Source organism: Halomonas sp. Mc5H-6, assembly GCF_024124705.1.
Classification (GTDB): domain Bacteria; phylum Pseudomonadota; class Gammaproteobacteria; order Pseudomonadales; family Halomonadaceae; genus Vreelandella; species Vreelandella subterranea.
In genome coordinates, this window is sequence record NZ_JAMXSI010000010.1 from 1 (window position 1) to 54,165 (window position 54,165).

General features: G+C 57.3%; 65 protein-coding genes, 4 tRNA genes and 1 riboswitch (1 of these 70 only partly in view). Of the genes, 58 read left to right on the forward strand and 11 right to left on the reverse strand.

All coding sequences use genetic code 11. The features are described 5' to 3' along the window. The first annotated feature begins 198 nt into the window (after positions 1-198). From NH395_RS13595 to NH395_RS13830, 48 genes are all read left to right on the forward strand, one after another. On the forward strand, positions 199-1,185 hold the full coding sequence (locus NH395_RS13595; RefSeq protein WP_253025616.1) for a biotin--[acetyl-CoA-carboxylase] ligase: 987 nt from the start codon (positions 199-201) through the stop codon (positions 1,183-1,185). Further along, a complete protein-coding gene (locus tag NH395_RS13600; protein WP_066318619.1) occupies positions 1,182-2,021 on the forward strand; it encodes a type III pantothenate kinase in 840 nt (279 codons plus the stop codon). Before NH395_RS13595 ends, NH395_RS13600 begins: the two co-directional genes overlap by 4 nt. Before the next feature lie 147 nt (positions 2,022-2,168). Beyond that, positions 2,169-2,252: transfer RNA gene (locus tag NH395_RS13605), tRNA-Tyr, on the forward strand. Positions 2,253-2,355: 103 nt separating this feature from the next. Next, positions 2,356-2,429, forward strand: a tRNA-Gly gene (locus NH395_RS13610). A gap of 53 nt (positions 2,430-2,482) precedes the next feature. Next, positions 2,483-2,557, forward strand: a tRNA-Thr gene (locus NH395_RS13615). Positions 2,558-2,717: 160 nt separating this feature from the next. Then, positions 2,718-2,793 (forward strand) — tRNA-Trp (locus tag NH395_RS13620). A 72-nt stretch (positions 2,794-2,865) separates the two neighbouring features. Then, positions 2,866-3,249, forward strand: a complete 384-nt coding sequence (secE, locus tag NH395_RS13625; protein WP_085917608.1) for a preprotein translocase subunit SecE — start codon at positions 2,866-2,868, stop codon at positions 3,247-3,249. Between the two features lie 8 nt (positions 3,250-3,257). After that, the gene (gene nusG, locus NH395_RS13630) at positions 3,258-3,791 is read left to right on the forward strand and encodes a transcription termination/antitermination protein NusG (protein ID WP_066318615.1); all 534 of its coding nucleotides are present in this window, start codon (positions 3,258-3,260) and stop codon (positions 3,789-3,791) included. 139 nt (positions 3,792-3,930) lie between these two features. Continuing rightward, a complete protein-coding gene (rplK, locus tag NH395_RS13635) occupies positions 3,931-4,362 on the forward strand; it encodes a 50S ribosomal protein L11 (protein WP_066318614.1) in 432 nt (143 codons plus the stop codon). A gap of 2 nt (positions 4,363-4,364) precedes the next feature. Continuing rightward, complete coding sequence (gene rplA / locus NH395_RS13640; protein WP_066318611.1) at positions 4,365-5,057, forward strand: 50S ribosomal protein L1; 693 nt, start codon at positions 4,365-4,367, stop codon at positions 5,055-5,057. A gap of 303 nt (positions 5,058-5,360) precedes the next feature. Next, entirely contained in the window at positions 5,361-5,861 is a 501-nt protein-coding gene (rplJ, locus tag NH395_RS13645) for a 50S ribosomal protein L10 (protein ID WP_066318608.1), read from the forward strand. 94 nt (positions 5,862-5,955) lie between these two features. Next, on the forward strand, positions 5,956-6,327 hold the full coding sequence (rplL, locus tag NH395_RS13650; protein WP_253025618.1) for a 50S ribosomal protein L7/L12: 372 nt from the start codon (positions 5,956-5,958) through the stop codon (positions 6,325-6,327). Positions 6,328-6,579: 252 nt separating this feature from the next. Continuing rightward, positions 6,580-10,656 (forward strand): DNA-directed RNA polymerase subunit beta, encoded by a 4,077-nt coding sequence (gene rpoB / locus NH395_RS13655; RefSeq protein ID WP_253025620.1) that lies wholly within the window; start codon positions 6,580-6,582, stop codon positions 10,654-10,656. A 10-nt stretch (positions 10,657-10,666) separates the two neighbouring features. After that, positions 10,667-14,881: a DNA-directed RNA polymerase subunit beta' gene (gene rpoC, locus NH395_RS13660; RefSeq protein WP_066318587.1), complete on the forward strand. Its 4,215-nt coding sequence runs from the start codon at positions 10,667-10,669 to the stop codon at positions 14,879-14,881. Between the two features lie 163 nt (positions 14,882-15,044). Continuing rightward, a complete protein-coding gene (gene rpsL / locus NH395_RS13665; RefSeq protein ID WP_066318585.1) occupies positions 15,045-15,419 on the forward strand; it encodes a 30S ribosomal protein S12 in 375 nt (124 codons plus the stop codon). Positions 15,420-15,566: 147 nt separating this feature from the next. Continuing rightward, positions 15,567-16,037, forward strand: coding sequence for a 30S ribosomal protein S7 (gene rpsG / locus NH395_RS13670; RefSeq protein WP_027337504.1), 471 nt, complete (start codon positions 15,567-15,569; stop codon positions 16,035-16,037). Between the two features lie 210 nt (positions 16,038-16,247). Next, a complete protein-coding gene (fusA, locus tag NH395_RS13675; RefSeq protein WP_066318583.1) occupies positions 16,248-18,371 on the forward strand; it encodes an elongation factor G in 2,124 nt (707 codons plus the stop codon). Positions 18,372-18,400: 29 nt separating this feature from the next. Beyond that, positions 18,401-19,594, forward strand: coding sequence for an elongation factor Tu (gene tuf, locus NH395_RS13680; RefSeq protein ID WP_066318581.1), 1,194 nt, complete (start codon positions 18,401-18,403; stop codon positions 19,592-19,594). A 159-nt stretch (positions 19,595-19,753) separates the two neighbouring features. After that, complete coding sequence (gene rpsJ, locus NH395_RS13685; RefSeq protein WP_009098983.1) at positions 19,754-20,065, forward strand: 30S ribosomal protein S10; 312 nt, start codon at positions 19,754-19,756, stop codon at positions 20,063-20,065. 152 nt (positions 20,066-20,217) lie between these two features. Next, the gene (rplC, locus tag NH395_RS13690; protein WP_066318578.1) at positions 20,218-20,856 is read left to right on the forward strand and encodes a 50S ribosomal protein L3; all 639 of its coding nucleotides are present in this window, start codon (positions 20,218-20,220) and stop codon (positions 20,854-20,856) included. Positions 20,857-20,871: 15 nt separating this feature from the next. Then, entirely contained in the window at positions 20,872-21,477 is a 606-nt protein-coding gene (gene rplD, locus NH395_RS13695; RefSeq protein WP_066318576.1) for a 50S ribosomal protein L4, read from the forward strand. Beyond that, positions 21,474-21,770, forward strand: coding sequence for a 50S ribosomal protein L23 (gene rplW, locus NH395_RS13700; RefSeq protein ID WP_066318574.1), 297 nt, complete (start codon positions 21,474-21,476; stop codon positions 21,768-21,770). Before rplD ends, rplW begins: the two co-directional genes overlap by 4 nt. A gap of 17 nt (positions 21,771-21,787) precedes the next feature. Next, positions 21,788-22,618: a 50S ribosomal protein L2 gene (gene rplB, locus NH395_RS13705; protein WP_066318572.1), complete on the forward strand. Its 831-nt coding sequence runs from the start codon at positions 21,788-21,790 to the stop codon at positions 22,616-22,618. Between the two features lie 33 nt (positions 22,619-22,651). After that, the gene (gene rpsS / locus NH395_RS13710; RefSeq protein WP_027337511.1) at positions 22,652-22,927 is read left to right on the forward strand and encodes a 30S ribosomal protein S19; all 276 of its coding nucleotides are present in this window, start codon (positions 22,652-22,654) and stop codon (positions 22,925-22,927) included. 18 nt (positions 22,928-22,945) lie between these two features. After that, positions 22,946-23,278: a 50S ribosomal protein L22 gene (rplV, locus tag NH395_RS13715; protein WP_027337512.1), complete on the forward strand. Its 333-nt coding sequence runs from the start codon at positions 22,946-22,948 to the stop codon at positions 23,276-23,278. 10 nt (positions 23,279-23,288) lie between these two features. After that, positions 23,289-23,993, forward strand: a complete 705-nt coding sequence (gene rpsC / locus NH395_RS13720) for a 30S ribosomal protein S3 (RefSeq protein WP_066318566.1) — start codon at positions 23,289-23,291, stop codon at positions 23,991-23,993. A 15-nt stretch (positions 23,994-24,008) separates the two neighbouring features. Next, positions 24,009-24,422: a 50S ribosomal protein L16 gene (gene rplP, locus NH395_RS13725; RefSeq protein ID WP_066318565.1), complete on the forward strand. Its 414-nt coding sequence runs from the start codon at positions 24,009-24,011 to the stop codon at positions 24,420-24,422. Then, entirely contained in the window at positions 24,422-24,613 is a 192-nt protein-coding gene (rpmC, locus tag NH395_RS13730) for a 50S ribosomal protein L29 (protein WP_066318563.1), read from the forward strand. The genes rplP and rpmC overlap by 1 nt, the downstream gene beginning before the upstream one ends. Position 24,614: 1 nt before the next feature. Then, a complete protein-coding gene (gene rpsQ, locus NH395_RS13735) occupies positions 24,615-24,875 on the forward strand; it encodes a 30S ribosomal protein S17 (RefSeq protein ID WP_066318561.1) in 261 nt (86 codons plus the stop codon). Positions 24,876-24,925: 50 nt separating this feature from the next. Next, positions 24,926-25,297 (forward strand): 50S ribosomal protein L14, encoded by a 372-nt coding sequence (gene rplN, locus NH395_RS13740; protein WP_066318559.1) that lies wholly within the window; start codon positions 24,926-24,928, stop codon positions 25,295-25,297. A gap of 14 nt (positions 25,298-25,311) precedes the next feature. Next, on the forward strand, positions 25,312-25,626 hold the full coding sequence (gene rplX / locus NH395_RS13745) for a 50S ribosomal protein L24 (RefSeq protein ID WP_007111996.1): 315 nt from the start codon (positions 25,312-25,314) through the stop codon (positions 25,624-25,626). An 18-nt stretch (positions 25,627-25,644) separates the two neighbouring features. Further along, positions 25,645-26,184: a 50S ribosomal protein L5 gene (gene rplE / locus NH395_RS13750; protein ID WP_066318557.1), complete on the forward strand. Its 540-nt coding sequence runs from the start codon at positions 25,645-25,647 to the stop codon at positions 26,182-26,184. Between the two features lie 10 nt (positions 26,185-26,194). Next, positions 26,195-26,500, forward strand: a complete 306-nt coding sequence (gene rpsN, locus NH395_RS13755) for a 30S ribosomal protein S14 (protein WP_066318556.1) — start codon at positions 26,195-26,197, stop codon at positions 26,498-26,500. 32 nt (positions 26,501-26,532) lie between these two features. After that, the gene (gene rpsH, locus NH395_RS13760; RefSeq protein WP_066318553.1) at positions 26,533-26,925 is read left to right on the forward strand and encodes a 30S ribosomal protein S8; all 393 of its coding nucleotides are present in this window, start codon (positions 26,533-26,535) and stop codon (positions 26,923-26,925) included. Positions 26,926-26,934: 9 nt separating this feature from the next. Further along, entirely contained in the window at positions 26,935-27,465 is a 531-nt protein-coding gene (gene rplF / locus NH395_RS13765) for a 50S ribosomal protein L6 (RefSeq protein ID WP_066318551.1), read from the forward strand. A 9-nt stretch (positions 27,466-27,474) separates the two neighbouring features. After that, positions 27,475-27,825, forward strand: a complete 351-nt coding sequence (rplR, locus tag NH395_RS13770; RefSeq protein WP_066318549.1) for a 50S ribosomal protein L18 — start codon at positions 27,475-27,477, stop codon at positions 27,823-27,825. A 12-nt stretch (positions 27,826-27,837) separates the two neighbouring features. After that, positions 27,838-28,338, forward strand: coding sequence for a 30S ribosomal protein S5 (gene rpsE / locus NH395_RS13775; protein WP_066318541.1), 501 nt, complete (start codon positions 27,838-27,840; stop codon positions 28,336-28,338). A 6-nt stretch (positions 28,339-28,344) separates the two neighbouring features. Further along, positions 28,345-28,527, forward strand: a complete 183-nt coding sequence (rpmD, locus tag NH395_RS13780; protein ID WP_066318538.1) for a 50S ribosomal protein L30 — start codon at positions 28,345-28,347, stop codon at positions 28,525-28,527. Between the two features lie 3 nt (positions 28,528-28,530). Further along, on the forward strand, positions 28,531-28,965 hold the full coding sequence (rplO, locus tag NH395_RS13785) for a 50S ribosomal protein L15 (protein WP_066318535.1): 435 nt from the start codon (positions 28,531-28,533) through the stop codon (positions 28,963-28,965). Further along, positions 28,966-30,297, forward strand: coding sequence for a preprotein translocase subunit SecY (secY, locus tag NH395_RS13790; RefSeq protein WP_066318532.1), 1,332 nt, complete (start codon positions 28,966-28,968; stop codon positions 30,295-30,297). A gap of 29 nt (positions 30,298-30,326) precedes the next feature. After that, positions 30,327-30,440: a 50S ribosomal protein L36 gene (gene rpmJ / locus NH395_RS13795; protein ID WP_009099023.1), complete on the forward strand. Its 114-nt coding sequence runs from the start codon at positions 30,327-30,329 to the stop codon at positions 30,438-30,440. Positions 30,441-30,564: 124 nt separating this feature from the next. Further along, on the forward strand, positions 30,565-30,921 hold the full coding sequence (gene rpsM / locus NH395_RS13800; RefSeq protein WP_066318529.1) for a 30S ribosomal protein S13: 357 nt from the start codon (positions 30,565-30,567) through the stop codon (positions 30,919-30,921). A 39-nt stretch (positions 30,922-30,960) separates the two neighbouring features. After that, positions 30,961-31,347 carry a 30S ribosomal protein S11 gene (rpsK, locus tag NH395_RS13805; protein ID WP_027337525.1) on the forward strand — a complete coding sequence of 129 codons (387 nt, stop codon included), beginning with the start codon at positions 30,961-30,963 and terminating at the stop codon, positions 31,345-31,347. A gap of 12 nt (positions 31,348-31,359) precedes the next feature. Continuing rightward, positions 31,360-31,980, forward strand: a complete 621-nt coding sequence (rpsD, locus tag NH395_RS13810; protein ID WP_253025627.1) for a 30S ribosomal protein S4 — start codon at positions 31,360-31,362, stop codon at positions 31,978-31,980. Between the two features lie 98 nt (positions 31,981-32,078). Continuing rightward, positions 32,079-33,074: a DNA-directed RNA polymerase subunit alpha gene (rpoA, locus tag NH395_RS13815; RefSeq protein ID WP_066318524.1), complete on the forward strand. Its 996-nt coding sequence runs from the start codon at positions 32,079-32,081 to the stop codon at positions 33,072-33,074. A gap of 39 nt (positions 33,075-33,113) precedes the next feature. Continuing rightward, complete coding sequence (rplQ, locus tag NH395_RS13820; RefSeq protein ID WP_066318522.1) at positions 33,114-33,500, forward strand: 50S ribosomal protein L17; 387 nt, start codon at positions 33,114-33,116, stop codon at positions 33,498-33,500. Between the two features lie 234 nt (positions 33,501-33,734). After that, a complete protein-coding gene (locus tag NH395_RS13825; protein ID WP_253025629.1) occupies positions 33,735-34,994 on the forward strand; it encodes a D-alanyl-D-alanine carboxypeptidase in 1,260 nt (419 codons plus the stop codon). A 94-nt stretch (positions 34,995-35,088) separates the two neighbouring features. Then, positions 35,089-35,964, forward strand: a complete 876-nt coding sequence (locus NH395_RS13830) for a DMT family transporter (protein ID WP_253025631.1) — start codon at positions 35,089-35,091, stop codon at positions 35,962-35,964. A 4-nt stretch (positions 35,965-35,968) separates the two neighbouring features. Here the strand turns inward: NH395_RS13830 and thiE are convergent, their stop codons facing one another. The 4 genes from thiE to NH395_RS13850 form a co-directional block, all read right to left on the reverse strand. Then, on the reverse strand, positions 35,969-36,580 hold the full coding sequence (gene thiE, locus NH395_RS13835) for a thiamine phosphate synthase (RefSeq protein ID WP_253025633.1): 612 nt from the start codon (positions 36,578-36,580) through the stop codon (positions 35,969-35,971). Beyond that, positions 36,570-37,379: a hydroxyethylthiazole kinase gene (thiM, locus tag NH395_RS13840; protein ID WP_253025635.1), complete on the reverse strand. Its 810-nt coding sequence runs from the start codon at positions 37,377-37,379 to the stop codon at positions 36,570-36,572. The genes thiE and thiM overlap by 11 nt, the downstream gene beginning before the upstream one ends. A gap of 24 nt (positions 37,380-37,403) precedes the next feature. Next, positions 37,404-37,500, reverse strand: a riboswitch (TPP riboswitch). Positions 37,501-37,547: 47 nt separating this feature from the next. Then, positions 37,548-37,892: a hypothetical protein gene (locus NH395_RS13845; protein ID WP_092827257.1), complete on the reverse strand. Its 345-nt coding sequence runs from the start codon at positions 37,890-37,892 to the stop codon at positions 37,548-37,550. Positions 37,893-37,999: 107 nt separating this feature from the next. After that, positions 38,000-38,374 (reverse strand): DUF2237 domain-containing protein, encoded by a 375-nt coding sequence (locus tag NH395_RS13850; RefSeq protein WP_066318507.1) that lies wholly within the window; start codon positions 38,372-38,374, stop codon positions 38,000-38,002. Between the two features lie 224 nt (positions 38,375-38,598). Between NH395_RS13850 and gloA the strand changes: the two genes are divergently transcribed. Both gloA and NH395_RS13860 read left to right on the forward strand, forming a co-directional pair. Continuing rightward, positions 38,599-39,132 carry a lactoylglutathione lyase gene (gene gloA / locus NH395_RS13855; protein WP_253025637.1) on the forward strand — a complete coding sequence of 178 codons (534 nt, stop codon included), beginning with the start codon at positions 38,599-38,601 and terminating at the stop codon, positions 39,130-39,132. Between the two features lies 1 nt (position 39,133). Beyond that, positions 39,134-39,496 carry a DUF6164 family protein gene (locus NH395_RS13860; protein ID WP_253025639.1) on the forward strand — a complete coding sequence of 121 codons (363 nt, stop codon included), beginning with the start codon at positions 39,134-39,136 and terminating at the stop codon, positions 39,494-39,496. Here NH395_RS13860 and NH395_RS13865 read toward each other — a convergent pair. Together NH395_RS13865 and ampC are read right to left on the reverse strand one after the other, a co-directional pair. Further along, a complete protein-coding gene (locus tag NH395_RS13865) occupies positions 39,488-40,168 on the reverse strand; it encodes a cupin domain-containing protein (protein WP_253025641.1) in 681 nt (226 codons plus the stop codon). The genes NH395_RS13860 and NH395_RS13865 overlap by 9 nt on opposite strands. 87 nt (positions 40,169-40,255) lie before the next feature. Continuing rightward, positions 40,256-41,428, reverse strand: coding sequence for a class C beta-lactamase (gene ampC / locus NH395_RS13870; protein WP_253025643.1), 1,173 nt, complete (start codon positions 41,426-41,428; stop codon positions 40,256-40,258). Positions 41,429-41,587: 159 nt separating this feature from the next. Here ampC and NH395_RS13875 point away from each other — a divergent pair, with 159 nt between their 5' ends. Continuing rightward, positions 41,588-42,463, forward strand: a complete 876-nt coding sequence (locus NH395_RS13875; RefSeq protein ID WP_253025645.1) for a LysR family transcriptional regulator — start codon at positions 41,588-41,590, stop codon at positions 42,461-42,463. A gap of 24 nt (positions 42,464-42,487) precedes the next feature. On the opposite strand, the gene NH395_RS13880 is transcribed toward NH395_RS13875, so the two are convergent. The 4 genes from NH395_RS13880 to NH395_RS13895 are packed head-to-tail and all read right to left on the reverse strand — an operon-like array spanning position 42,488 to position 45,330. Beyond that, on the reverse strand, positions 42,488-43,534 hold the full coding sequence (locus tag NH395_RS13880; protein WP_253025647.1) for a zinc ABC transporter substrate-binding protein: 1,047 nt from the start codon (positions 43,532-43,534) through the stop codon (positions 42,488-42,490). Positions 43,535-43,575: 41 nt separating this feature from the next. After that, the gene (locus NH395_RS13885; RefSeq protein ID WP_253025649.1) at positions 43,576-44,466 is read right to left on the reverse strand and encodes a metal ABC transporter permease; all 891 of its coding nucleotides are present in this window, start codon (positions 44,464-44,466) and stop codon (positions 43,576-43,578) included. Then, positions 44,450-45,184: an ABC transporter ATP-binding protein gene (locus NH395_RS13890; RefSeq protein WP_253025660.1), complete on the reverse strand. Its 735-nt coding sequence runs from the start codon at positions 45,182-45,184 to the stop codon at positions 44,450-44,452. Before NH395_RS13890 ends, NH395_RS13885 begins: the two co-directional genes overlap by 17 nt. Beyond that, positions 45,181-45,330, reverse strand: a complete 150-nt coding sequence (locus tag NH395_RS13895) for a hypothetical protein (RefSeq protein WP_175474716.1) — start codon at positions 45,328-45,330, stop codon at positions 45,181-45,183. Before NH395_RS13895 ends, NH395_RS13890 begins: the two co-directional genes overlap by 4 nt. 226 nt (positions 45,331-45,556) lie before the next feature. On the opposite strand from NH395_RS13895, the gene cas3 reads away from it, so the two are divergent. Next, positions 45,557-48,235 (forward strand): CRISPR-associated helicase Cas3', encoded by a 2,679-nt coding sequence (gene cas3 / locus NH395_RS13900; protein ID WP_253025663.1) that lies wholly within the window; start codon positions 45,557-45,559, stop codon positions 48,233-48,235. A 47-nt stretch (positions 48,236-48,282) separates the two neighbouring features. Here cas3 and NH395_RS13905 read toward each other — a convergent pair whose 3' ends face one another. Beyond that, on the reverse strand, positions 48,283-48,672 hold the full coding sequence (locus NH395_RS13905) for a DUF29 domain-containing protein (RefSeq protein WP_253025665.1): 390 nt from the start codon (positions 48,670-48,672) through the stop codon (positions 48,283-48,285). Between the two features lie 88 nt (positions 48,673-48,760). Here NH395_RS13905 and casA point away from each other — a divergent pair, with 88 nt between their 5' ends. The 6 genes in view from casA to cas1e are tightly spaced (at most 43 nt apart) and all read left to right on the forward strand, a layout consistent with a single transcriptional unit that may run on beyond the window. Further along, positions 48,761-50,461 (forward strand): type I-E CRISPR-associated protein Cse1/CasA, encoded by a 1,701-nt coding sequence (gene casA, locus NH395_RS13910; protein WP_253025667.1) that lies wholly within the window; start codon positions 48,761-48,763, stop codon positions 50,459-50,461. After that, a complete protein-coding gene (gene casB / locus NH395_RS13915) occupies positions 50,461-51,117 on the forward strand; it encodes a type I-E CRISPR-associated protein Cse2/CasB (RefSeq protein WP_253025668.1) in 657 nt (218 codons plus the stop codon). Before casA ends, casB begins: the two co-directional genes overlap by 1 nt. A gap of 43 nt (positions 51,118-51,160) precedes the next feature. Then, positions 51,161-52,252 (forward strand): type I-E CRISPR-associated protein Cas7/Cse4/CasC, encoded by a 1,092-nt coding sequence (cas7e, locus tag NH395_RS13920; RefSeq protein ID WP_253025670.1) that lies wholly within the window; start codon positions 51,161-51,163, stop codon positions 52,250-52,252. Positions 52,253-52,261: 9 nt separating this feature from the next. After that, entirely contained in the window at positions 52,262-53,014 is a 753-nt protein-coding gene (gene cas5e, locus NH395_RS13925; RefSeq protein WP_253025672.1) for a type I-E CRISPR-associated protein Cas5/CasD, read from the forward strand. Further along, entirely contained in the window at positions 53,014-53,703 is a 690-nt protein-coding gene (gene cas6e / locus NH395_RS13930; RefSeq protein WP_253025674.1) for a type I-E CRISPR-associated protein Cas6/Cse3/CasE, read from the forward strand. The genes cas5e and cas6e overlap by 1 nt, the downstream gene beginning before the upstream one ends. A gap of 9 nt (positions 53,704-53,712) precedes the next feature. Next, on the forward strand, positions 53,713-54,165 hold the 5' portion of the coding sequence (gene cas1e, locus NH395_RS13935; RefSeq protein WP_253025676.1) for a type I-E CRISPR-associated endonuclease Cas1e. The gene runs 468 nt beyond the window's last position; the window shows 453 of its 921 coding nt (coding positions 1-453); it begins with the start codon at positions 53,713-53,715; the stop codon falls past the right edge of the window.

The following is a 54,165-nucleotide window of genomic DNA, read 5'->3' on the forward strand; positions in this document are numbered from 1 at the left end:
TTCCGCCTAAAAGGCGGGAAACGGGCAAAAAACACACACATAACGGGAGAAGCGTGTCTGAATCTTTGATTTTTTGTCGACTCAAACCGCGATTGGCGATAATCGGCAGTTATTCAGACCTTCCTTAACTTTTGGCAGTAGTTTTCGCGCTGCTGGCGCATCCGGTAAGATAGACGTTTTCCCAGATGGGGCAAGGACATGAGCATCGGTAACCTGATGCGGCTGCTAAGCGATGGCGAGGTTCATTCCGGTGAACAGCTAGGCGAGGCGCTAGGCGTTTCACGCGCTGCCGTTTGGAAGCAGCTAAAAAAGCTAGAGGCGTTAGGCGTGTCGCTGGTGGCGGTAAAGGGGCGTGGCTATCGCCTCGCCCAACCTTTGGAGCCGCTGGTCGGGGCAAAAATCGTGGAGCGTCTGCCTGCTTCGGCACGCCATCACCTTGCCCGCCTGTTTGTTGAAGACCACTTGCCCTCGAGCAATGCCTACCTGCGTGAGCGGTTCGAGCAGGGAGCTGGCCATGCAGAGGTGTGTCTCGTCGAGTTGCAAACGGCGGGTCGTGGTCGGCGTGGGCGGGTATGGACAACGCCCTGGGGGCAAAGTCTGATGCTCTCGGTCGGCTGGCGTTTCGAAGCAGGTGTGAATGCCCTGGAAGGCTTGAGCCTGGCCGTTGGCGTGGTGGTCGCCCAGGTGCTTGAGCAGCACGGCGTCGCCCCTCGGTTGAAATGGCCCAACGATATTTTACTGGCACAGCGCGACAGCGATGAATTGGGCAAGCTGGCAGGGATATTGGTAGAGGTGACCGGGGATGCGGCCGGCCCGTGCGAGGTAGTAATCGGCATGGGAATGAACCTCTCGCTGCCCGAAGCGATGCGAGAAGCCATTGAGCAGCCGGTAGCGGCGCTGTTTGATGACTTGCCATCGCTTTCCCGTAACCAACTGGCGGCGGATGTCGTGGCGGGGCTGCTTGCCATGCTGGCCGGTTTTGAACAGCAGGGTTTCGCGTCTTGGCGCACTGCCTGGAATGAGCGACACGCTTATGCTGACCAACCCATTCGTGTCACTCAGGGTAGCCAGGTTTACGACGCGGTCGCGGGCGATGTGGACGACAGTGGCAGCCTGTGGGTAACGGCATCCGGGCAGTCAAAGCGCTTGTCGGGCGGTGAAATCAGCGTGCGCAGGCGCTTATGATTCTGGATCTAGATATCGGCAATACCTTGTCCAAGTGGCGCCTGAAAGATGCTGACAGCAGTGAAATAAGGTCGCGGGGGGCTGTTTGGACACGCGAGGAGTGGCGGCCGGGGGCTGACATACCCGATCTCGATGTGGTCGAAGCCGTACGGATTTCCAGTGTTGCCCGGGCGGCCGTGCTGAATGAGACCGTAGGGCTGCTGCGTCGGCGCGTTCGGAATGTTCACGTTGCCCGTTCAACCGCTGAGGCGCTGGGCGTGGTCAACGGCTACGAAGAGCCTGAGCGGTTAGGCGTAGACCGTTGGTTGGGTGCGCTGGCGGGCTATCAACTGGCGGGCGGCTGCTGTGCGGTGGACTGTGGGAGTGCCATCACCATCGACTTCGTGCTGCCAGGCGGGCAGCACCTGGGTGGCTTTATTGTACCCGGCCTGCGCCTGATGAAGGAGAGCCTGAAGCTGGGAACGCGGAACGTGGCGATTGACCCGGAAAGCGAAGCGGATGCCTTGCTGGAGCCGGGACGGCGAACGGTCGACGCCGTGAACCATGGTATTTACATGGCAGCGGTGAGCGCCATCAACCGCATTTACAGCGAGGTGTGCGACCAGGAGGGTGTGGCACTGCCAATGCTGCTGACGGGGGGCGATGCCCGCGTGGTCTCCCGAGGCGTGCAGGTGCCCCATGCGGTGTGGCCTGATATGGTCTACGGCGGGCTTGAAGCGCGCTTTCCGCTCACCTTTGCCGAACGCGCGGGCAAGATGTCCGGCGCCCCCCGGGTGCCGGAGCCGGTGTCATTGGAAAAAATTCGTGCGGGCCTTGCATTCTCCATGCTGCTTTGACAGAATGCAGCGCGTTCCAAGGCATGCGGGCAGCATTTTTAGGGCGATAAAACCCTATGGTGTTGAAGCCAAAGGTCGTTGTAGTCACTGCAAATTAAAGTGAGCTTGACACCGCTTTGGAGCTTGGCATAATGTGCCGCCTCAGTTGGAGAGGTTCCCGAGTGGCCAAAGGGAGCAGACTGTAAATCTGCCGCGAAAGCTTCGAAGGTTCGAATCCTTCCCTCTCCACCAGTTTTAAGCGTCAGCGACAAATGTCGATGCCGTAGAATGAAAGCCGGAAGTGGGCGATATCGCGAGCAAGCGCGCTGCGGATGATCATTCTGAAGCAAGTTGCGCGGGCGTAGTTCAATGGTAGAACCTCAGCCTTCCAAGCTGATGGTGCGGGTTCGATTCCCGCCGCCCGCTCCAGTTAAGTGCTTAGCTTGTGTAAGTGCTTGTTACTTGGTTTGTGTAAGTGCTTGGCTCATGTAGCTCAGGGGTAGAGCACACCCTTGGTAAGGGTGAGGTCGACGGTTCAAATCCGTCCATGAGCTCCATATTCAAAAAAAGCGAGCGATGCTCGCTTTTTTTGTCGCTGCCGCCAGTTGTTTGATGGAAATCGGTTGGTGTGAGCAAGGGTTGTCAGGCGGCTTTTTGTCCGCTATTATGACGCCCGCTGTTGCGTAGGCTGAAAGTTTCCTGCGTTAATTTTGATACAGGCCAGTAGCTCAATTGGCAGAGCAGCGGTCTCCAAAACCGCAGGTTGGGGGTTCGATTCCCTCCTGGCCTGCCAATCTTCCCCAGATTGGTATGTCTTTTAAAGAATTCCTTTGCCGCTTGCTGCACCCTGAGGAGTCTCGTTTTTATGAAGCCGAGTTCTGTAAAACATGGCGCTGAGGTGCAACAGTCGCGCCATGACGGGCTCAAGTGGGCTGCAGTCATTGCGTTGCTCGTCGTTGCCGTTGTAGGTAATACCTATTTTGCCGATATTGGCCTGATCTACCGTGTGCTGGGTGTCGTGGTGCTATGTGTCGCAGCGGGTCTGCTGGCGCTTACCACGACCAAGGGGCGTGAGCTGGTAGAGCTGGCAATAAGCGCTAAGAAAGAGATTCAGCGCGTTGTATGGCCAACTCGGCCTGAAACCATTCAGACCACGGCCATTGTGCTCGTCGCCGTGCTGGTGGTCGGGCTGATGCTTTGGTTGATTGACACTCTTCTTGGCTGGGCGATGTCCGGCGTTATTGGTTAGGAGCTTGCATGTCCAAACGTTGGTACGTCGTTCACGCCTATTCCGGCTTTGAGAAGCACGTGATGCGCTCCCTGATCGAGCGCGTCAAGATGTACGGCGTGGAAGATCGTTTTGGCGAGATTCTGGTGCCGACCGAAGAAGTCGTTGAAATGCGCGATGGCAAGCGTCGCAAGAGCGAGCGCAAGTTCTATCCAGGCTATGTGCTTGTCGAGATGGAAATGGCCGACGATACCTGGCACCTGGTCAACGAAACCCCCCGCGTGATGGGGTTTATCGGTGGCACCAAAGAAAAGCCGGCGCCCATTACCACCCGGGAAGCCGATGCCATCCTGCGGCGAGTCAAAGACGGTACCGACAGGCCGCGGCCCAAGCATATGTTTGAGCCGGGTCAGTCTGTCCGCGTTGTGGATGGGCCCTTCGCCGACTTCAATGGCGTTGTGGAAGAGGTCAATTACGAGAAAAGCCGTCTGCAGGTCAGCGTCCTGATCTTCGGGCGTGCCACGCCTGTCGAGCTTGAGTTTGCGCAGGTAGAGAAAGAATAACCGCGATAGCCTGGCGGTCAGCAGTCGCCAGGTGTTTGCGATGCGTCATGTTATGATTTGATTCGTGTCAGGTGGCGGTGCCGCCAACTGACTGTTACCGGGGAGCCGAAAGGCGCTATCACCCAACTGGAGTAAAACGATGGCCAAGAAAGTACAGGCTTACATCAAGCTGCAGGTTGCTGCAGGTAAAGCCAATCCTAGTCCGCCCGTCGGCCCTGCGCTGGGTCAGCACGGCGTGAACATCATGGAATTCTGTAAGGCGTTCAACGCAGAGACTCAGGACATCGAGCCTGGCCTGCCGACGCCTGTCGTGATTACGGTCTACTCTGACCGCAGCTTCACGTTCATTACCAAGACGCCACCGGCGGCTGTGCTGCTCAAGAAAGCAGCCGGCATCAAGTCGGGTTCTGGCGAGCCGAACAAGAAGAAGGTCGGCACGGTAACGCGCGAACAGCTTGAAGAAATCGCCACGACCAAAGAGCCGGATTTGACAGCGGCTGACATGGACGCAGCGGTTCGCACCATCGCGGGTAGTGCCCGTAGCATGGGCCTCAACGTGGAGGGTCTCTAATCATGGCGAAACTTACCAAGCGTGCCAAGCAGATTCGTGAAAAGGTCGACACCAACAAGGTCTATTCCCTTGAAGAAGCGGTTGCCCTCCTCTCCGAGCTGTCGACGGTCAAGTTCAAGGAGTCTGTCGACGTGGCGATCAACCTTGGCGTTGACCCGCGTAAATCAGACCAGGTAGTGCGTGGCGCCACCGTCATGCCCAACGGTACCGGTAAAGACGTGCGTGTTGCGGTCTTCACCCAGGGTGCCAATGCCGATGCCGCTAAAGAAGCAGGTGCCGACATTGTGGGTATGGACGATCTGGCCGAGCAGGTGAAGAAAGGCGTGATGGATTTTGACGTCGTGATTGCTTCTCCTGACGCCATGCGTGTTGTCGGTCAGCTGGGTCAGATTCTGGGTCCGCGTGGCCTGATGCCTAACCCGAAAGTGGGTACCGTCACACCCGATGTGGCGACAGCGGTCAAGAACGCCAAGGCGGGTCAGGTTCGCTTCCGTACCGACAAGAACGGCATCATCCACACCACAGTCGGTAAGGTGGATTTCGATGCGGCGTCTATCAACGGCAACGTCGAAGCACTGGTCGCCGACCTGAAGCGTCTCAAGCCGAGCACGTCAAAAGGCATCTACTTTAAGAAAGTCACCCTGTCTACTACCATGGGCCCGGGTTTGACAATCGATCATTCCGCTTACGTATAAGCGGGTGTTCGTCAGGTTTTAGCAACAACCGAGCAATAACTTTGCGGTCCCTCGGTCAGGCCGAGGCACCGTCAAAGACCGCAGGTGCCGCGCTTCGAACGTATGCAGTTGGTACTGGAAAGCGCGGCTTAATTGCTCAAAGCGCCTGCGCAGATGGTGTGGCCGCCAGTTGGTACGCTTTTTAGCAAACCGCTTTCTGGTGAGCACCATCCCTAAGGCTTCCAGCGTTGATCGACTGATCACCTGGAAGAGATGGTAACCACCGAGACTTATAACAGGTTTCGGCACGAAGGAGTGATCACTGTGCCACTAGCACTTGAAGGCAAGAAAGCGATTGTTGCCGAGGTCAGTGAAGCGGCCAAGGACGCACTCTCCGTCGTAGTTGCCGATTCTCGCGGTGTGACGGTCAGCAAGATGACCGATCTGCGCAAGCAGGCACGTGAGAATGGCGTCCAGCTGCGTGTTGTCCGCAACACCCTGGCGCGTCGCGCCCTCGAAGGCACCCAGTGGGAATGCCTGACCGAGAGCTTCGTGGGTCCAACTCTGTTGGCCTTCTCGACTGATCATCCGGGCGCTGCCGCTCGTTTGTTCAAAGAGTTTGCCAAAGATGACAAAGACTTCGAAGTCAAGGCGCTGGCCTACGAAGGTGAGCTGATCCCGGCTGCTGACATCGACCGTCTGGCAACCCTGCCGACTTATGACGAAGCAATTGCGAAGCTGATGTCGGTAATGAAAGAAGCCTCCGCTGGCAAGCTGGTTCGCACCCTGGCCGCTCTGCGCGACCAGAAAGAAGAAGCGGCGTAAACGCTTCTCCTGTGCAACTTGAGGTTGCTTGAACCGAGCAATGAATCCCGAGTCGTCGGCAAACCGAGACTCCCGCAAAGTTAGGAATGAAACAATGGCACTGACCAAAGACGATATCATCAATGCTGTAGCCGACATGTCCGTCATGGAAGTTGTCGAGCTTATCGAAGCAATGGAAGAAAAATTCGGCGTTTCTGCAGCGGCAGCTGTTGTGGCTGGCCCTGGCGGCGGCGAAGCGGCTGTTGAAGAAGAGCAGACCGAGTTCGACCTAGTGCTGGCCTCTGCCGGTGACAAGAAAGTTAACGTCATCAAAGCAGTGCGTGAGATCACCGGTCTTGGCCTTAAGGAAGCTAAGGGTGCCGTTGACGGCGCGCCGGCGACCATCAAAGAAGGCATGGCCAAGGAAGACGCTGAAGCAGCCAAGGCAAAGCTGGAAGAAGCGGGCGCAACCGTCGAGCTCAAGTAATTCTTGTGCCGATGGCTTCACGCGCTGCGTAAGCTTCCACGGCTGGCGGCGGGAACTCCCGCTGCCGGCCTTTTTCTGTTGTAACTGAACGGTGAAGCAGAATCGTTGTAGTACGGTTATCGCAAGACTGTTATCGATCAAGATTTTCGACGGCGAGCTACCCGATCAGGAGCTTGCTGTTCGCGTCTGACACGGCCGCAGGGCAGATGACCACGCATCGGTCACCCATGGTGAACAAGCTGGGGAATACAGATGGCTTACTCATATACTGAGAAAAAACGCATCCGCAAGGATTTCGGCAAACTGCCACAAGTGATGGATGTGCCTTACTTGCTGGCCATCCAGCTTGATTCCTATTACGACTTCCTCCAGCAAGATCGTTCGCCCGACGAGCGGCACGAGATCGGTCTGCACGCGGCATTCAAGTCCGTGTTTCCGATCGAGAGCTTCTCCGGTAATGCGGCGCTTGAGTATGTCAGCTACCGGTTCGGCACGCCGGCGTTCGATGTTAAGGAGTGCCAGCTGCGCGGAGTTACCTATTCCGCGCCGCTGCGCGTCAAGGTTCGCTTGATCATTTATGATCGCGATTCCTCGAATAAAGCAATCAAAGATATTAAAGAGCAAGAAGTCTACATGGGGGAAATCCCCCTGATGACGGAGAACGGTACCTTTGTGATCAACGGTACCGAGCGGGTCATTGTGTCCCAGCTCCACCGCAGCCCCGGTGTTTTCTTCGACCATGACAAGGGCAAGAGCCACTCATCCGGCAAACTGCTCTATTCCGCGCGGGTGATTCCTTACCGCGGTTCCTGGCTGGATTTCGAGTTCGATCCCAAAGACAACGTCTTTGTGCGCATTGACCGTCGCCGTAAACTACCGGCCACGGTTCTGATGCGTGCGCTGGGAATGAGCGCGGAAGAGATCCTCGACGAATTCTTTGAAACCAGCATTTTCCACGTTGAGAAGTCAGGCTTTTCCGTGGAGCTGGTGCCGTCGCGGCTGCGTGGTGAAACCGCTACCTTCGATATCAAGGACGGCAGCGGGGAGACCATCGTTGAAGAAGGTCGCCGGATTACCCAGAAGCACATCCGCCAGCTCGAGAAAGCAGGACTTGAGCGCCTGGACGTGCCGATGGAGTACCTGTTCGGTAAAACCCTGGCCAAGGACCAGGTCGACAGCAAGACTGGCGAGCTGATCTGCCCGTGTAATACCGAAATTACCCCGGACGTACTCGAGGCCATGGCCAAGGGCGGTATCAAGCGGATTGAAACGCTGTATACCAACGACCTGGACTGCGGCTCGTTCATTTCCGACACGCTGAAGCTGGACACCACAGGGTCGCAGCTGGAAGCGCTGGTGGAAATCTACCGCATGATGCGCCCCGGCGAGCCGCCCACCAAGGAAGCCGCCGAGACGCTGTTCCACAACCTGTTCTTCACTGAGGACCGCTACGACCTGTCGGGCGTGGGCCGCATGAAGTTCAATCGTCGCCTGCGTCGTGAAGGCGATACCGGCTCTGGCATACTGGACCGCAAAGATATCCTCGACGTGCTGCGCGAGCTGATCAACATCCGTAACGGCTTCGGCGACGTTGACGACATCGACCACCTGGGTAACCGTCGCATTCGCTGCGTTGGCGAAATGGCCGAAAACCAGTTCCGTGTCGGCCTGGTACGTGTCGAGCGCGCCGTGAAAGAGCGTCTTTCCATGGCGGAAAGCGAAGGCCTGATGCCGCAAGACCTGATCAACGCCAAGCCGGTGGCGGCGGCGGTGAAAGAGTTCTTCGGCTCCTCGCAGCTTTCCCAGTTCATGGACCAGAACAACCCGCTCTCCGAGGTGACCCACAAGCGCCGTGTTTCAGCACTCGGCCCGGGTGGTCTGACCCGCGAGCGTGCCGGCTTCGAAGTACGTGACGTACACGCCACGCACTACGGCCGTCTGTGCCCGATCGAAACGCCGGAAGGCCCGAACATCGGCCTGATCAACTCGCTGGCCACCTACAGCCATACCAACAGCTACGGCTTCCTGGAGACGCCTTACCGTAAGGTCGTGGACCGCCAGTTGACCGACGATATCGTTCACCTCTCGGCGATCGAAGAGGGTGACTACGTTATCGCCCAGGCATCGGCGGCCGTGGATGAATCCGGCAAGCTGAGCGACGATTTGGTGCAGGCGCGTCACAAGGGCGAAACCACCTTCATGCGCCCTGAGCAGGTCACGCTGATGGATGTGTCGCCGCGCCAGGTGGTGTCGGTGGCAGCGGCATTGATTCCTTTCCTTGAGCACGATGACGCCAACCGTGCCTTGATGGGTTCCAACATGCAGCGCCAGGCGGTGCCCACGCTGCGTGCCGAGAAGCCGCTGGTGGGTACGGGCATGGAACGCTTCGTTGCCCGTGACTCGGGTGTCTGTGCCGTTGCCCGTCGTGGCGGCGTGATCGACTCCGTCGATGCGCGTCGCGTGGTGGTGCGGGTCAATGAAGACGAGATCATCGGCGGCGAAGCCGGGGTCGATATCTACAACCTGACCAAGTACACCCGCTCCAACCAGAATACCTGTATGAACCAGCGCCCCATCGTGCGGCCTGGTGACGACGTGGCGCGTGGCGATATCCTCGCCGATGGCCCGTCGGTGGACATGGGCGATCTGGCGCTGGGTCAGAACATGCGCATCGCCTTCATGCCCTGGAACGGCTACAACTTCGAGGACTCCATCCTGCTTTCCGAGCGGGCGGCCCAAGAAGACCGTTTCACCACCATTCACATCCAGGAACTGACCAGCGTGTCCCGTGACACCAAGCTGGGCCCGGAAGAGATTACCTCGGATATCCCCAACGTCGGTGAATCGGCGCTTGGCAAGCTGGACGAGGCCGGTGTCGTCTACATCGGTGCCGAAGTCGGCCCGGGTGACATCCTGGTCGGTAAGGTAACGCCGAAAGGTGAAACCCAGCTGACGCCGGAAGAAAAGCTGCTACGTGCCATCTTCGGCGAGAAAGCATCTGACGTTAAAGACACCTCGCTACGTGCTCCGACCGGCATGAAAGGCACGGTCATCGACGTTCAGGTGTTTACCCGCGACGGCGTCGAAAAGGACTCGCGTGCTCTGGCCATCGAGCAGATGCAGCTGGATGAAGTGCGCAAGGACCTGCAGGAAACCTACCGTATCGCTGAAGACGCGACCTTCGAGCGTCTCAAGCGGACCCTGGAAGGGCAGGTGGTCAATGGCGGCCCGAACCTGAAGAAAGGCGATACCCTTGATGCCGCGTACCTGGACGAGCTGCCGCGTCAGCAGTGGTTCAAGCTGCGCATGCAGGATGAAAGCGTTAACGAGCTGTTGGCCCAGGCCGATGAGCAGCTGGAAAATCGTCGTAAAGAAATGGACGAGCGCTTTGAAGACAAGAAGCGCAAGCTGACCCAGGGCGATGATCTTGCGCCGGGCGTGCTGAAGATCGTCAAGGTCTACATGGCCGTGAAGCGTCGCATCCAGCCGGGCGACAAGATGGCTGGCCGTCACGGTAACAAGGGTGTTATATCGGCGATCATGCCCATCGAAGACATGCCGTTCGACGATCAGGGCGAGCCGGTCGACGTCGTGCTGAACCCCTTGGGCGTACCGTCGCGGATGAACGTGGGTCAGATTCTTGAAACCCACCTGGGCATGGCGGCGCGTGGTCTCGGTGTCAAGATCGAAGCCATGCTGCGCGACGCCCGTGAACAGCAAGTGGCAGAAATTCGCGACTTCCTGGGGCAGGTCTATAACACGCCAGGTACCCGTGTCGAAGACATCGACTCGCTGAGCGATGACGAAGTCATTGCGCTGGCGAAGAATCTCAAGGCGGGTGTGCCTATGGCAACGCCGGTGTTTGACGGTGCTCAAGAGCACGAGATCAAGCATCTGCTCAAGCTGGCGGACATTCCCGAGTCGGGTCAGATGACCTTGTACGACGGCCGTAGCGGGGATGCGTTTGACCGCCCTGTTACCGTTGGCTACATGTACATGCTCAAGCTGAACCACTTGGTCGACGATAAGATGCACGCGCGTTCTACCGGTTCTTACTCGCTCGTCACCCAGCAGCCGCTGGGCGGTAAAGCGCAGTTCGGTGGTCAGCGCTTTGGTGAGATGGAAGTGTGGGCGCTGGAAGCTTATGGCGCGGCCTACACGCTGCAAGAGATGCTCACCGTCAAATCGGACGACGTCGAAGGGCGCACCAAGATGTATAAGAACATCGTGGATGGCGACCACACCATGCAGGCAGGCATGCCGGAATCCTTCAACGTACTCGTGAAGGAAATCCGCTCGCTGGGCATCGATATCGAGTTAGAGAGCTAGGAGCCGTCCCATGAAAGATTTGGTGAAAGTACTCAAATCGCAATCTCAGTCCGAAGAGTTTGACGCGATCAAGATTACCCTGGCGTCGCCGGACATGATTCGCTCCTGGTCGTTTGGCGAGGTGAAGAAGCCCGAGACCATCAACTACCGCACCTTTAAACCGGAGCGGGATGGTCTGTTCTGCGCCAAGATCTTCGGCCCAGTCAAAGACTACGAGTGTTTGTGCGGCAAGTACAAGCGCATGAAGCACCGCGGCATCATCTGTGAAAAGTGTGGCGTAGAAGTGACCAAGGCCGCCGTGCGCCGTGAGCGCATGGGGCATATCGAGCTTGCCTCGCCGGTTGCCCACATCTGGTTCCTGAAATCACTGCCGTCACGTATCGGCATGTTCCTCGATATGACCCTGCGTGATATCGAGCGCGTGCTGTACTTCGAAAGCTTTGTGGTGATCGATCCGGGCATGACCACGCTGGAGCGTGGTCAGCTGTTGAACGATGAGCAGTATTTCGAAGCGCTGGAAGAATTCGGCGACGACTTCGATGCCCGTATGGGCGCCGAAGCCGTTCAGGAGCTGCTCAAAGACATCGATCTGGAAGAAGAGATCAACCATCTGCGCGAAGAGATTCCGCAGACCAACTCTGAAACCAAGATCAAGAAGCTCTCCAAGCGCCTGAAGCTGCTTGAAGCCTTCTACCACTCCGGCAACGCGCCGGCGTGGATGGTCATGGAAGTGCTGCCTGTGCTGCCGCCGGATCTGCGTCCGCTGGTACCGCTGGACGGTGGCCGCTTCGCGACCTCGGATCTCAACGACCTTTACCGTCGTGTGATCAACCGCAACAACCGCCTGAAGCGTCTGCTCGACCTCAACGCGCCGGATATCATCGTGCGCAACGAGAAGCGTATGCTTCAGGAAGCGGTCGATGCGCTGCTGGATAACGGCCGCCGCGGCCGTGCGATTACCGGCACCAACAAGCGTCCGCTGAAATCGCTTGCCGACATGATCAAGGGTAAGCAGGGCCGCTTCCGCCAGAACCTGCTGGGTAAGCGCGTCGACTACTCGGGCCGTTCGGTGATTACCGTGGGGCCGACCCTGCGTCTGCACCAGTGCGGTCTGCCCAAGAAAATGGCATTGGAGCTGTTCAAGCCGTTTATCTACTCCAAGCTGCAGTCGCTGGACTACGCGTCAACGATCAAAGCCGCCAAGAAGATGGTCGAGCGCGAACTGCCGGAAGTGTGGGATATCCTCGCCGATGTTATCCGCGAGCATCCGGTCATGCTCAACCGCGCACCGACGCTGCACCGCTTGGGTATCCAGGCGTTTGAGCCGCTGCTGATCGAAGGCAAGGCGATCCAGCTGCACCCGCTGGTGTGTGCCGCCTACAACGCCGACTTTGACGGGGACCAGATGGCGGTCCACGTACCGCTGACGCTGGAAGCTCAGCTCGAAGCCCGGGCGCTGATGATGGCGACCAACAACGTGCTGTCGCCTGCCAATGGCGAACCGATCATCGTGCCCTCGCAGGACGTTGTTCTGGGGCTTTACTACATGACCCGGGAAAGGATCAACGATAAAGGCGAAGGCATGATCTTTTCCGGCCTCGACGAGGTCGAGCGCGCCTTTGGTACCAAGGCGGTATCGCTGCATGCGCGGGTTAAAGTCCGCCTGGACGAGGTGGACGTCGACGAAGAGACGGGCGAGCGCTCTCACCATCGCCGTGTTTACGACACCACGGTGGGTCGGGCATTGCTATTCCGCATCCTGCCGGAAGGCGTGCCGTTCGAGCTGATCGACCAGCCGATGAAAAAGAAGGCGATCTCCAGCCTGATCAACGAAGTCTATCGTCGTGCGGGCCTCAAGCCGACCGTCATCTTCGCTGACCAGTTGATGTATACCGGCTTCCGTCTGGCGACGATGTCAGGCGCCTCTATCGGCGTTAACGACTTTGTCATTCCCGAAGCGAAGACCGAAATCGTCGACGCCGCCGAGGCGGAAGTTAAGGAAATCGAAGACCAGTTCTCTTCTGGCCTGGTAACGGCGGGCGAGAAGTACAACAAGGTTATCGACATCTGGTCCAAGGCCAATGACAAAGTCGCCAAGGCGATGATGACCGGTATCTCGAAAGAGACGGTAACTGACCGCGACGGCAACGAAGTCGAACAGGATTCGTTTAACAGCGTCTTCATCATGGCCGACTCCGGTGCCCGTGGTAGTGCTGCCCAGATTCGTCAGCTGGCGGGTATGCGGGGTCTGATGGCCAAGCCGGACGGCTCGATCATCGAAACGCCGATCGTCGCCAACTTCCGTGAAGGCCTGAACGTACTGCAGTACTTCATCTCGACCCACGGCGCACGTAAAGGTCTTGCGGATACCGCACTGAAGACCGCCAACTCGGGTTACCTGACCCGTCGTCTGGTCGACGTGGCCCAGGATCTGGTGATCACTGAGAGCGATTGCGGTACCGAAAACGGCTTGACGCTGCACCCGATCATCGAAGGCGGCGATATCATCGTGCCGCTGTCCCAGCGTGTGCTGGGTCGTGTGGTGGCCCAGGATGTGGTCGACCCGGGCACGGAAGAAGTCCTTATCCCGCGCGGCACGCTCCTCGATGAAAAATGGTGTGCGTCGCTGGATACCATGGGCGTCGACGAAATCGTCGTTCGTTCGACGATTACCTGCGATACGCCCCATGGCGTGTGCTCCGCCTGTTACGGGCGTGACCTTGCTCGCGGTCATCAGGTCAACATCGGTGAATCTGTCGGCGTCATCGCCGCTCAATCCATCGGTGAGCCGGGTACCCAGCTCACCATGCGGACCTTCCACATCGGTGGTGCGGCGTCGCGGACATCCGCGGTGGACAGCGTCCAGGTCAAGCACGGTGGCAAGGTACGCCTGCACAACATCAAGCACGTCGAGCGTGCCGACGGCAAGCTGGTCGTGGTATCCCGCTCCAGCGCCCTGGCCGTTGCTGACGACCACGGTCGCGAGCGTGAGTACTACAAACTGCCCTACGGTGCCGAGCTATCCGTACGTGACGGCGATGTCGTCGATGCCGGTGCCACGGTGGCCAAGTGGGATCCGCACACTCACCCGATCGTTGCCGAAGTGGAAGGTAAGGCCCAGTTCATCGATCTCGACGAGGGTGTCACCATGCACCGTACCGTCGACGAGATGACCGGTCTGTCGTCCATCGAGGTGATCGAAGCCGCGGCACGCCCCATGGCCGGTCGCGACAAGCGCCCGATGGTCATGCTCAAGGATACCGCGGGCGAGTACGTCTCGGTCTCCGGGGCGAACACCCCGGTTCAGTACCTGCTGCCGGGTAAATCGATCATTTCCGTCGATGACGGAGCGCCGATCGGCGTGGGTGAAGTCGTGGCCCGTATTCCGGTCGAGGCGTCGGGCAACAAGGACATCACCGGTGGTCTGCCACGCGTGGCGGATCTGTTCGAGGCGCGTAAGCCGAAAGAATCGTCCATTCTGGCCGAGATCAGCGGTGTGGTGAGCTTTGGTAAGGAAACCAAGGGCAAGCGTCGCCTGACGATTACACCGGAATCCGGTGATCCGTTTGAAGCGCTGATCCCCAAATGGCGCCAGATTGCCGTCTTCGAAGGTGAAACGGTTGAGAAGGGCGAAGTGATTTCCGACGGGCCGAGCAACCCTCACGATATCCTGCGTCTGCTGGGTGTTGCCGAGCTTGCCAAGTACATCGCTGCCGAGGTTCAGGATGTTTATCGTCTGCAGGGCGTTGGCATCGATGACAAGCACATCGAAGTCATTGTGCGTCAGATGCTGCGCAAGGTAGAGATCACCGACTCGGGTGATTCCGACTTCATCACCGGCGATCAGGCTGAGCTTGTGCGGGTACTGGAGCAGAATGCCGCCCTCGAGAAGGAAGGCAAGTTCCCCGCCAAGTATCAGCGCTTGCTGCTGGGTATCACCAAGGCCAGCCTGGCCACCGAATCGTTCATTTCGGCGGCGTCGTTCCAGGAAACGACCCGCGTATTGACCGAAGCAGCGGTAACCGGCAAGCGCGATTATCTGCGCGGCCTGAAAGAAAACGTCGTAGTGGGTCGTCTGATTCCGGCAGGTACCGGTCTGACTCACCACGCGGAACGTCGTCGCAAACGCGAAGACGTAGAGCGCCTGTACAATCCCTCGGCAACCGAGGTAGAGCAGGAGCTGGGAGCTCAGTTGACCGCATTGGATTCCGACGACGAGCTCTAACATTGCGACCTGACCTTTTGGCATCACGGTCCTGCCGGTTTAGCGACCGGCGGGACTTGACGTCGGCTAGGGTCAGCCTTTAGAATGCGCAGCCTTTAACAGTGGGGTGGGTACGCCCGCAGCCGCTGGAAGGCCAGGCAACCATTGGAGTCAGCTAAACACCATGGCAACGATTAATCAGCTAGTGCGCAAGCCGCGTAAGCGCCCCGTCACCAAGAGTGACGTGCCCGCGCTTCAGGCTTGTCCGCAAAAGCGCGGCGTATGTACGCGCGTTTACACCACCACCCCGAAGAAGCCCAACTCGGCCCTGCGTAAGGTCTGCCGTGTGCGCCTTACCAACGGTTTCGAAGTGGCTTCCTATATCGGTGGTGAAGGTCACAACCTCCAGGAGCACTCTGTTGTGCTGATTCGCGGCGGTCGTGTGAAGGACTTGCCCGGTGTGCGTTATCACACCGTGCGCGGTGCCCTTGACACCTCTGGCGTACAGAATCGTAAGCAGGGTCGTTCCAAGTACGGTACCAAGCGTCCGAAGTCTTAAGTCGGTGCTGGGTCGCGTAAGCGGCATCCGTACGAGATGTTTATCACGTATATGATGGTCTGATAAGAGTAAGGTCGGGCGGCACTGAGCGATTTATTTGTGCGAGTTCCGAGTTTACCTGAAGGATCCTTAAATTGAGGGCTTATCATGCCTAGAAGAAGAGTTGTAGCTAAGCGCGAAATCCTGCCGGATCCCAAGTTCGGAAGTGAGCGCCTGGCGAAGTTCATGAACCACCTGATGTTCAGCGGCAAGAAGTCCATAGCTGAGCGCATTGTTTATGGTGCGTTGGACAAGGTTGCCGAGCGTAGTAAAGAAGAGCCGCTGGAAATCTTCGACAAGGCGCTGGAAGCTATCCAGCCCATGGTCGAGGTGAAGTCGCGCCGTGTCGGTGGTGCGACGTATCAGGTGCCGGTTGAAGTTCGTCCGTCACGTCGTCAGGCGCTTGCTATGCGCTGGCTGGTTGACGCGGCGCGTCGTCGCGGTGAGAAAACGATGGTTCAGCGTCTTGCAGGCGAAATGCTGGATGCCGCTGAAGGCAAAGGTTCTGCCGTCAAGAAGCGCGAAGACGTGCATCGTATGGCAGAAGCCAACAAGGCCTTCTCGCACTACCGTTTTTAAGATCAGCGTTTTTAAGATCGGCGCTTTTAATATCAGCGTTTTTAAATTCGGCGTTTTCTGGGGTTGTTTTTTTGCTGTATTGCGCTGTGTCGAGACAATTGGGCACCAATTCGCAACACACCGCCGCTATCGTGATCGATGGCGGCGGTGGCATAAGCAAAAAACGCGACACCAGATTCACGAGCATCGCCAACAAACGGGAGTTCCACCGTGGCACGCAAGACTCCACTAAATCGTTACCGTAATATCGGTATCGTCGCTCACGTCGACGCGGGTAAAACCACGACGACTGAGCGTGTACTATTCTACACCGGCCTTTCCCACAAAGTGGGTGAGGTGCACGACGGTGCGGCGACCATGGACTGGATGGAGCAGGAGCAGGAGCGTGGTATTACCATCACCTCAGCTGCAACCACCTGTTTCTGGCAGGGCATGAACAAGCAGTTCCCTGAGCACCGCATCAACATCATCGATACCCCGGGGCACGTTGACTTCACCATCGAAGTCGAGCGTTCTCTGCGCGTACTTGACGGCGCGGTTGTCGTGCTGTGCGGTTCCTCCGGCGTTCAGCCGCAGACCGAAACCGTATGGCGCCAGGCCAACAAGTACGAAGTGCCGCGCATGGTCTTCGTCAACAAGATGGACCGGACCGGCGCCGACTTCTTCATGGTCGTCGACCAGTTGAAAGAGCGCCTGGGTGCCAATGCCGTGCCGATCCAGATCAACTGGGGCACGGAAGAGAACTTCAAGGGCGTCATCGACCTGATCCAGATGAAGGGCATCCTTTGGGACGAAGAGAACCTGGGCATGAATTATGACCTGGTTGATATTCCCGAAGAGCTGGTCGAAACGGCAGAAACCTACCGCGAGCAGATGATCGAAGCCGCGGCAGAAGGTTCTGATGAGTTGATGGAAAAGTATCTCGAAGGTGGTGAGCTGACCACTGAAGAGATCAAGGCCGGTCTGCGTGCGCGTACCCTGGCTAACGAAATCGTCCTCATCACCTGCGGGTCCGCCTTCAAGAACAAGGGTGTTCAAGCGGTACTGGACTGCGTCATCGAGTACATGCCGTCGCCGACCGAAGTCAAGGCCATCGAAGGTGAGCTTGACGATAAAGACGGTACCATCGATACCCGTGAAGCCGACGACAATCAGCCGTTTGCTGCGCTGGCGTTCAAGATTGCCACCGACCCCTTTGTCGGCACCCTGACGTTTATCCGCGTCTATTCGGGCGTGCTGAATTCCGGTGACGGCGTCTACAACTCGGTCAAGAGCAAGAAAGAGCGCGTTGGCCGTATCGTTCAGATGCACTCGAATTCGCGTGAAGAGATCAAGGAAGTACGCGCCGGCGATATCGCGGCCTGTATCGGCCTGAAAGACGTCACGACCGGGGATACCCTGTGTGATATCAATCACAAGATCGTGCTTGAGCGTATGGAATTCCCCGACCCGGTTATCTCGGTAGCGGTTGAGCCGAAATCCAAGGCTGACCAGGAGAAGATGGGTGTTGCACTGGGTAAACTGGCCCAGGAAGACCCGTCCTTCCAGGTAAAAACCGACGAAGAGACTGGTCAGACGATCATTTCGGGAATGGGCGAGCTTCACCTCGATATTCTTGTCGACCGCATGCGTCGCGAGTTCAAGGTTGAAGCCAATATCGGTAAGCCGCAGGTGGCCTACCGTGAAACGATTCGCGGCAGCGTCGAGCAGGAAGGCAAGTTCGTACGCCAGTCTGGCGGTCGTGGTCAATACGGTCACGTTATCATGCGTATCGAGCCGTTGACCTACGAGGAGAAGGGTGAAGGGGATGATGAAATCTTCTTCAAGTTCAACTCGGAAATCGTCGGTGGTGTGGTTCCCAAGGAATACATCCCGGCAGTAGAGAAAGGGGCATATGAACAGCTGAAAAATGGCGTCATTGCGGGTTACCCGATGATTGACGTTAAAGTGACGCTGTTTGATGGCTCCTATCACGACGTGGACTCCAACGAGACTGCGTTCAAGATTGCTTCTTCTATGGCAGTGAAAGAAGGTGCCAGGAAAGCCAAGGCCGTGCTGCTGGAGCCGGTGATGAAGGTCGAAGTCGTGACCCCCGAAGAGTTTATGGGTGACGTCATGGGCGACCTGAACCGTCGTCGCGGCCTGGTCCAGGGCATGGATGATTCTTCTTCTGGTAAAATCATTCGTGCAACGGTGCCGCTGGGTGAGATGTTCGGTTACGCAACCGATCTCCGCTCGCAAACCCAGGGCCGTGCGAGCTACTCTATGGAGTTCGCGAAGTACGAGGAGGCGCCCTCCAGCGTCGTTGAAGCCGTCATCAACCAAAACGGTTAACCGTTAGCTAACGTAAAGAGGTTATAGCAGTGGCTAAGGAAAAATTTGAACGTTCCAAACCGCATATCAACGTCGGCACCATTGGTCACGTCGACCACGGTAAAACGACTCTGACTGCGGCCTTGACCCGCGTTTCCGCTGAAGTATTCGGTGGTGACTGGAGTGAGTTCGACGCTATCGATAACGCGCCGGAAGAGCGTGAGCGCGGTATCACCATCGCGACGTCTCACGTGGAATACCAGTCCGAGACGCGTCACTACGCGCACGTTGACTGCCCGGGGCACGCCGACTACGTCAAGAACATGATCACCGGTGCTGCGCAGATGGACGGCGCAATCCTGGTATGTTCTGCCGCCGACGGCCCGATGCCGCAGACGCGTGAGCACATCCTGCTGTCTCGTCAGGTTGGCGTTCCGTTCATCGTCGTGTTCCTGAACAAGGCGGACATGGTCGATGACGAAGAGCTGCTCGAGCTGGTTGAAATGGAAGTTCGTGAACTTCTCGACCAGTACGACTTCCCGGGTGACGACACGCCGATCATCACTGGCTCTGCACTGATGGCCCTTGAAGGCAAGGACGACAACGGCATGGGTACCACCGCCGTTGCCAACCTGATCAAGGCGCTGGATGACTACATCCCGGAGCCCGAGCGTGCCATCGATCAGCCGTTCCTGATGCCGATCGAAGACGTCTTCTCTATCTCTGGCCGCGGTACCGTTGTTACCGGTCGTGTAGAGCGTGGTGTCATCAAGGCAGGCGAAGAAGTCGAAATCGTGGGTATGCGCGACACGACCAAGACGGTCGTTACCGGCGTAGAAATGTTCCGCAAGCTGCTCGACGAAGGCCGTGCAGGCGAGAACGTTGGCGCCCTGCTGCGTGGTACCAAGCGTGATGACGTTGAGCGTGGTCAGGTTCTGGCGAAAACCGGCACCATCACTCCGCACACCGTTTTCGAAGCAGAAGTCTACGTACTGTCCAAAGAGGAAGGCGGTCGTCACACACCTTTCTTCAAGGGCTATCGTCCGCAGTTCTACTTCCGTACCACCGATGTCACCGGTACCTGTGAACTGCCGGAAGGCGTTGAGATGGTCATGCCGGGCGACAACGTGAAAATGGTTGTCACCCTGATCGCTCCGATCGCCATGGATGACGGTCTGCGCTTCGCGATTCGTGAAGGCGGCCGTACCGTCGGCGCGGGCGTTGTGGCCAAAATCATTCAGTAAGTAGATCCGCTGAATGTGAAAGGGGGCTCGATCGAGCCCCCTTTTCTGCGCACCTCTAGCAAATGTTTGACATGGGCTTTTGGCGTGCCTATAATGCGCATCCTTTGAATGCGTGGGTAGACGGCTCGCGCCGTCGACATCCATTGGAGTTTAGGGCAAATGCAGAACCAAAAGATTCGCATTCGGTTGAAAGCGTTCGACCATCGCCTGATCGATCAGTCCACAGCGGAGATTGTTGAAACCGCTAAGCGCACTGGTGCTCAGGTTCGTGGTCCGATTCCGCTGCCAACCAACCGCGAGCGCTACACCATTCTGATCTCGCCGCACGTCAACAAGGACGCGCGCGACCAGTATGAGATTCGTACGCACAAGCGTGTGCTCGATATCGTCGAGCCGACCGAGAAAACCGTTGATGCGCTGATGAAACTCGATCTCGCCGCTGGCGTAGACGTGCAAATCAAGCTCGACTAACCACACTAGACACTTGCGGCCCAGCGCTCATTACGCATTGACATTGAGCAGCAGCCGCCGCGCCGTGAGGCGCTACACAATGTGCTAGTGGAATGCTCTGGAAAGGGCAGCCATAGCGGGTGATAGCCCCGTACACTATAGGAGAACTGAGAATGACTATCGGTTTAGTCGGTAAAAAGGCCGGGATGACTCGTGTCTTTACCGAAGACGGTGCATCCGTGCCCGTAACCGTTATTGAGGTTGATCCTAACCGTGTTACACGCGTCAAATCTGTCGAGTCTGACGGTTACGCGGCGGTTCAGGTAACAACCGGCTCTCGCAAGGCCAAACACCTCAGCAAAGCCCAAGCGGGTCAATTTGCTAAAGCGGGTGTTGAGGCTGGTCGTTCACTGATGGAGTTTCGTCTGGAAGATGGCGAAGAAGCTCCTGAAGTCGGCGGCGAACTCACCGTATCCCTCTTCGAAGCTGGTCAGATGATCGATGTGACCGGTACCTCCAAGGGTAAAGGTTTCCAGGGTGCCGTTAAGCGCTGGAACTTCCGTACCCAAGACAACAGCCATGGTAACTCGCTGTCGCATCGTGCGCCGGGTTCTATCGGTATGTGTCAGACCCCGGGTCGCGTTTTCAAAGGCAAAAAGATGGCCGGTCAAATGGGTAACGCCCGTTGCACCGTGCAGAGCCTAGAGATCGTCCGTGTCGACGCCGAGCGTAACCTGCTGCTGATCAAGGGCGCCGTGCCGGGTGCAACCGGCAGTGACGTTATCGTTCGCAGCGCCGTTAAAGCAGGCTGAAGGGGATAATTACCAATGAATCTGAATCTTGCTGCAGGCGCGGGTACCGTTGAAGTAGCCGACGCCACCTTTGGCAAAGAATTCAACGAAGCGCTGGTTCACCAGGTTGTCACTGCCTATTTGGCTGGTGGTCGTCAGGGCACCCGCGCTCAAAAGAACCGTTCCGATGTACGCGGTGGTGGTAAAAAGCCGTGGCGTCAGAAAGGGACTGGCCGTGCTCGTGCCGGTACCATCCGTTCGCCAATCTGGCGTAGCGGCGGTGTCACCTTCGCGGCGCGTCCGCAAGACTACACCCAGAAGGTGAACCGCAAGATGTATCGCGCCGCCATGCGCTCCATCTTGTCAGAGCTGGTACGTCAAGAGCGCCTGGTCGTGGTTGAAGAGTTCAACGTTGAAGCGCCGAAAACCAAGCAGGTCGCTGCCAAGCTAAAAGAGCTCAACCTTGAGAAAGTGTTGATCGTCACCGAAGACGTTGACGAAAAGCTCTATCTAGCCGCACGCAACCTTCCTCACGTTGATGTGGTGGATGTTGCGGCCGCTGACCCGGTGAGCCTGGTTGCCTTTGATAAGGTCCTGGTCACCGTCTCCGCCCTGCGTAAATTCGAGGAGAAGCTGGCATGAACCAGGAACGCGTATTCAAGGTTCTGCTTGGACCGCACGTGACCGAGAAGGCCGCGATGGCTGCCGAGCGCAACCAGTACGTTTTTAAGGTGGCGACCGATGCTACCAAGCCCGAGATCAAGAAGGCCGTAGAAGTTCTGTTCGGCAAGAAGGTCGGTAGCGTTCAGGTACTGAACGTGAAAGGCAAAACCAAGCGTACTGCAAACGGCGTTGGCTTGCGTAAGGGTTACCGTAAAGCGTATGTAACCCTCGCTGCGGGTGAAACGCTCGAAGACTTCTCTGGCGCCGAATAAGGGCAGGAGTACGGATAATGGCAATCGTCAAGACCAAACCCACATCCGCCGGTCGTCGCCACGTCGTCAAGATCGTTGGCGAGGAACTGTACAAGGGCCGTGCTTATGCACCGCTTTTGGAAAAACAGTCCAAGTCCGGTGGCCGTAATAACTACGGTCGCATCACCACCCGCCACGTGGGCGGTGGTCACCGTCATCACTATCGGTTGATCGACTTCAAGCGCACCAAGGATGGCATTCCTGCCACCGTTGAGCGCCTGGAGCACGACCCGAACCGCAGTGCGCACATTGCGCTGCTGAAATACGCCGATGGCGAGCGTCGTTACATCATCGCACCGAAAGGTGTCAGCGCGGGTGACGTGCTGGAATCTGGTGTTAACGCGCCCATCAAGAAAGGCAATGCCTTGCCGCTGCGCAACATCCCGCTGGGTTCGACCGTTCACGGTATCGAGCTGAAGCCGGGTAAAGGCGCGCAGATTGCTCGCAGTGCCGGTACTGGCGCTCAGCTGGTTGCGCGTGAAGGTAACTACGCCACCCTGCGTCTTCGTTCCGGCGAAATGCGCAAGGTCCTGGCTGAGTGCCGTGCGACCCTGGGCGAAGTGAGCAACTCCGAGCACAGCCTGCGTCAACTTGGCAAGGCCGGTGCGAAGCGCTGGAGAGGTGTGCGTCCGACTGTTCGCGGTGTCGCAATGAACCCGGTGGATCACCCGCACGGTGGTGGTGAAGGCCGCACCAGTGGTGGTCGTAACCCGGTCACTCCATGGGGTGTGCCGACCAAGGGTTATAAGACGCGTAAGAACAAGCGCACCGACAAGCTGATCGTACGTCGCCGCAAGGCTCGTAGCTGATCTAAATTGCCAAGACATTAAGAGGTAACGGCTGTGCCACGTTCACTAAAGAAAGGTCCTTTCATTGACCTTCATCTTTTGAAGAAGGTAGAGGCTGCAGTGGAAAAGAACGATCGCAAACCGATCAAGACTTGGTCGCGTCGTTCGATGATCCTGCCAAACATGGTGGGTCTGACCATCGCAGTCCATAATGGTCGCCAACACGTCCCGGTGCACGTCTCCGAGGAAATGGTTGGTCACAAGCTAGGCGAATTCGCTGCCACTCGCACTTATCGCGGGCATGTGGCGGACAAGAAAGCCAAACGGTAAGCCAAAGAGGATTGAGAGATGGAAGTCACAGCTAAGCTGCGTGGCGCCGGATTATCCGCCCAGAAGGCCCGTTTGGTGGCTGATCAGGTGCGCGGTAAACCTGTCGCCGAGGCACTCGACCTGCTGACCTTCTCACCGAAGAAGGCTGCCCAACTGGTCAAGAAAGTGCTTCAGTCCGCCATTGCAAACGCGGAAGAAAATAACGGCATGGATATTGACGAGCTGCGTGTCTCGACCATCTGCGTCGATGAGGGCATGACGCTCAAGCGTATCAAGCCGCGCGCCAAGGGGCGGGCGGATCGTATCTTGAAGCGCACCTGCCACATCACCGTCAAGGTAGCCGAGAAGTAGGAGTCGACCGATGGGTCAGAAAGTCAATCCAACAGGCATTCGACTGGGCATCGTCAAAGACCATGCTTCTGTCTGGTATGCCGAGCGCGGCGCATATGCCGATAAGCTCAATAACGATCTCGAAGTGCGAAGCTTCCTGGAGCAGCGTCTCAAAAACGCCTCCGTTAGCCGTATTCACATCGAGCGTCCGGCGAACAACGCCCGCATCACCATTCACACTGCCCGTCCGGGTATCGTGATTGGTAAAAAAGGTGAAGATGTCGACCGTCTGCGTCGCGATCTTACCGAGTTGATGGGTGTTCCTGTTCACGTGAACATCGAAGAAGTTCGCAAGCCGGAGCTGGATGCCAAGCTCGTCGCTGCTAACGTAGCGGGCCAGCTTGAGCGTCGCGTGATGTTCCGTCGTGCCATGAAGCGCGCGGTGCAAAACGCCATGCGTCTTGGTGCTGGCGGCATCAAGATTCAGCTGTCAGGTCGTCTGGGTGGTGCTGAAATCGCACGTACCGAATGGTACCGCGAAGGTCGTGTTCCGTTGCATACATTGCGTGCGGACATCGACTACGCCACTTACGAAGCTCACACCACCTATGGCGTTATCGGCGTCAAAGTGTGGATCTTCAAGGGTGAAATCCTCGGCGGTATCGAGGAAGTTCGTGCCAAGGCGAAGCAACAGCAGCCTTCCGGCAACGCGCCCAAGAAGAAAGGTTCCAGGTAAGGGGAGAGCGAGTCGATGTTACAGCCCAAGCGTATGAAATTCCGCAAGATGCAGAAAGGCCGCAACCGTGGCTTGGCGCATCGCGGAAGCAAGATCAGCTTCGGGGAGTACGGCCTGAAGGCTACCGGTCGTGGCCGCGTTACTGCGCGCCAGATCGAAGCCGGCCGTCGTGCGATCACACGTCACGTTAAACGTGGCGGTAAAATCTGGATCCGCGTCTTCCCTGATAAGCCGATTTCCAAGAAGCCGCTCGAAGTTCGTATGGGTAAAGGTAAAGGCTCCGTCGAATACTGGGTAGCCCAGATCCAACCGGGTCGGGTCCTGTATGAAATCGAAGGTGTGCCTGAAGAGCTCGCTCGTGAAGCATTCGAGCTTGCCGCACAGAAAATGCCCATATCCACCACCTTTGCGAAACGGACGGTGATGTGATGAAAGCCCAGGAAATTCGTGAAAAGTCCGCAGGAGAGCTCCATGAGCAGCTCCTCGAACTCCTCCGCGAGCAGTTCAACCTGCGCATGCAGAAGGCCACCGGCCAACTGAGCCAGACTCATCTGCTCAAGCAGGTCCGTCGGGATATTGCCCGTGTGAAGACTGTGCTCAACGAGAAGGCAGGTGACTGAGATGGCCGAAGAGAAAAAAGCACGTACGCTCACCGGCAAGGTGGTGAGCGACAAGATGGACAAGTCCATCGTCGTAATGATCGAGCGTCGTGAGCGTCACCCGATCTACGGAAAATACGTTAAGCGCTCCACCAAGCTGCACGCCCATGACGAGGCGAACCAGGCTAAGGCAGGCGATACGGTTTCCATTGAGGAGTGCCGTCCGCTTTCCAAGAAGAAAGCCTGGGCGCTAATCGAGGTGGTTGAGCAGGCCAAGGGGTAACCCATGCACCTGTTCAACCAGTGCAGTCAGATTAGGTTTGGAGAAAACCGATGATTCAGACTCAGACAATGCTGGATGTCGCCGACAACAGCGGAGCGCGCCGGGTGCAGTGCATCAAGGTGTTGGGCGGTTCACACCGTCGCTACGCTCGCATTGGTGACATCATCAAGGTAACGGTGAAGGAAGCCATTCCGCGTGGCAAGGTCAAGAAAGGCCAGGTCATGAAAGCGGTTGTGGTCCGGACCCGTAGTGGCGTCCGTCGTAACGACGGTTCGCTGATCCGTTTCGATGGAAATGCGGCGGTTTTGTTGAATAACACCAACGAACAGCCAGTCGGTACTCGTATTTTCGGGCCGGTCACTCGTGAGCTTCGTAACGAGAAGTTCATGAAGATCATTTCCTTAGCGCCTGAAGTGCTGTAAGGAGCGAGGCGGATATGCAAAAAATCAAACGTGACGATGAAGTCATCGTCATCGCCGGGAAGGATAAGGGCAAGCGTGGCACTGTTAAGCGGGTACTAGAAAACCGCTTCTTGGTGTCCGGTGTGAACATGATCAAGCGTCACACCAAGCCAAATCCCATGGCGGGAAATCAGGGCGGTATCGTCGAGCGTGAGGCTCCGATTCACGCGTCCAACGTAGCCATCTTCAATTCGGAGACCGGTAAGGCGGATCGCGTCGGCTTCCAAGTGAAGGAAGACGGTACCAAGGTACGTATCTACAAGTCGACGCAGACGCAGATCGACGCCTAACGCGAGTCGGGTAGCAAAATGGCGAACTTGAAAGAACGTTATCAAAACGAGGTCGTAGCACAGCTCAAAGAGCAGTTCAGCTACGCCAACGTAATGCAGGTGCCCCGTATCACGAAAGTGACGCTTAATATGGGCATCGGCGATGCGGTCAGCGATAAAAAGCTGATCGACAATGCCATCGGCGACCTGGAGATGTTGTCCGGTCAAAAGCCGCTGGTGACCAAGGCACGCAAGTCCATCGCGGGCTTCAAGGTGCGCGAAGGTTGGCCCATCGGGATCAAGGTAACACTGCGCGCCGAGCGTATGTGGGACTTCTTGGACCGTCTGGTCTACATCGCGATTCCTCGCGTGCGTGACTTCCGTGGTCTCAACCCGAAGTCCTTCGACGGTCGCGGCAACTACTCCATGGGTGTGCGTGAGCAGATCATCTTCCCGGAGATCGAGTATGATAAGATCGATCGAATCCGTGGGTTGGACGTCACTATCACCACTACCGCCAACACCGACGAGGAAGGTCGCGCGCTATTATCCGCGCTGAACTTCCCGTTCAAGAAATAAGGGTTGGATCATGGCTAAAAAAAGCATGGTAGAGCGTGAGCTCAAGCGCACCAAATTGGTCGAGAAGTACGCGGCCAAGCGCGCTGAACTCAAGGCAATCATCGTAGATGTGAACGCTTCTGAGGAAGATCGCTTCGAGGCGACGCTGAAGCTGCAGCAACTGCCGCGCGATTCGAGCCCGGTACGCCAGCGTAACCGCTGCCGCGTAACAGGCCGTCCGCACGGTTTTTACAACAAGTTCGGCCTCGGCCGTAACAAGCTGCGTGAAGCCGCCATGCGTGGCGACGTTCCTGGTCTGAAAAAGTCCAGCTGGTAACGCCACGTAGAATCATCAGGAGCGCACATTAAATGAGCATGCAAGACACTCTGGCGGATATGTTTACCCGTATCCGCAATGCGCAGATGGCCACCAAGGAGACGGTTTCCATGCCGTCTTCCAAGTTGAAAGTGGAAGTGGCCCGCGTGCTGAAAGAAGAGGGCTATATCACCGATTTCACGGTGGCTGAAAGCACCAAGCCCGAATTAACCGTGACCCTCAAGTACTTTGAGGGCAAGCCGGTTATCGACCATATCCAGCGGGTTTCCAAGCCGTCTTTGCGCCGTTACATGGGCAAGGACAACCTGCCTAAGGTCGCCGATGGTCTGGGTATTGCGATCGTGACCACCTCCAATGGGGTGATGACCGATCGTGCCGCTCGCCAGGCGGGTGTTGGTGGCGAAGTCATCTGCACCGTATTCTAGGAGGCTGGAATGTCCCGCATAGCGAAATATCCGGTTAAAGTGCCTGCCGGCGTTGAGATTAAAATCGATGCCGACCAGCTGACCGCCAAGGGCGGCCAAGGCACGCTGTCAATGACCATTCACCACGACGTGGTAGTGGCTCAAGAAGATGGCCAGCTGACCTTCGCCCCGAGTGAATCTGCCAAGAGCTGGGCAATGGCCGGTACTACCCGCGCCCTGGTCCAGAACCTGGTGACGGGCGTATCCGAGGGGTTTACACGGACCCTCGAAATTGTTGGCGTCGGTTATCGTGCCCAAGTAAAGGGCCAGACGCTCAATCTTTCACTGGGCTTCTCGCACCCGGTCGACTACGAACTGCCTGAAGGTGTATCAGCGGAAACGCCGAAAAACACCGTGGTCGTGCTGAAAAGCGCGGACAAGCAGCAGCTCGGTCAGTGCGCCGCGGAAATCCGCGCCTTCCGTCCCCCTGAGCCGTATAAAGGCAAGGGTGTTCGGTACGCCGACGAGCAGGTGCGTCGCAAAGAAGCCAAGAAGAAGTAAGGCAGGGTTATGAACGCGAAGAAAGAATCTCGTCTCCGTCGTGCCCGCCGCGCTCGCGCCAAGATCCGCGAGCTGGGCGTGTATCGCCTGTGCGTCAACCGTACCCCGCGTCACATCTATGCGCAGATTATCTCGCCGGATGGTGGCAAAGTGCTGGCCAGCGCATCTACGCTGGACAAGGCACTGCGCGAGGGTGCGACCGGCAACTCAGAAGCCGCTACGAAAGTAGGCGAACTGATTGCCGAACGCGCTAAAGAAGCAGGCATCACCCAGGTGGCCTTCGACCGTGCTGGCTTTAAGTATCACGGTCGCGTCAAGGCTCTGGCCGACGCCGCGCGTGAAGGCGGCCTGGAATTCTAAAGGGTTTTTACGATGGCGAAGAACGAACAGCAAAGCGGTGATCTGCAGGAAAAGCTTGTGCAGGTCAACCGTGTCGCCAAGGTGGTCAAGGGTGGTCGTATTTTCGGCTTCACCGCACTGACCGTCGTTGGTGATGGTAAAGGTCGTGTTGGTTTCGGTCGTGGCAAGGCGCGTGAAGTGCCGATCGCGATTCAGAAAGCCATGGACCAAGCTCGTCGCAACATGGTCAAGGTCAACCTTTCAGGCCATACGCTGCAATACCCGGTTAAAGCCCGTCACGGTGCTTCCAAGGTATTCATGCAGCCGGCTTCTGAAGGTACCGGCATTATCGCCGGTGGCGCCATGCGCTCTGTACTGGAGCTCGCTGGTGTCCATGACGTACTGGCCAAGTGCTACGGTTCCACCAACCCGGTTAACGTGGTGCGAGCGACTGTCAAAGGTCTCGCTTCCATGCAAGCACCGGATGACGTGGCCGCCAAACGCGGCCTGTCTGTCGAAGCGATCACGGGGTAAGGCACCATGGCAGCAACGATCAAGGTTACCCAGATCCGTAGCACCATCGGCGTTCAGCCCCGTCACAAGGCCACTATCAACGGCCTGGGACTGCGTCGCATCGGTCATTCGGTTGAGCTGGAAGACACCCCTGCCGTACGCGGCATGATCCACAAGGTGAACTACCTTGTGCGCGTTGAGGGAGAGTAATCCATGAAACTCAATACCTTGAGCCCGGCAGCGGGCTCTAAACACGCTGCAAAGCGCGTTGGTCGTGGTATCGGTTCCGGTCTGGGCAAGACCGGTGGCCGAGGCCACAAAGGCCAGAAGGCACGCAGCGGTGGCAGCGTCAAGCCAGGTTTCGAAGGCGGTCAGATGCCGTTGCAGCGTCGTCTGCCGAAGTTTGGTTTTACCTCGGCCAAGTCGATGGTCTCGGAAGAGGTTCGCCTGGCTGAGCTGGCCCAGGTGGCTGGCGAAGAGGTGACCCTCGAGACGCTGAAGCAGGCAAACGTGCTGAAGGATGCAACGCTACATGCGAAGATCATCCTTTCTGGCGAACTGAAAAAAGCGGTTACCGTTCGCGGCATCAAGGTCACCAAGGGTGCCCGTGAAGCGATCGAAGCCGCTGGCGGCAAGGTAGAGGACTAAATGGCCAAGTCAGGAAACATGCCGGCGATGGGCAGCGGTCTGAGTGAACTGTGGGCGCGTTTGCGCTTCGTGCTCCTCGCCATCGTGGTGTACCGTATCGGTGCCCACATTCCCGTTCCCGGTATCAATCCTGACCAGCTTGCTGCCTTGTTCAGGGAGCAACAGGGCACCATTCTGGGCATGTTCAACATGTTCTCGGGTGGTGCGCTGGAGCGCATGAGCGTCCTCGCCCTGGGTATCATGCCCTATATTTCGGCGTCGATTATCATGCAGCTGATGACTGCGGTCTCTCCCCATCTTGAACAGCTCAAGAAGGAAGGCGAGGCCGGCCGCCGCAAGATTAGCCAGTACACCCGCTACGGCACGGTGCTGCTGGCGTTTATTCAGGCTGTCGGTATGTCTGTCGGTCTGGCGAGCCAGGGTATCGCGTACACTGCTGATTTCAGCTTCTATTTTACCGCCGTGATTACATTCGTATCGGGCGCGGTATTCATGATGTGGCTAGGTGAGCAGATTACCGAGAAAGGCATTGGCAACGGTATCTCGTTGCTGATCTTTGCCGGTATTGTGGCCGGGCTGCCCAGCGCGGCAGGTCAGGCGTTTGAACTGGCCCGCAACGAAGGGGCCTGGAACGTACTGCCACTGTTAGCGCTATCGGCACTGGGTATCGCGACCGTTGCGTTCGTGGTGTTCATCGAGCGCGGTCAACGCCGCCTTAAAGTGAACTACCCGCGGCGCCAGGTCGGCAACAAGATGTATGCAGGGCAAAGCAGCTACCTGCCACTGAAAGTAAATATGGCAGGTGTTATCCCGGCCATCTTCGCTTCCAGTATCCTGCTCTTCCCGGCCTCGATCGGCCAATGGGTAGGCGCAGGCGATGGCATGGAGTGGTTGCAGCGCGCCTCGCAAGCATTAGGCCCCGGCCAACCGCTTTACATCTTGCTTTTTGGGGCGGCAGTGGTATTCTTCTGCTTCTTTTACACAGCGCTGGTCTTCAACCCCAAGGATGTAGCTGACAATCTTAAAAAGTCAGGTGCTTTTCTGCCGGGTATTCGTCCTGGCGAGCAGACCGCTCGTTATATTGACAAGGTCATGACGCGGTTAACGTTGTTTGGTGCCTTGTACATCACTGCGGTTTCCCTGATGCCCCAGTTCCTGATCGTAGCGTGGAACGTGCCGTTCTTCTTTGGCGGTACCTCGCTTTTGATCGTGGTAGTGGTCATCATGGACTTCATGGCCCAGGTGCAGTCGCATCTCATGTCGCATCAATATGACTCAGTGATGAAGAAGTCCAACCTGAAAGGCTACGGTAGTGGCGGCATCATGCGCTAAGGCGCCTGCCGCCCGTATTGGAGAGAACGATGAAAGTTCGAGCTTCCGTAAAGAAAATGTGCCGTAACTGCAAGATCATTCGTCGCAATGGCGCCGTGCGCGTCATCTGCATCGAACCGCGGCACAAGCAGCGCCAGGGTTAATTTTCCTGGTCTGTATTAAGCGGGTGCCGGCATACCCCTTGCCTTCGGGTGTAAAAAGGGGGTATGCTGTTGCGCCTTTTAAAGATGATTAACGAGCAAGCCGCTCAAATTTCGGAGTAAGCTGATGGCCCGTATTGCAGGCGTCAATATCCCGGACAACAAGCATGCGGCGATCTCGCTGACCTATATCTTCGGGATTGGCCGTACACGTGCAGAACACATCTGTGTTGCTGCCGGTATCGCGCCGACTGCCAAGATCCAGGACCTGTCTTCTGATGAAGTCGACACCCTGCGTTCTGAAGTTGGTAAGTACACCGTAGAGGGCGACCTTCGCCGTGATGTCACGCTTAATATTAAGCGTCTCATGGACTTAGGTTGTTTCCGTGGTCTGCGTCATCGTCGTAGTCTTCCGCTGCGTGGTCAGCGGACCAAGACTAACGCGCGTACCCGTAAGGGCCCGCGTAAGCCGATCCGCAAATAACACGCACGTTCTGGCGTAAAGACAGGAATAGACATCAACATGGCTAACCCGCGTAGTAACCGTAAAAAGGTTAAAAAGCAGGTAGTGGATGCCGTTGCGCATATCCATGCCTCTTTTAACAACACGATCGTGACGATCACAGACCGCCAGGGCAACGCTCTGTCATGGGCGACTGCCGGTGGTTCGGGTTTTCGTGGTTCTCGCAAGAGCACCCCGTTCGCTGCTCAAGTGGCAAGTGAACGTGCAGCAACTGCTGCAGCCGAGTATGGTGTGAAAAACGTCGACGTGCTGGTCAAAGGCCCAGGTCCCGGTCGTGAATCCGCCGTGCGCGCACTGAACGCCGCCGGCTTCCGCGTGCAAAGCATTATCGACGCGACGCCCATCCCCCATAATGGCTGCCGTCCGCCGAAGAAACGCCGCGTTTAAGGAGACAGATTCATGGCTCGTTATATTGGACCGAAGTGCAAACTGTCTCGTCGTGAAGGCACCGACCTCTTTTTGAAGAGTGGCGTGACTCCCTTCGAGAAAAAGTGTAAATCCGAGCAGATTCCGGGTGTACACGGCCAGCGCCGTCAACGTCTTTCAGACTACGGCTTGCAGCTTCGCGAGAAGCAAAAAGTGCGTCGCATGTACGGCGTACTCGAAAAGCAGTTCCGTAACTACTACAAAGAAGCCGCTCGCCAGAAAGGCGCGACCGGTGAAGTATTGTTGCAGTTGCTCGAATCCCGACTGGATAACGTCGTCTACCGTATGGGCTTCGGCTCGACTCGCTCTGAAGCGCGTCAGCTGGTCAGCCACAAGGCGATTAGCGTGAACGGTCGCAGCGTCAACGTCGCTTCCTACCAAGTGAAGCCAGGTGACGTTGTTTCCATTCGCGAAAAGGCGAAGAACCAGGCTCGCATTCAAAACGCGTTGTCCATTGCGGCCAACCGTAGTGATGTGGCGTGGATCGAAACCGACGCCAAGAAGATGGAAGGCACTTTCAAGGCTCTGCCTGAACGCGGTGACCTGTCTGCCGACATCAACGAAAACCTGATCGTCGAGCTTTACTCCAAGTAAGCAGTTTTCTGTTTCTTGTCGGCTTGGTGCCGGGTTAGTACCGGCACCAAGCCGTACCGAGTATCAAGTATCCGTTTGGCAGCCTGAAAGGTGTTCATATGCAGCGTTCAGTGACAGAGTTTCTCCGTCCTCGTGACATCAAGGTCGAAGAAATCAGCGCACATCATGCCAAGATCGTTCTCGAACCGTTCGAGCGCGGCTTTGGCCACACCCTGGGGAATGCACTGCGTCGCATTCTGCTTTCGTCCATGCCCGGCTGTGCCGTGGTAGAGGCTGAAATTGCGGGTGTCGAGCACGAATATAGTGCTCTCGAAGGGGTGCAGGAAGATGTCATTGAAATCCTCCTGAACTTGAAAGATGTTGCGATCAAGATGCACAGCCGCGATGAGGCGGTGCTCTCGCTGAACAAGCAGGGCCCAGCCGTCGTCACCGCTGGCGACATTGCGCTTGATCATAGCGTCGAAATCGTCAACCCGGACCACATCATTGCCCATGTCAATGAAGGTACCGAGCTGAAGATTCAGCTTAAGGTAGCGATGGGTCGTGGCTACGAACCGGCTGACGCCCGTGGCTCTGATGAAGAGTCCCGTGCCATTGGCCGCCTGCAGCTGGATGCTACCTTCAGCCCTGTCCGCCGAGTTTCCTACGCGGTCGAAGCTGCTCGTGTCGAACAGCGTACTGACCTCGATAAGCTGATTATCGATCTGGAAACCGACGGTACTCTGGATCCGGAAGAGGCTATCCGCCGCAGTGCGACCATCCTGCAAGAGCAGCTGGCCGCCTTCGTCGACCTGGAAGCAGATAAAGAGCAGGAAGTCGAAGAGGAAGAGGATCACGTCGATCCGATCCTATTGCGCCCCGTAGACGATCTTGAGTTGACCGTTCGCAGCGCGAACTGCCTGAAAGCCGAGAATATTTATTACATCGGTGATCTGATTCAGCGCACTGAAGTTGAGCTGTTGAAGACCCCGAACCTCGGTAAAAAGTCCTTGAATGAAATCAAGGATGTATTGGCGGCGCGCGGCTTGTCCCTCGGCATGCGGTTGGAAAATTGGCCGCCCGCTAGCCTGAAGGACGACAAGGCCTCCGCGTGAGTGTCGACTCGAGTCCCAGTTTGGTAAGGAATTACAACCATGCGTCATCGTAAGAGTGGTCGTCATCTGAATCGCACCAGCTCGCATCGGCAGGCCATGTTCAAGAACATGTCTGTCTCGCTGGTCGAACATGAAGTTATCAAGACAACCCTGCCCAAAGCCAAGGAGTTGCGTCGCGTTATCGAGCCGCTGATCACCTTGTCTAAGCAGGATAGCGTTGCCAACCGCCGTCTGGCGTTTGCCCGCACGCGCTCTAAAGAAGCCGTCGGCAAATTGTTCAACGAGTTGGGTCCCCGTTACGCCGAGCGTCCGGGCGGTTACGTCCGTATTCTCAAGTGCGGTTACCGCACCGGCGACAATGCGCCCATGGCATACGTTGAGCTTGTCGATCGTCCGGTGGTTGAAGAGGCCGTTGCAGAAGAGTAATTCGCTTCTGTTGCACCTGGTCAACACCAAAACCGACCCCTTGTGGGTCGGTTTTTTTATGGTGCCGATTAGCCAGTTCAACGTATATACTCAGGGCATTAGCCTGAAGTAAAGGCAATTATCATGGCAGTGGTATAAAACAAGATGTCAGGGGGACGTATGAGAGCGAGACAATATTGGCGAGGCGCATCCATCAGGGCAGCATCGCTGATCACAGGAATGTTGTTCATTGCCATGTCACTGCCCCTTCAAGCGGCCAATCCACGCTATGCCGGGATGGTCGTCGACCTTGATGAAGGTGAAGTACTGTATTCGGAAAACGCTGATGCACGCCGTTACCCAGCCTCGCTGACCAAGGTCATGACCCTTTATCTGACGTTTGAAGCACTTGAGGAAGGCCGATTGCAGCTGGATCAGCCGCTGCCGGTATCGTCACAGGCAGCGTCCATGCCCGCAACAAAGTTATGGCTTTCCCCAGGCAGCTCGATTCTGGTCGATGAAGCCATTCGCGCGCTCGCCGTTCGTTCAGCCAATGACGTGGCGGTCGTCATGGCCGAGGCGTTGGGTGGCAGCGAACGCCGCTTCGCCCAGTTAATGACCGAAAAAGCTCGCGAGCTGGGGATGCGCCATACCACCTTCCGCAATGCCTCTGGGCTTCCCGATGATCGGCAGGTTACGACAGCACGCGACATGGTCACTCTGGCAGTCCGCGTGATGCGGGACTTCCCCGACTACTACCATTATTTTGGCCTGCAGGAATTCACTTATCGCGGCACCCGGCACACCAGTCACAACCGACTGGTGCGTGACTACCCCGGTGCCGATGGCTTGAAGACCGGTTTTATCCGCGCTTCAGGCTTCAACGTGATCACCACGGCCAAGCGCGGTGACCGTCGCCTCATGGCCGTGGTGATGGGCGGATTCACCGCCCAGTCGCGGGATAAGCACATGGCCAATCTGCTGGATCGTAGCTTCACCCGTGCCGCCCTTCTGGATAAGTCTAACTGGTTGGCCGATCTTGATTTTTCCAAAGAATACATGGCTTTTGCCCCAACCCCTTCTCATACGCCAACACCAACAGCAACACCAGCAACTTCACCGGTTGAAGTTTCACCCGTTGTGGCCTCTTACTCGCCTGAAACGGCGCCATTTGAACCGCCGACGGTGGCAACAACGCAAGATTCAGCGCCGCAAACGGATCCGTTGCAGGCCTTTATCGACCGCGAGCGTGTCATGGCAACCCGTGCGGCAGGTGGCTGGGGAATCCAGGTGGGCGCCTTCAGCCAGGAAGATCAAGCCCAGCGCTATGCCCGTCAAGCCGCCACCTACCTGCCCCGTGACCTCGATGGCCAAGTGGCGATAGACACCTCGGTAGGGCAAAGCCCGATATTTCGTGCCCGGCTGATGGCGCTGGAAGAGCAACAGGCGCGCCAGGCCTGCGAACAGCTTCGCTCGCGGGGAATGGACTGCATGGTCGTCAACGCCAGCCTGTAGCGCGGAAAAGTGCCAAAAACCCCGCCAAAGGTTCTTTTGGCGGGGTTTTTTAGTTTTCAGTTAATCAATGTTGGGCAATAAAAAGGAGGGAGCGGTGACAACGTCGCTGAAAGGCATACTCTGCATGTGTACCGGTGTCCTTTTCCTGGCACTGGGGGACGCTGTCTCCAAGTGGTTGGGCGAGGTGCATTCGCCACTGCAGATCATCTTCTTTCGGGCGCTGGTCTCGCTGCCGCTGATTGCCCTGCTTGCTCATTTTGCCGGTGGCTTGCGCAAGTTGCGGACCCGGCGCCCGGGTGTGCATCTGCTACGCGGCTTGATCTATACCGCCACCATGGTCTGTTTCGTATGGGGGTTGACGCTATTACCGCTGGCCGAGGCCACGGCGATCGCCTTCGTGGCGCCGCTGTTTGTCACCCTGCTATCGGTGCCGTTGTTGGGAGAGCGCATCGAACCGCCGGTGCTTATTGCCTCACTGGTGGGGTTTGTCGGGGTGTTGATTATTGTTCGTCCTGATAGCGATGCCTTTCAACTGGGCGCCCTGGTGCTCGTGGGGGCGGCGCTGTTCTATGCCCTGATGATGATTACCGCACGCCGCTACGGTGGCCGTGAACACCTCTGGGCGATGCTGTTCTACATGACCTCCGTGCCCCTGGTAGTGACGGGGCTGACCTTGCCCTGGGTCTGGCAGACGCCGCTGCCCTGGCACTGGCTGGGGTTTTTGGCGTCTGGCGTACTGGGCGTGGGCGCGACGGCGTTCATTACCCTGGCGTTTCGCTTCGCGCCAGCGGCGATAGCCGCCCCGTTCGATTATACCGCCATGCTCTGGGCAGTGCTGCTCGGCTGGTGGTTCTGGGGCGAGCTGCCCGACCTCTGGGTATGGGGGGGCAGCGCCTTGATCATGGCAAGCGGCCTGGCGATCGCCTATCACGACCGGCGCACTACCTTGAAGCGCCGCCCAACGGCCTAGGCTGTCAACGCTGGAAGGCGCGAGCCGCCGCCTCGGGATCGGGCTGTCCGCAGATCGCCGAGATGACCGCTAGCCCGTCAGCGCCTGCCCGCCGTATCGCATTCACATGGCTGGCATTCAGCCCGCCGATGGCCACGCTGGGAATCGGGCATTCCTTGATCAAGGAAGCAAGGCCGCCAAAACCAATCGGTTGGGCGTGATCCTGTTTGCTGGGGGTGGCAAAGATCGGCCCGATGCCCACGTAGTCAAGCTGATCGATAGGTGCGTCATGAAGTTGTTCCACGGTGTTGATCGAAAGCCCTAATATGGCCTGTGGCCCCATCGCCACCCGGGCCTGGCGAACCGTGGTATCGCTCTGACCGACATGCAGTCCGTCGGCCTGACTGGCAAGCGCCACCTCAAGGCGGTCGTTGATGATCAGCGCCACCCCGCTGCCTGCCAGCAAGGCTTTCAGGCGCCGTGCCTGGTCAATCATCTGTGCATCGCTTGCCAGCTTGTCGCGCAGCTGCACCATGGTGACGCCACCGCGGACAGCCTCGCTGACGGTGCGCTCAAGACCATGGTGCTGGCACAGGGTTGCGTCGGTGACCAGATAAAGCGACAGATCAAAGGGCATCGCGGACCTCCCGACGGGCGAAGTGGTTAAGCGCATCAGGCGTGAGCTGATAAAGCGCGTCCAACAAGGCAACGTAAAAACTGCCCGGCCCCTGGGCGGTCTCCCCGGCACGCTCTCCGGCTGCCGCAAAACACGCCACGGCGGCACTGCTGGCGTTCAGCGGCTCGTCGGGGTTGGCGGCGACAAAGGCGGCCACCAGAGCGCTGAGCCCGCACCCCAAGGTCGTGACACGGGGCATCAAAGGATGCCCGCCGCTGATCGTGTAGCAGGCTTTTCCGTCGGTGACTCTATCCCGTTCGCCGGTCATGGCGACGATACACTGTTGCCGCTCGGCCAGTGCCATGGCGGCCTTTATGGCGTCGTCGGTGGACGCGGTTGCATCAACCCCACGGCCCTGGTGGGCCAGCCCATCGAGGGCCAGGATTTCAGAGGCGTTGCCACGGATGACGCTGGGCTTGAGGGCCAAAAGGTCGGCGCAGACTTCCTGGCGATAACGGGTCGCGCCCACGGCGACGGGGTCCAGCACCCAGGGCGTGTCGTGCGCGCGAGCGGTGCGCGCGGCAAGCAGCATGGCCTCCGCCCAGGGCGATGAAAGCGTCCCGATGTTGATCGACAGCGCATCGGCCAGCGCGGTGAATTCAGCAACTTCCTGGGTGGCATGCAGCATGGCAGGTGACGCCCCGGTAGCCAGCAGCACGTTGGCGGTGCTGTTCATCGCGACATAGTTGGTGATGCAGTGAATAAGCGGGGTGGTGTCGCGCAGCGCCGTCAAGCTGTCGCCAAAGTTGGGGATGGTCATGAAGTCCTCCCGGCAGGGAGGTGGTGACGGGGCACCACGACTCCCTACGCCGGTATTAGCCGGTTCAGGTTATAAGGGTGCTTCTCAGCCCGTTCGGTGACGAGCGCCCCTGTCGTGCCCCTACTATCCGTGGCTTGGACGAGTCTGTAAAGCCCTGGAAAGGCTCGTTTAACGAAACGAGATGCGCGTTCCGTAGGTGAGCATTTCATCGGGCGTCATGGCTTTCCCCGCCACACCGATCATTTCGTCGCCGCATTGATCGGCAAAGGTAAGCACGCCATGGGTCAAGCCCAATTCACCCAGGGTATCGCGGATCTCGCCAGTACCCAGGAAGGTGCTGACATGCCCTTGGGCATTGGATAAATCGGAAACCCCATTGGCATGGTGAAAGCGCACTTTATAGATGCCGTCCATTGATTCAACCTCCACAATTGGCGAAAAGCCATTGCGGAGCGCCTGGGAAAGCTGCTTCAAGGTAATGTGATCGCCAAGGGTCGTATCAATCGAGGCCATGACCTACTCCTGTGGGATACCCGTCCGGTGGGGATCAATTGGTGGATGTATAAAGTTTATAATGGAAGTGTAGGATGTTTGCACAGAATATCCAAGGCGCAGCCTCCTCAATGCACGGCATCCAGGGCGTGCTGGCGCAAGGTGTCCAGGCCGATGATGTCCAAGGTCTTCTGATTAGTGCCGGACAAGACGACGGGCGGCGCCAGGCCTACCTCGGCGGCTTCCAGCCAGCGTGACGCGCACAGGCACCAACGGTCGCCGGGCTGCAGGCCAGGAAAGCCAAATTCAGGCCGTGGCGTTACCAGGTCGTTGCCCTGTGCCAGCGAAAAGGCCAGAAACTCTTCCGTCAGCATGGCGCACACAGAGTGAACGCCCACATCATCCGCCCCCACGCGACAGAATCCATCGCGGTAAAAGCCGGTTTTGGGGTCATGGCAGCACGGGGTGAGCGGTTCACCCAGCACATTGAGATCGCGGGCCATAAGGCCTCCTTAGCGCAAGGGCTGGTATTTTGTCAGACTGCCCTCATGATGAAACCATAGACACCAATCATCCTGGTGAACCATGAGAGCGAGTCACGATGGTGGTGAAAGCCCGTTTTTAAAGACTGTCGTTAAAGGCTGCGGGTACAGACGGTTCCTAAAGACTGGCAGCCAGGATTCTACAGCCTTGTACAAAGTAACCGATACGTCAAAGGAGATAGTGCATGTCGTTTCAAGGTGAGCAGCATCCAGGGGTTGCCCCGGCACCCAAGCAGACCCAGGGGTTCCGTTTGAACCACACCATGCTGCGGGTCAAGGATCCCGAGCGGGCGCTGGCGTTTTATTCACAGGTGTTTGGTATGCAGGTGATGCGTCGGCTTGATTTTGAAGAAATGCAATTTTCCCTATACTTCCTGGCTAACCTGGAAGACGCTGACCAAGTGCCCGAAGAGACGCAGGCAAGAACCGCCTGGACGTTCAGTCAAAAGGGGCTGTTGGAGCTGACCCACAACTGGGGCACGGAGAATCAGGAAGGCTTTGCCTACCATGATGGCAACGCCGAGCCCCAGGGGTTTGGCCATATCTGCTTTAGCGTGCCCGATCTGGCGGCGGCCCAGGCGTGGTTCGACGAGCACGACGTCACCTTCGTCAAGCGTGCCGATCAGGGCAAGATGCAAGACGTGATTTTTGTCAAAGACCCGGATGGCTACTGGATTGAAGTGATCCAGGCGGATCTGATGGCCAACAAGGGCGATTAGCATGGCGCATTTGCTGTTCCGCCTGCGCCATGTGACCGACGAAGAGGCCATGGAGGTCCGTCAGTTGCTCGATGCCCACGGCCTGGATACCTACGAGACGCAGGCTGGTTTCTTCCGGCTGGGTGTGGATGCCATCTGGCTGCGCGACTTGAGCCAGCTAGAGGATGCCAATGCGCTGCTGGCGGAGTATCAGGCCGAGCGCCAGGCGCGGGCCAGGCAAGAGCACCACGAGGCGCTCGCACGGGGCGATGCGCCCACCTTATGGCAGCGTTTTAGTGCCCACCCCGTGCAAATCACGCTGGTGGGCGTCGCCATTGTATTGCTGGTGGCGTTGACGCTGTTGCCCTTTCTGGCGCTAGGCTGAAGCTTCCTGGACAGGCGGTAGGTGACCGCGTTTGAGATACATCTGCACACCGTTCTTTCCGGCTGTGAGGGTCAGGGCCATGCCGCTGGGGTAGCGGCACCAGCTACCCGCGGTGTATTCCCGGTCGCCATCGCTCAAGGCGCCCTCCAGCACGAAAAGCTCAAGCCCGCCGGTCAGCACCGGATACTCAATGGCCTGACCAGCCTCCCAGTGTTCCAGGCTGACCCTCTCCTGTTTGAAGGTATGCAGCATCTTGTAGCCGATGCCGGGGCGACGGTCCGGCTGCCAGGGCAGGCGGTGGGCAGGGACGGCAAGCTGCAGCTCATCGTTTTGGTCGAACTGGTGCAGCTTGACCAGTATCAAGGCCCCTTCATCGCCTATTTTCGGCGTATGGCCGGTGCCGATGGGGTTCCTCAAGTAGCTGCCGGCGGCATAACGGCCATACTCGTCGGCGAACACACCTTCCAGCACTAAAATTTCTTCACCGCCCCCGTGGGTATGCGGGTCGAACTGGGTGTTGGGGGCGTAGCGTACGAGGCTGGTGGCGCGGGCGACTTCGTCGCCAATGCGGTCGAGCATCATCCGTTCGACGCCAGCGCTGGGCGATGCCACCCAGCGGTAATCTTCCGGTGTCACACAGGCAAAGCGGGTAAAGTCGGCGTTTAAACGCATGGGGCTGACTCTTGCAGGCAAAGGAAGTGGTGCTAGTCTCCTTATCGACAGCGAAAAATGCAACTTTCGCTGATGCCAATCCTGCACTCAGCGCCCGTCGGTCAGCGCGGTCAGGAGTCGATGAGCCGCCTCAATGCGTGCCTGATTGGGGTAATTGCGGTTGGCCAGCATCACGATACCGATCTGCTCGCTGGGCACAAAGGCCACATAGCCACCAAAGCCATTGGTAGAGCCCGTCTTGTTGTAGAGCGCCTGCTGCCTGGGGGCCTGCGGTGGGCTCAAGCGGCTGACAGGGTTGGCGTTGAGGATCATCTCAAGCGAGTTGCCCTGGACAAGCGCATCAAGGGTGACCGGATAGGCGTAGCTTTCCCAGCCAAGCCCCTGGGTCATGTTGCCGACGTCAAAGTAACCCGCGCGCGTAGTCGCCATGGCCTGGCCGAGCGATCCATCAAGCCCGGTAGCGTCCATATTCGCTTCCACAAACGTCAGCACGTCTGCCGCGGTTGATTTCAAGCCGTAGGCTTGGGCGTCCAGCACGCCCGGGTTCACCCTGATCGGTTCGTCATCTTGAGAGTAACCGTAGGCGTAATGCGGCTGTTGCGCTTCGGGCACCTGGTAGTAGCTGTTCTCAAGGCCCAGCGGTGCCAAGAGGTCTTCCTGCATCAGCGTCTCGAATCGCTTGCCAAGGCTTTGCGCGGCGAGATAACCGAACAGGCCCATGCTCGGGTTGGAGTAGAGTCGATGGCTGCCGGGCGGTGACTCAGGCTGCCACTGGCGATAATAGTCCACCATCGCCGCTTCATCTTGCACGGCTTCCGGGAATTGCAGAGGAAGCTCGCCTGCCGTGTAGGTGCCCAGTTCCAGCAGGGTGATCTCATCGAAGGCGCTGCCTTCAAGGGCCGGCAGGTGCTGACTGGCTGAATCCGACAGCGACAGGTCGCCGCGGGAGGCCGCGTAAGCCGCCAGCGTAGCGGTGAAAACCTTGCTGATGGAGCCAAGTTCGAACAGCGTCTCCTGGGTGACCGGGGTTTTTGCTTCCAGATCGGCAACGCCATAATTAAAGTAATACGGCTGACCGTTGATGCTAAGCGCAACGGACATCCCTGGAATACGCTGCTCGGCCATGAGCGGAGCGATCGTATCGTTTACCAGCGCCTCGATGTGTGCCTCGTCAGCGTCTTCAAGCGCCCAGGCAGTGCTGGCGAAAAGCAGAGCACCTGTCATGATAAAGCCGGTTTTTGCTGCTAACATCCTGCGCATACATGGATCCTGTTGCGGTCGTGAAAGAAGGTGAGTGTCAGTTGGCCAGGTGTAGTCGCCAGCCGATACGTGCCTGACAGTCGCTAATATAGGGTGGGCAGGTGAGGGCCACAAACAGCGATATTTTGCCCAAGCCATTAGAAAAATTAGGGAGGCCGGATGGCGCGTTCCTATCTGCCGCTAAACGCGTTACGCGCCTTTGAGGCGTCGGCGAGGCATTTGAGCTTTACCCGGGCAGCGGATGAGCTATGCGTCACTCAGGCGGCCGTTAGCCACCAGGTCAAACTGCTCGAAAGCCAGTTGAAGGTACCGCTATTTAAACGCCTGCCCCGCGGGCTGATGTTGACGCAAGAGGGCGAGCGCTTGTTGCCGGTGCTGAATGGCGCCTTTGACCAGATGGCGCATACCCTGGACCGGATAGGCGAGCGCGGTTATCGGGAAGTGCTGCATGTGGGCGTGGTGGGGACCTTTGCCGTCGGCTGGCTATTGCCACGTCTGGATGACTTTCGGCAACAGTACCCGTTTATCGACCTGCGCCTTTCCACCCATAACAATCGCGCCGAGCTGGCCGCCGAGGGCCTCGACTTTGCGATCCGTTTTGGTAGCGGGGCATGGCACGGTACCGCCGCACAGCCCTTGCTACCGGCGTCGCTGTCGGTAATGTGCACGCCAGAGATCGCTGCCCGGCTCAACACCCCAGCGGATGTGCTGGGCGAGACCTGGCTACGCTCCTATCGCGCTGATGAGTGGACCGAGTGGCTACTGGCGGCGGGGTTGCCCAGCAGCTATCCAATGTCGAAAAGCATCGTTTTCGACTCATCCATCGCCATGGTGGAGGCCGCCTTGCAAGGCGCTGGAGTGGCGCTGGCGCCACCCCTGATGTTCCCCCGTCAACTGAGCAGCGGCGCGCTGGTACAGCCTTTCAGCACCGCTGTCAGTTTGGGAGGCTACTGGCTGACGCGCCTGCAGACACGCCCCGAAACCCACGCCATGGCGTGTTTCCGAGCGTGGCTGCTCAAGGCGACAACCGCCTGAGCCGCGCGGACTGATTTGCTCCGATCAGTGGTCATGCTCGCCGTGGTCGTGACCGTGATCATCATGACCATGGTCTTCGTGTCCCGGCTCGGCTAACGCATCGTGCAACGTTCTGGCATTGTGACGCATCATGCCTAAGTAAGTACTTGCTTCGCCCTCGCTGCTCAGGGCATCCGCATATAGCGTGCCAGCTACGCTCAATCCGGTTTCTTCCGCCAACTGATCAAGCACCGACTGATTGGTCATGTTCTCGTGGAACAGCGCCTCGACGTTTTCTTCTTCAATGACGTCGATCAGCTCGGCCATGCTGGCGCCGCTGGGGTCGGCTTCCGTCGACAGGCCCACCGGGGATAGAAAACGCACGCCGTAGGCATCGGCAAAATAGCCAAACGAATCGTGGCCGGTAATCACGCTGGTAGAGCCAGGGATTTCTTCGATCAGCGCGCGGATTTCTTCATCCGCCGCTTGGATCTCGGCCAGGTAGCGCTCGGCATTGGCCCGATAAGCCTCGCGATTGTCGCCATCGGCTTCGATCAAGCCATCGCGGATATTCGCCACATAGGTTTCGGCGCGTGCCAGGTCCTGCCAGGCGTGCGGGTCATCGTCGCCATGGACGTGTTCATCAGCGTGACCGTGATCGTCATGTCCATGGTTATCGTGAGCGTGGTCGTCATGCCCGTGATCGTCGTGTCCATGGTCGTCATGCCCGTGGTCATCGTGGCCTGACCGGCCCAGTGGCTCGATGCCTGCGGTTGCCGTCACCAGCGCCCCGGTGTAATCGCTGGCGTCGATCAAGCGCTCCATCCAGCCTTCGAACAGCAGCCCGTTGAACACCACCAGGTCCGCGTCGGCCAGCGCCCTCGCATCCCCCGGGCTCGGGGTATACATATGCGCATCACCGTCGGGGCCAACCAGTGAGGTCACCTCGACGTGCTCGCCGCCGACCTGTTCGACCATATCGGTGAGTATCGAAAAGCTGGTGACCACCTGGACACGTTCAGACGCCATGGCGGCGGGTAACGCCAGCAGGGCCGATACGCCAACCAGCCAGCGGGAAGGGGGCAATCTCATGTCATCACTCCTGTGGAAATGCAGCGGGCCACGCCCGAACGTCAAGTGCTCGGCTCGGCTGGCAGCGGCGCCGTTCTACGCCGCCACCTCGCCGCCAAGCTGTGATAACGGCCGAACAGGGCAGACAACAGATAGCCACTGCCGGCCAGCAGAATAATGCTGGGGCCTGAGGGAATATCGAGATGAAACGACAGCAACAGCCCGCCGGTACTGGCAACCATCGCAAGTGCCACGGCAATCCCGATCAACCCCTCCAGGCGCTTGCTCCAGAAGCGCGCCGAGGTGGCTGGCAGCATCATCAAGCCCACTGCCATCAGCGTTCCCAGGGTTTGAAACCCGGCGGTAAGGTTGAGTACCAGCAGCCCCAAAAACACGCTGTGCACCCAGCCGCTGCGGCGACTCTGGCCGCGCAAAAACAGCGGGTCCAGGCATTCCACCACCAGGGCGCGGAAAATCACCGCCAGGGTCAGCACAATCAAGGTGCTCATCCCGGCGATCAGCAGCAGCGCGGTGGAGTTGATCGCCAGAATCGAACCAAACAGCACATGGGTCAGGTCGACGCTGCTACCTCCGATCGAGATCAGCATCACGCCTGCCGCCAGGGAAATAATGAAAAAGCTCGCCATGGCGGCGTCCTCGCGCTGGCCGCCCATCTTGGAAACGGCCCCGGCAAGCAATGCCACCATCACGCCGAACATCACGCCGCCGATGCTCATTACCGGCAGAGAAAACCCCGCCAGCAAAAAGCCCAGCGCAACCCCAGGCAGAATGGCATGGGCCATGGCGTCGCCAATCAGGCTCATGCCGCGCAACACTAGGAATACCCCCAGGGTGGGCGCCGCCAACGACAGCGCCAGGCCGCCGACCACCGCACGGCGCATGAAGCCGTAATCGAAAGGCGCGATAAACCAGGCATCAAGCAGTGCCAGCATGACGGCCTCCCAGCGTAAACGGCACCACTTCCGCCGGGGCGTGTTGATGCGTCAAGGCGCTTGGCGAGACCCAGCGGCCGTGACCGCCGTTGAGCATCAACACCTCGTCGGCCAGGCGGCGCAGGTGATCCATATCGTGCAGCACCAGAATCAGGGTGGCCCCGTCGTCGGCCATCTGGCGCAGGATGCGAATCAGGATATCCACCGTCTCGCTGTCCACGTTGGCAAACGGCTCGTCGAGCAGCAGAAGCTCGGCTTCCTGCATCAGCGTTCGGCCAATCAGGGCGCGCTGGCGCTGGCCGCCGGAAAGCTCACCCAGCGGGCGGTGTGCCAGGTGTGAGATACCCAGCCGCGCCATGATCTCGCGGCCCTTGCGGTAGTGCGCCGCGCAATAGCCCTTCAGCGCCCCATGGCTCGGCCAGCTGCCGGTCATCACCAGCTCTTCCACGCTCATCGGGAAGGACAGGTCCAACGCCAACTGCTGCGGTAGCCAGGCCCGGCGTTCCTTGGGCACGGTGCATACGACCTTGCCGCTCATCGGGCGGAGTTCACCCATGATGGCTTGAATGAGCGTGCTTTTGCCCGCCCCGTTCGCGCCAATCAAGGCGGTGATCGCCCCAGGCTGAAAGTCGCCTTCCACATGCTCGAGCACCGTACGGTGCCCCTGGGCCAAATGCAGGTTGTGCAACTGCAGGCGTGATAGTGAACGCTGACTCATGACGCCCACCCGTTAGCCCACCACACCATTAACCACAGCACCAGCAAGGGTACCGAGACCGACAGCAGCCGCCGCAACGCCGACAGCGACATCAGCGAAAAATGACAAGGGCCTTCCTTGTTATGGCGATGCGAATGCTCACTCATTAAACCGACCTCGTGAATGACAAAATAGGTTATAACATAACAATTGGCGATGCCAATAAATTTGCCAATTATTCTACTCGCTCAGCGGCGCAGGGCAACGCTAATCATGCCGCGATCCCTGCAAATCAGGCGAGAGTGGGTTCAATGTTGGCGATGCATGACGAAGGTCAATGGTGTTTCGTTATAAAGAATGATTAGATGAGGTTAGAAAAACGATGGAGGGGCAATGGTGACTTACTATCGCTATTGGGGCAAAGCGCAAGCCAAGGGAATGGCCGTAGAGTGTCATCTATTGCCGTATCACAACCTCGATGTTGCAGCCGTGGGCTGGCGGCTGCTTTCACCTGATAGACCCCTGACACAGTGTTTGGCAGCGCAACTAAGTCTTGAGCCTGAAGCGCTGCGTAATCTATTGGTTTTTTGGTTGGGCTTGCACGACATTGGCAAGTTTTCACGATCTTTCCAGGGGCTTTTTCAACCGACCTCAAACTTGGCATTAGTCCCTCCCGCTGCGCAATATGCCTATACCGAGCGCCACGACCGCTTAGGCGCAGTGGTTTGGGAGGTTAACTGGCGAGACTGGTTAGAGGATGGCACTTTGCAGTGGCCTGGTGAACCGAGCCGCTCTACAGTCAAAACGCTTCGCGCGGCCCTTCCTGTTTTCAGTGCTCCTTTCTTTGGTCATCACGGCCAGCCTGTAAGCGCAGGCAATATCGACGTAGAGATGTTTTTCTGCTGTGACGAGCACGCCGACGATATTGAAGCAACGCGCCAATTTATTGCCGATTGGGCCAGTGTCGTTCCACCAGAATGGCCAGTCGAACAGCTATCTTCAGAAGAGTGGGTGTATGCGCTACAGACGCTAAGCTGGTCAATTGCAGGCTGGGCAACCTTGAGTGATTGGTTGGGCTCAAACCAGGATCACTTTCCCTATCGTCACGAGAAGCTTCCTCTCACCGACTATTGGCAAATTGCATTAAAAAACGCTGAAAACGCGCTGCAAGAAACAGGGTTTAACAACGTTTCCAAGCCTTTGCCGTATGCTGGGATGTCAGATTGGTTTGGTAAGCAATCCATCACGCCAACGCCCTTGCAGCAGGCTGCCGAGACAGTAGAGATCTCAGACGGGCCGCAGCTGTTTATCTTGGAAGACGTCACCGGGTCAGGCAAAACCGAGGCCGCCTGCATTTTGACCCAGCGCCTATTAGCGGCAGGTCACGGCGATGGGCTCTATTTCGCACTGCCTACTATGGCGACTTCTAATGCCATGTATTCACGCCTGGGAAATTTGCATCGGCGGTTTTATACCGCTGACTCCTCCCCCTCTTTTGTCCTTGCCCACGGTGCGCGTGATTTAAACGACGATTTTGTCGCCGCCGTCGCCGCACCTCAGCCTAGTGATCTGGATTACACCGCTAGCGAGCTCTCGGCCACTAGCCGCTGTAACCAATGGCTAGCGGATTCACGTAAAAAAGCGCTATTGGCGGAAGTGGGGGTAGGCACCATTGATCAAGCCTTAATGGCCATTTTACCGTTTCGCCACCAGTCGCTGCGCTTGTATGGGCTGGCGCGCAAGGTATTAGTGATTGACGAGGTTCACGCCTACGACAATTACATGCAAACACTGCTCAGCCAACTACTGGCCTACCATGCCCGCCAGGGCGGTAGTGCTATTCTGCTAACGGCCACGCTTCCCCGTGCCATGCGCAGTGCCTTAATGGCTGCTTGGCAGAAGGGGCTTGGGCAGCCCGCAACGAAACCACAAAAAGATGACTTTCCGTTACTGACCCGTGTGAGCGAAGGGCAACCGTTAGAGCTGCCGCTAGGATCGCGCAAAGAGGTGTCCAGGAGTGTTGAAGTCGCCTGGCTAACCGAAGAGGAGCAGGCGATAGAAGCGGTGATAGAAGCAGTGAAGGCAGGTGAGTGTATCGCTTGGGTGCGCAATACAGTAGATGACGCTATTCACGCATTCGAAGCTATCGCTGCCCGCCACCCTGATCCTGAACGCTGCCTGCTGTTCCACAGCCGCTTTGCCATGGTGGATAGGCAACGCATTGAGTCCCAGGTCATTGAGCGTTTAGGCAAAGACTCAACGCCTGAAATACGCAAGGGCCAAGTGTTGATCAGTACCCAGGTATTTCAGGAGTCTCTCGACTGTGATGTGGATGTGATGATCAGTGACATTGCCCCCATTGATTTACTTATCCAGCGGGCAGGCCGCTTACAGCGCCACCAGCGTGGGGCACGTTGCCTGCCGCGTCTGCTGGTGTTAGCGCCGCCCTGGGCGGATGAGCCTGATGAGCATTGGCTCAAGCGCACCCTGCCAGGCACCCAGGCGGTTTACCGCGACACATCGTTAAGCTGGTTAACCCAGCGGGTACTGCGTCGTTTAGAAGCAATCCGTATGCCCGAAGAGGCGAGAGATCTTATTGAAAGTGTTTATGGCTCAGTATCTGACGATATTCCTGATGCTCTGCAGGCAGCGCGCTACGAACAAAAAGGAATGCAGAGAACGGCGGGCTCAATGGCTAACTTCAACGCACTTAATCTTGAGGAGGGTTACATAAAAAGCGATCAGTGGCAGGAAGAGCAAGAGATAGGCACAAGGCTGATGGACGAGCCCACGGTCAATGTCGTGCTGCTGTCACTCACCGATGATAACGAGCTAGTGCTGTGGGCGGGTGAGAGTTGTCATGCCGATATGCTTAGTCAGGTGAAACTACGCCAAAGCCAGGCCGCCAAGTTGGCAGCGTTGCCAAGCCGCTATGAAAGCCAGTGGCTTACCCTTCACGAGCGCTATAAAGCCCTGAAATACACCCAGCCTTGGCTGCCCAGCGATGACCCTGAGTGCGACTACGACACCCAGTGGGGCGTAAGGTTAGGTAGTAAGGAGCAAACGCCATGAGGCGTTCAATGTTCGTTGGGTTGAAAGTCCATCGCTTCTTCAAAGCTTTACAGGCACTGCTCTGGAAAATCCTGGGGTTCCCGATCTGTTTCGATAGCCGCTGCTCGGCGGGCGTCATCGTAGGCTTCGTTCATCAGTTCAGGCAGCGATGCCTTCAAGCTGGGGTTGTCCTTCAGCAGGCGATTCACTTTGCTTTGAGCATCCTGAATCGTCAACCGCCAACTACGCGAGCGCCGCTCCGGCTGGTGATCCCATTCCAGCAGGTGCATCAGCAAGCGGGCCAGTTGGCTAATCAAGGCGCGTCGCTCGCTTTTCCCCATGCTCTCAATCTCCTCGGCGAGATGCTCCAGATCCAGCTTGTCCAGTTTTCCAGCCCGCAGCAGCCCCGCCTGTTCAAGCGCCCAGGCGTAGGCATCCTGCTCATAATGAATCGCCATTGTTCTGATCCTCCCCGCCTTCTGACGAACCCTAATATTTTTCAGTGTAAACGAAGCGCCGACACCAGACGACACTATCGAGGTGTACATGAATTTACTTGAAGACTCCTGGCTGCCCTTGCTGTTGAAAGATGGGAAGGTAGAGAATCGCCCTCCCTACGCAGTGGCTGATTCTGATGTAATTAACCTCGCCCTGCCGCGCGCGGACTTTCAAGGGGCGGCCTACCAGTTTCTGATCGGCCTGCTACAAACAGCGCTATCGCCGAAAACCCATGACGATTGGCTTGATTTGTTAATGGCGCCTCCCAGTGTTGAAGCCTTGGATAAAGCGTTTGCACCTTTCAGTAGCGCTTTTGAATTGGACGGCGACGGCCCTCGCTTTATGCAGGATCTCGATCCGCTTGAGGATGTAAACAACGCCACCGTTAGCGGATTATTAATTGATGCCCCAGGCGCTAACGGCATCAAAAATAATACCGACTTTTTCGTAAAGCGCGGCCGTGTTGAGGTGATGTGTGAAGCCTGCGCGGCCATAGCGCTATACACCATGCAGATTAACGCACCTGCGGGCGGTGCCGGTATTCGCGTGGGCCTGCGTGGTGGGGGGCCACTGACAACGCTGGTAATGCCGGAGTCATCAGATGCCAGCCTGTGGGAGCGCCTATGGCTAAACGTCATTACGCAGAAAGAAACCATCCAGAAAGGGCAGCAGTGGTCGACGCCGCATCCAGAAGAACCTTCGCTATTTTTCTGGATGGCTAATACGCGGGTGAGCGATAAGAAAGGCACCGAGGTGCTACCTGAAGACTCCCACCCGCTACACGCTTACTGGTCAATGCCGCGCCGCTTCCGGCTGCTATTTGAAGACGCAGATGAATGCCCCTGCGATATTTGCGGACGAAAAACACAGCGGGTAGTGCGCGAATTACGCGCTAAAAAGCAGGGGGCAAATTACGACGGCCCTTGGTTACACCCGCTAACACCCTATCGACGTGATCCCAAAAAGCCCAATGAGTTACCGCTTTCCAGTAAAGGTCAGCCGGGCGGGCTTGGTTATCGGCACTGGTCAGGCTTTGTACTGAATGATGAAGAGAACAGTGGTGCAATCGCGGCAGCGGTGTTGAAAGGCTATATCCACAAACAAAAGCTAGTGACACAAGAGCGAGCGCATGGCGAAGACATTCAGGCGCTGCTGAGAGAGGCGCGTCTCTGGGTGTTTGGCTACGACATGGACAATATGAAACCGCGCGGTTGGTATAGCGTGGAAATGCCCTTGGTGAAAATTCCACAAGGTCAGCAGGAAAGGCTCCGCTCTTGGGTTCACCAACTGACCGAGCTTTCACGCAATATCGCCTGGATGGTACGCACCCAGGTCAAAAACGCCTGGTTCTCGCGGCCATCGGATGCCAAAGGCGATATGAGCGCCATTGATAACCAATTTTACGATGTAACCCAGCCTGGGTTTTTTAAAGCGCTACTAGCCCTTCAGCAGGTGCTGCAACAAGACTCGCCGCCACCGCATATTCCTTCCGGCATCGCTGAGCGCTGGTACTTCGCCCTTAAGCGTGAAGCCATGCGTGTATTCGAAGACTTGGCCCTAAGCGGCGCCCAGGAAAGCATGGATCTTGAACGTGCCACCGCTGCCCACCGGCAGCTGCAAAACTTTCTTAGCGGCAAGAGCAAAGGTAGCAAAGTGGTGAGTGACTTTATCCAACAGGGTGATTTTGCCCCCTCCGCGAAGGCCAAGCGTATCGCGGCCTCTGCTGCATCCACGACAGGAGACGCCTGATGAGTGACGTGGTAACTGAAGATCCCGGAAAAGCTGAAATTGTCACGGCAGGTGAGCGTGATGCTCTACTCGCCCTGAGCCCCGAAGAAGCTATAAGACTGCGACAGTGGTGGCAGCGATTGACGCTACCACCGAACGAACTTGAAAAGCTAACAAAACAGCGGTCGTTACCTCGGGGTGTCCGTGCAGTACTGCGTCGCTGTGATAGCGCCGAATCCGCGATGTTAACTCAAGGGTTTCGCGAGCTATGGACGAGCCTGCCTGAGTCAACAAAGCAAAAAAAGTATCGCGAAGAACAGTTGCAGGTCTGGTCTTGCATCGCGCTAATTACGGCGGAGTTACGAGAGGAAAGGAGAGAAACGTCTTTAGCAACCCGTCTGGGCGATAGAAAAGATAAAGGCGGTAAGCCGCTGATGAGCGAGTTTCGATTTCAGCAACTAATTTCTTGCCGAACACCTGAGGAGTTTATACAGCGCTTACGTCGGGCATTAGCTTTAGCAGACAAAAAGGGTGTAAGCGTTGTGTTGCTGGCGAGTGTTATCTCGCTCTGGTGGCGAGAGTATCGCGGCACATTATCTGTGAACCCTTTGAATAGATTCAGCTTTGTTCTAGCAAAAGATTATTTTCAAACCACTGAAAATAGTTCAGATAACTGAGAAACCGCTTAATTTTTTTAATTAAATTCTCAAGGAGAATCTAGTGAGCCACTTTATTCAACTGCACCTGCTGACTTCTTATCCGCCAGCCAACCTGAACCGCGATGATTTAGGCCGCCCCAAAACTGCTTTGATGGGTGGGGCAAAGCGCCTACGCGTTTCGTCACAAAGCCTCAAGCGCACGTGGCGTACCTCTACGCTCTTTGAAGAAGCATTGGCTGGGCATGTGGGTACGCGTACCAAGCGTTTAGGTTCAGAAGCCTATAAAGAAATGACAGATAAAGGTCTGGATGAAAAAACTGCAGCGGCCAGCGCAGAAAAAATAGCCAGCGTGTTTGGCAGTTTGCGCAAAATAGAAAAAGGCCAAGCAAAAGAGTTTGAAATTGAGCAGTTGGTGCATGTTGGCCGAGAGGAACGTCAAGCGATCAGCGATCTAGTGACGACGTTGGCGAAAGAGAATCGTGAGCCCAGCGAGGACGAGCTGGATCTTCTACGCCATAATCCCGCTGCTGCCGATGTGGCGCTATTTGGCCGAATGTTAGCCTCTAAGCCTAAATATAACGTGGATGCCGCCTGCCAGGTTGCCCATGCCATCACCGTGCATGCTGCCGAAGTGGAAGACGATTACTTTACCGCTGTCGATGACTTAAACACAGGTGATAAAGACCGCGGTGCGGCGCATATTGGTGAGTCTGGCTTTGGTGCCGGGTTGTTCTACCTGTATATCTGTATCGACCGCCAGCAACTGGTTGAGAACCTGCAAGGCAAAAGTGAACTAGCCGACCAAGCGATTGCTGCGCTTGTTGAAGCCGCCGTTAAAACCTCCCCCAAAGGTAAGCAAAATAGCTTCGGTTCCCGCGCCCACGCGAGCTATGTATTGGCTGAAAAGGGAAATCAGCAGCCGCGCTCCCTCTCCACTGCTTACCTGCGGCCCGTGACCGGTCAGGATCAAACCCTTGATGCAATCAAATGTCTGGAACGCCAAGCACAAGCCTTTGATGATGCTTATGAAGCAGGCGCTGACAGTCGCTTTGTCATCAGCGCCGAGCCTGACTATGAAGGACCACAGCTAAAAGGCGATATTAAGAAAGGCAACCTTGCTGAACTGATCGCTTTCTTAAAAACCGACCAGTAAGGGGGCGGCATGACCGACTATCTTATTTTTCGGCTCTATGCGCCACTTGCCAGTTGGGGCGAAGCCGCGGTTGGTGAAACGCGTCCTACAGCGACTTACCCAGGTAAAGGTGCCGTGCTTGGTTTGCTTGGGGCCGCACTAGGTGTTCGCCGGGATGACGATGCAGGCCAAACGCAACTGCGCGAGAGCATTGCCATGGGCGTAAAACAGTACACCCCCGGTATGCTGATGCGCGACTACCATACGGTGCAGATGCCCGCCGCACAGTCAAAAGTGAGCTATCACACCCGCAAAGAAGAGCTAAGCGGGCCGCGTGATGCGCTGAAAACGATCCTCTCTAGCCGAGACTATCGCTGTGATGGTCTATGGACAGTGGCCGTCTGGTTAACGCCAGCGGCAACCCTAACGCTTTCTGAGCTTGAGCAAGCGCTCAAAACACCCTATTACCCACTTTATCTAGGGCGCAAATCCTGCCCGCCCGCTGCGCCGCTTGCCCCTCAGCGGCGGCAGTGCAGCACGCTTAAAGAAGCGCTTGATATGGCATTTCCTGCACTGGCGTTCAACGGTCGAGAAGACAAAACGGTACTTCGCTTTCCTGATGAAGCCTTATATGCCTGGGAAGGTGAAGCCGGTAGGTTAGATGGTAATGATCAAACGGCAGAGTACAACGATGTGTGGGATTTGCCGCTAAATCGACGCCGCTGGCAGTTTGGCCCCCGGTTAGAGTTTCGCCGGGCCATAGCAGCAGAGGAGGCGCGCTAATGTATCTCTCACGCGTACGTGTCGACCTGAACGGGCTGTCTCGCGACAAGCTGTTTGATGTAATGAACGCTGAAGCCTATACGGCTCACCAGCTTTTATGGCAGCTATTCCCCGGCTACGAAGGGCCAAGGCCATTTATTTTTCGGCAAGAGCTGGAAGAAGCCGAAGAGAGTAAAGGCCCTAAAGGGCTACCGCTATTTTACCTTCTTTCAGACCGTGAACCCTCATCAGTGCCTGGCTTGCTGACCGCCGAGAGCAAATCCTACGCACCAGAGCTCAAAGCGGGCGAGAGACTGGCATTTCGCCTGCGCGCTAACCCCACGATAGCGGTTTCTGTGCCAGGGAAGCGCGGCCAGCGCGCGGATGTGTTAATGGCAGCCAAAAAACCATTCCCGCCAGGTCAACGCACCAGCCAAGCCTGTGTTGATGCTATGAATGGCAAGGCCCGTGAGTGGCTCGAAAGTCGCGCTGAAACATGGGGCTTTAGCCTGCCGGTGACGCCAGAGCTGGGCGCCTACCGCCAACATGTGCTGAACAAAGGCAGCGGCAAGCCGGTTCAGTTCTCGACGGTGGATTACGAAGGCCTGCTGGAAGTAACAAACCCTGGGAAACTTATCGAAACCATGGCCCATGGTATTGGTCGGGCCAAGGCATTTGGTGGTGGTTTGCTACTACTGCGCCGACCTTAGGAGGCTTATATGGGCTTTATTCCACTAAAGCCCATTCCCGAAAAAGACCGAATGTCGATGATCTTTATCGGGATGGGGCAGATAGATGTGCGCGACGGCGCTTTCGTCGTCATTGACGACGTTAATGGCGAGCGTATGCACATCCCGGTGGGCTCGGTCGCATGCCTGTTGCTTGAACCGGGTACCCGAGTTTCTCATGCCGCCATTAAGCTGGCGGCTACGGTCGGAACTTTACTGATTTGGGTGGGTGATGCTGGTGTAAGGCTATATAGCGCTGGCCAACCAGGCGGTGCGAGATCAGACAAGTTGTTGTACCAAGCGCAGCTAGCGCTAGATGAAAAATTGCGCCTTAAAGTAGTACGCAAAATGTTTGAGCTGCGTTTTGGTGAAGAGCCGCCTTCGCGTCGCAGCATCGAGCAACTGCGTGGTATGGAAGGCGCAAGGGTGCGCAAAACCTACCAA

Coding starts and splice junctions, on each gene's coding strand:
- NH395_RS13595 (WP_253025616.1), top strand. CDS start 199: ATGAGCATCGGTAACCTGATGCGGCTGCTAAGCGATGGCGAGGTTCAT.
- NH395_RS13600 (WP_066318619.1), top strand. CDS start 1,182: ATGATTCTGGATCTAGATATCGGCAATACCTTGTCCAAGTGGCGCCTG.
- secE (WP_085917608.1), top strand. CDS start 2,866: ATGAAGCCGAGTTCTGTAAAACATGGCGCTGAGGTGCAACAGTCGCGC.
- nusG (WP_066318615.1), top strand. CDS start 3,258: ATGTCCAAACGTTGGTACGTCGTTCACGCCTATTCCGGCTTTGAGAAG.
- rplK (WP_066318614.1), top strand. CDS start 3,931: ATGGCCAAGAAAGTACAGGCTTACATCAAGCTGCAGGTTGCTGCAGGT.
- rplA (WP_066318611.1), top strand. CDS start 4,365: ATGGCGAAACTTACCAAGCGTGCCAAGCAGATTCGTGAAAAGGTCGAC.
- rplL (WP_253025618.1), top strand. CDS start 5,956: ATGGCACTGACCAAAGACGATATCATCAATGCTGTAGCCGACATGTCC.
- rpoB (WP_253025620.1), top strand. CDS start 6,580: ATGGCTTACTCATATACTGAGAAAAAACGCATCCGCAAGGATTTCGGC.
- rpoC (WP_066318587.1), top strand. CDS start 10,667: ATGAAAGATTTGGTGAAAGTACTCAAATCGCAATCTCAGTCCGAAGAG.
- rpsL (WP_066318585.1), top strand. CDS start 15,045: ATGGCAACGATTAATCAGCTAGTGCGCAAGCCGCGTAAGCGCCCCGTC.
- rpsG (WP_027337504.1), top strand. CDS start 15,567: ATGCCTAGAAGAAGAGTTGTAGCTAAGCGCGAAATCCTGCCGGATCCC.
- rpsJ (WP_009098983.1), top strand. CDS start 19,754: ATGCAGAACCAAAAGATTCGCATTCGGTTGAAAGCGTTCGACCATCGC.
- rplC (WP_066318578.1), top strand. CDS start 20,218: ATGACTATCGGTTTAGTCGGTAAAAAGGCCGGGATGACTCGTGTCTTT.
- rplD (WP_066318576.1), top strand. CDS start 20,872: ATGAATCTGAATCTTGCTGCAGGCGCGGGTACCGTTGAAGTAGCCGAC.
- rplW (WP_066318574.1), top strand. CDS start 21,474: ATGAACCAGGAACGCGTATTCAAGGTTCTGCTTGGACCGCACGTGACC.
- rplB (WP_066318572.1), top strand. CDS start 21,788: ATGGCAATCGTCAAGACCAAACCCACATCCGCCGGTCGTCGCCACGTC.
- rplV (WP_027337512.1), top strand. CDS start 22,946: ATGGAAGTCACAGCTAAGCTGCGTGGCGCCGGATTATCCGCCCAGAAG.
- rpsC (WP_066318566.1), top strand. CDS start 23,289: ATGGGTCAGAAAGTCAATCCAACAGGCATTCGACTGGGCATCGTCAAA.
- rplP (WP_066318565.1), top strand. CDS start 24,009: ATGTTACAGCCCAAGCGTATGAAATTCCGCAAGATGCAGAAAGGCCGC.
- rpmC (WP_066318563.1), top strand. CDS start 24,422: ATGAAAGCCCAGGAAATTCGTGAAAAGTCCGCAGGAGAGCTCCATGAG.
- rpsQ (WP_066318561.1), top strand. CDS start 24,615: ATGGCCGAAGAGAAAAAAGCACGTACGCTCACCGGCAAGGTGGTGAGC.
- rplN (WP_066318559.1), top strand. CDS start 24,926: ATGATTCAGACTCAGACAATGCTGGATGTCGCCGACAACAGCGGAGCG.
- rplX (WP_007111996.1), top strand. CDS start 25,312: ATGCAAAAAATCAAACGTGACGATGAAGTCATCGTCATCGCCGGGAAG.
- rplE (WP_066318557.1), top strand. CDS start 25,645: ATGGCGAACTTGAAAGAACGTTATCAAAACGAGGTCGTAGCACAGCTC.
- rpsN (WP_066318556.1), top strand. CDS start 26,195: ATGGCTAAAAAAAGCATGGTAGAGCGTGAGCTCAAGCGCACCAAATTG.
- rpsH (WP_066318553.1), top strand. CDS start 26,533: ATGAGCATGCAAGACACTCTGGCGGATATGTTTACCCGTATCCGCAAT.
- rplF (WP_066318551.1), top strand. CDS start 26,935: ATGTCCCGCATAGCGAAATATCCGGTTAAAGTGCCTGCCGGCGTTGAG.
- rplR (WP_066318549.1), top strand. CDS start 27,475: ATGAACGCGAAGAAAGAATCTCGTCTCCGTCGTGCCCGCCGCGCTCGC.
- rpsE (WP_066318541.1), top strand. CDS start 27,838: ATGGCGAAGAACGAACAGCAAAGCGGTGATCTGCAGGAAAAGCTTGTG.
- rpmD (WP_066318538.1), top strand. CDS start 28,345: ATGGCAGCAACGATCAAGGTTACCCAGATCCGTAGCACCATCGGCGTT.
- rplO (WP_066318535.1), top strand. CDS start 28,531: ATGAAACTCAATACCTTGAGCCCGGCAGCGGGCTCTAAACACGCTGCA.
- secY (WP_066318532.1), top strand. CDS start 28,966: ATGGCCAAGTCAGGAAACATGCCGGCGATGGGCAGCGGTCTGAGTGAA.
- rpmJ (WP_009099023.1), top strand. CDS start 30,327: ATGAAAGTTCGAGCTTCCGTAAAGAAAATGTGCCGTAACTGCAAGATC.
- rpsM (WP_066318529.1), top strand. CDS start 30,565: ATGGCCCGTATTGCAGGCGTCAATATCCCGGACAACAAGCATGCGGCG.
- rpsK (WP_027337525.1), top strand. CDS start 30,961: ATGGCTAACCCGCGTAGTAACCGTAAAAAGGTTAAAAAGCAGGTAGTG.
- rpsD (WP_253025627.1), top strand. CDS start 31,360: ATGGCTCGTTATATTGGACCGAAGTGCAAACTGTCTCGTCGTGAAGGC.
- rpoA (WP_066318524.1), top strand. CDS start 32,079: ATGCAGCGTTCAGTGACAGAGTTTCTCCGTCCTCGTGACATCAAGGTC.
- rplQ (WP_066318522.1), top strand. CDS start 33,114: ATGCGTCATCGTAAGAGTGGTCGTCATCTGAATCGCACCAGCTCGCAT.
- NH395_RS13825 (WP_253025629.1), top strand. CDS start 33,735: ATGTCACTGCCCCTTCAAGCGGCCAATCCACGCTATGCCGGGATGGTC.
- thiE (WP_253025633.1), bottom strand. CDS start 36,580: ATGCCCTTTGATCTGTCGCTTTATCTGGTCACCGACGCAACCCTGTGC.
- thiM (WP_253025635.1), bottom strand. CDS start 37,379: ATGACCATCCCCAACTTTGGCGACAGCTTGACGGCGCTGCGCGACACC.
- NH395_RS13845 (WP_092827257.1), bottom strand. CDS start 37,892: ATGGCCTCGATTGATACGACCCTTGGCGATCACATTACCTTGAAGCAG.
- NH395_RS13850 (WP_066318507.1), bottom strand. CDS start 38,374: ATGGCCCGCGATCTCAATGTGCTGGGTGAACCGCTCACCCCGTGCTGC.
- gloA (WP_253025637.1), top strand. CDS start 38,599: ATGTCGTTTCAAGGTGAGCAGCATCCAGGGGTTGCCCCGGCACCCAAG.
- NH395_RS13860 (WP_253025639.1), top strand. CDS start 39,134: ATGGCGCATTTGCTGTTCCGCCTGCGCCATGTGACCGACGAAGAGGCC.
- NH395_RS13865 (WP_253025641.1), bottom strand. CDS start 40,168: ATGCGTTTAAACGCCGACTTTACCCGCTTTGCCTGTGTGACACCGGAA.
- ampC (WP_253025643.1), bottom strand. CDS start 41,428: ATGCGCAGGATGTTAGCAGCAAAAACCGGCTTTATCATGACAGGTGCT.
- NH395_RS13875 (WP_253025645.1), top strand. CDS start 41,588: ATGGCGCGTTCCTATCTGCCGCTAAACGCGTTACGCGCCTTTGAGGCG.
- NH395_RS13880 (WP_253025647.1), bottom strand. CDS start 43,534: ATGAGATTGCCCCCTTCCCGCTGGCTGGTTGGCGTATCGGCCCTGCTG.
- NH395_RS13885 (WP_253025649.1), bottom strand. CDS start 44,466: ATGCTGGCACTGCTTGATGCCTGGTTTATCGCGCCTTTCGATTACGGC.
- NH395_RS13890 (WP_253025660.1), bottom strand. CDS start 45,184: ATGAGTCAGCGTTCACTATCACGCCTGCAGTTGCACAACCTGCATTTG.
- NH395_RS13895 (WP_175474716.1), bottom strand. CDS start 45,330: ATGAGTGAGCATTCGCATCGCCATAACAAGGAAGGCCCTTGTCATTTT.
- cas3 (WP_253025663.1), top strand. CDS start 45,557: ATGGTGACTTACTATCGCTATTGGGGCAAAGCGCAAGCCAAGGGAATG.
- NH395_RS13905 (WP_253025665.1), bottom strand. CDS start 48,672: ATGGCGATTCATTATGAGCAGGATGCCTACGCCTGGGCGCTTGAACAG.
- casA (WP_253025667.1), top strand. CDS start 48,761: ATGAATTTACTTGAAGACTCCTGGCTGCCCTTGCTGTTGAAAGATGGG.
- casB (WP_253025668.1), top strand. CDS start 50,461: ATGAGTGACGTGGTAACTGAAGATCCCGGAAAAGCTGAAATTGTCACG.
- cas5e (WP_253025672.1), top strand. CDS start 52,262: ATGACCGACTATCTTATTTTTCGGCTCTATGCGCCACTTGCCAGTTGG.
- cas6e (WP_253025674.1), top strand. CDS start 53,014: ATGTATCTCTCACGCGTACGTGTCGACCTGAACGGGCTGTCTCGCGAC.